The organism is Streptomyces sp. NPDC057307 (assembly GCF_042667665.1).
Lineage (GTDB): Bacteria > Actinomycetota > Actinomycetes > Streptomycetales > Streptomycetaceae > Streptomyces.
In genome coordinates this window covers 56,845-113,344 of record NZ_JBHUZM010000008.1, presented here as the reverse complement: position 1 = coordinate 113,344, position 56,500 = coordinate 56,845, and the positions used below count along the sequence as shown (strand labels likewise).

Here is a 56,500-nt window from a genome sequence, read left to right as displayed (position 1 = left end):
AGCCAGCCGCAGGGGCCCTCCTCGCCGCCCTCGGAGAGCTTGTACCAGTAATGGTCGACCTCCTCCTGGTCCGCGCACTCGATCAGGAACGAGATGGCCTCGTCGAAGGTGAACTGCGGGCCGCCGTTGATCCCGGTGTAGCGGAATCCGTCGAGTTCGAAGTCGACGGTGAGCACCGTGCCGGCCTCTCCGGGACCGGCTTCGCCGTAGTGGGTGATGCCGGTGATCCTGGAGTTCGGGAAGATCCCGATGTAGAACTCGGCGGCCTGCTCGGCCTGCCCGTCGAACCAGAGATTGGGGGTGATCCTCGGCATGGCTGTCTCCCGGTGTCGTCGCGGTTCGCTGCCTCTTGCCCTTCCGACTCTCGCACCGGCCGAAACTCATCGCAGCGGGAGCCGCTCAGCCCTTCGTCGCTCCCTGGAGCAGCCCGGTCACGAAGCTGCGCTGGAACAGCAGATAGACGATCATGATCGGCAGCATCACGATGACCGTTCCGGCGGCCAGCGTCGGCACGTCGGTGTTGTTCTGGCCCACGAAGAAGCCGAGGCCCGCCGGGGCCGTACGCATGGTCGCGTCCTGGATGAGTACCAGGACCAGCAGGAACTGGTTCCAGGACCACATGAAGACCAGAACCCCGAGGGTCATGAGCGACGGGCGGGCGAGCGGGAGCAGTACGCGGAGCAGAATCGTGGCGGACGAGGCTCCGTCGATCCGCGCGGCCTCCACCAGCGACGGCGGTGTGGAGCGGAAGTGGGTCCGCATCCAGAACACGCTGAACGGCATGAACAGCGCGATCTCCACGAGGATGACGCCGAGGTAGGTGTTGGTGAGTCCCACCGCGCGCAGATCGAAGTAGAGCGGCACCACGATCAGCTCGACCGGGATGGTGAGGCCGGCGATGAAGAACGCCGCCACGGCATTGCCGCCGGGCAGCTTCATCGTGCCCAGCGCGTAGCCGGCCAGGGTCGCGAGAACCAGCGACGCGGGTACGACTCCGACCGCGATGACCAGGCTCGACCGGATCAGGTCCGAGAAACCGGCCACACTCCAGGCCTGCCGGTAGTTGGCGAGGCTCCACTCCTCGGGCCAGGCCGGCCCGGTGACTGGCTCCCCCGCGGGCCGGAGGGAGGCGAGGAAGACGCTCAGGAAGGGGACGACGACGGCGATCGCCATGACGGTCAGGAGCGCGTAGCCGGACCAACGCTCCGTACGTGACGTCCTGTTCGCGGTCGGCCTGTCCGCGGCCGTCCCGCTTCCGGCCGTCCCATTTCCGGCCGGTCCGTCCGCGGCCTGCCTGTCCGCGGTGGTCAGGTTCTCCGTCGTCATGTCTCGTACCTCGCAAGCCGGTTGACGACGTAGACGAGCCCGAGGATCAGACAGCTCAGCACCACACCCAGCGCCGACGCGAGACCCACGTCGCCGTCCGAGAAGGCCAGCCTGTACACCAACAGGCCGGGCACGGTGGTCTGTTCGCCGGGGCCGCCGTTCGTCGTGACGTACACGATGTCGAAGCTGGCGAGCGCGGCCACCATCGTCACGGTCAGGGCGATGGCCAACTCGCCGCGCAGCTGAGGCAGCGTGACGGAGACGAACTCCCTCACCGGACCCGCGCCGTCGAGCCGCGCCGCCTCGTAGAGGGTGGGGTCCACCTTGTGGACCCCGCTCAGGAAGAGCATCATGCACAGCCCGCTCAGCACCCAGGTGCCGACGAGCCCCACAGCGATCAGGGCGGTGTTGAAGTCACCGAGCCACGCGCGGGTGATCCCGTCGAGCCCGACGGCGCGCAGTGTCTCGTTCACCAGCCCGTCGTCCCCGTACAGCCAGCGCCAGGTCACACCGACGGCGACGAGCGGCACGATCTGCGGAAGCATGAACAGGACGCGGTAGATCCCCATGCCCGGCCGCCGGTACCGGGCCAGGAGGGCGGTCGTCAGCAGACCGATCGCGATGGGGACGAAGGAGAAGAAGACCACCAGCGTGAGGGCGTTGACCAGGGACCGCAGCAGTACGGGGTTCCGGAAGACCTCGCGGTAGTTGTCGAGCCCCACCCAGCTGCCGAGGGTGATGCCGTCCCAGTCGAACAGCGACAGATAGGCGGTGTGGAGCGCGGGAAGCACCGCGAAGACCGTGTAGACGGCGAGGGCGGGCAGTACGTAGAGATAGCCGCGCATCGCCCCGCGCCGGTGGCTACTGCTCATGGTGCGCCTCCCAGACGTCCTGGATCTCGGCCAGGAACTTGGCCGGCCCGGTGCGGTCGGCGATGAGTCTCTGTACGCCGGAGCGGAGCCGGTCGAGCATGGACGGCGCGGTGAAGTCGGGGAACTGGTTCGTGCCGTCGTCGGCGACCACGCGCCGGTGGGCGGCGGCCACTTCACCCAGTACGCCCTTCTGGTCCGGCACGGCGTCCGGGTCCGGAGGGAGGAATCCGTTGGCCGCGACGATCGAGGCGGCTTCGGGCGAGGCCATGAAGTCGAGGAACGCGCCGGCCGCCTCGGGGTGCCGGGTACGCGAGGAGACGGAGTAGGCGACGCTGAAGCCGGAGGCCACGGACCGCGCGGATTCGACGGGACCGGGCATGGGGAAGAAGCCGACGTTCTCCCCCATGGCGCCGACCAGTTGGCCCGCCGCCCAGTTCCCGTTGATCAGGAAGACGCTCTCGTCACGGGTGAAGCGCGCGGTGGAATCGACCTGCGCCGTGCCGTTGGCGGACGGGTCGAAGTATCCCTTCGCCGCCCACTCGGCCACCAACTCGGCTGCTTTCAGGGCGCCTTCGGTCTCGATCGTGGCTCCGTCACGGCCGTCCACCCAGGCCCGGTACTCCTCGGGCGGCATCATGACGTTGACGAGCGCGGCCCAGAGATGCAGACCGCCGGAGTCGAGCGCGCCGAGGCTCATGGGTGTCAGACCGGCCCTCTTCGCCGCCGCCAGTTGCTCCTCGAATTCCTTGAGCGTTCGCGGCGGACTGCTGATGCCCGCCGTCGCCGCCAGCTTCCTGTTGAAGTAGAGCCCCGTCATGGAGAGTCCGACGGGCACGCCGTACAGCGGCTGGTGGCCCGTTGTGCGACCTGCCGAGGAATCTGACGGGGCGTCACCTCCACCGGCGGTGAGCTGAGCCAGATTGGCCGCGGGGAACTCCTTCCGCCAGCCGTACGCGTCCCGGTAAGGCGCCAGATCGAGAATGTCGCCGCGGTGCGCGAGGGCGTCCATCCCCACCGCGTACTGCGCGATGTCGGGCGCGGTGTCGGAGGTCATCGTGAGCTTGAGACTCTTCACGTAGTCCGCGAACTGCGTGTACTCCGGCCGTACGTCGATACGCGGGTGCTTCTCCTCGAAGGCGGCGGCCAGCGCGTCGACCATCACCGGCGCGTCCGCGAAGTTCAGCCGCAGCGTGATGTCCTCGTCGGGTACGGCCGTGGACGAGGGTACGGCTCCGGGCCGGACGGTGTTCGCGTCGTAACCGCTGCCCGGGGTGAGGGCGCCGCAGGCGGTGAGCAGGACGGAGAGGGAGAGTGCGAGGGGGATGGCGAGGGTGGCGGGGACGGTGCCTCGGTGCCCCGCGCCTCGTTCGGTGGCCGCCATGGATGCCTCTCCGGTGGGGGACGGGGGCGAGGGACGCCGGGTGCGGGCGCGCCGACAAGCGTCCCGCACCCGGACGGCCCCGGACGAGCGGGGATTCGGTCAGCCGGTCAGTCACGACGTCCGGTCAGCACGGCCGGACGGCCTCAGTCCGTGGCGAGGGAGATCTCCGTCGACTTGATCAGCGCGGTGACCCCGGTGCCGGGGGTGAGCCCCAGCTCCTCCACGGCTTCCCTGGTGATCACGGCGGTCAGTTCGGCGTCGTCCACCGCCACCTTGACGTTCGCCAGGTTGACGCCGAGAACGATCTCGATCAGGGTGCCGGACAGCCGGTTGCGGATGCTCAGCCCCTCGATCGGCCCGGTGGCCAGCGAGACCTCGGTCGCCTTGGCCAGCACACGCACCGCGGAGCCCACCCCGATACCGAGATCCTGGACGGCCTCCAGGGTGATGGCGGCGGTGATGTCCTGCCCGCCCGACAGATGGACCTTGACCGTGGCCATGACCTCCCCCGGGGTGACATCGGTGACGGTGCCGGGGATCTGGTTGCGGATGCTCAGCTGCATATGGGTCGGCCTCTCGCTGATGGGGGGCGTGGAGCGGACAGGAGTGAGGCCATTCAAAAGGATGAGTAAAGGCTAACTACCCATTGACGCCAGTATCTGGGAATTTGCTCTGATTTCTCACGAGTAAGGCGGGGCTAACTTAGGCTCGCCTCATTCCGGGGCCGCGACGAACACTGTCCTCAGCCGCTGGAGCCCTCATGCGCCCCGTCCGTCTCTCCGTGGTCACCGCCGTCGCCGCGGTCGCCGCCCTCACCACCCTCACGGCGTGCGCCGAGAAGAGCGACGCCGGAGGAGACGGGGCGATCGAGGTCACGGCCACCGACACCTCCTGTGAGGTGTCGAAGAAGGAGTTCCCCGCCGGTCACCTTCAACTGGCGGTGGAGAACAAGGGCTCGAAGGTCACCGAGGTCTACGTCCTGTTCCCCGACGACCGGATCGTCACCGAGCGCGAGAACATCGGTGCGGGCACCAAGGCGAACATCACCGCGGAGATCAAGGCCGGCGACTACGAGATCGCCTGCAAGCCGGGCATGAAGGGCAAGGGCATCCGGCAGCAGGTCAAGGCCACCGGCGGCGGCAGGACCGCGAAGCGCGACCCCAAGCTGGACGCGGCCGTCGCCGCGTACCGCCAGTACACGCTGGAGCAGGCGGAGGAGACCCTGCCGAAGGCGAAGGTGTTCGCGGAGGCCGTGAAGTCCGGTGACATCGAGGCCGCGAAGCGGGCGTACGCGGACTCCCGCATCGGCTGGGAGCGCACCGAGCCGGTGGCCGAGTCCTTCGGTGACATCGACCCGAAGGTCGACCTGCGCGCGGACGGCCTCGAAGAGGGCCAGGACCCCGAGACGGACTGGACCGGCTGGCACCGCCTGGAGAAGGCGCTGTGGCAGGACAAGAAGATCACCCCGCGCGACAAGGAACTCGCCGATCAGCTGATCGCGGACCTGACCGTCTGGCAGAAGAAGGTCGGCACGGCGGAGATCACTCCGACGTCCATGGCGAACGGCGCCAAGGAGCTGCTCGACGAGGTCGCCAGCGGCAAGGTGACCGGCGAGGAGGAGCGGTACAGCCACACCGACCTCGTCGACTTCAAGGCCAACGTCGAGGGCGCCGAGAAGTCGTACGCGCTGCTGAAGCCGGTGGCGTCGAAGAACGACGCGGCGCTGACCGGCGAACTGGACACGCAGTTCGCCGCGTTGAACACGCTGCTCGACAAGTACCGCGAGGAAAAGACGAGTTACGTGTTCACGTCGTACGACAAGGTCGGCAAGGCGGAGCGCAAGGAGCTGTCCGACGCGGTGAACGCGCTGGCCGAGCCGCTGTCGAAGCTCGCCGCCGCGGTCGTGAAGTAGCGGCGCGGCCATGTCCGACGAGACCGACTTCAACTCCAACGCCCCGAGCCACCCGGCCGGTGCGGCCGAGGAAAGCCGTGCGCCGTCCCGCCGTTCGGTGATCGGCTGGGGCGGTGCGGGGCTCGCGCTCGGCGCCGCCGTGGCCGGCGGTACGGCCGTCGCGCTGCGCGGCACGGACGGGACGGAGCCCGCCGGGTCGGCGGGCGCGGCCGTCCCGTTCCACGGCGCGCACCAGGCCGGTATCGCCACCGCCGTCCCCGACCGGCTGCACTTCGCGGCCTTCGACGTCACCACCAAGGACCGGGCGGAGCTGATCCAGCTCCTCAAGGACTGGACCGCCGCGGCCGCGTTGATGACCGAGGGACGCGCGGTCGGCGAGGGGGCGTTCGGCGGACTGCCGGAGGCGCCGCCGGACGACACGGGTGAGGCCGTCGGCCTCAAGCCGTCCCGGCTGACGCTGACCATCGGCTTCGGCCCGTCCCTCTTCACGGCGGCCGGCCAGGGCCGTGAGGACCGCTTCGGTCTGGCGGGCCGCAGGCCCGAGGCTTTGGTGGACCTGCCGAAGTTCCCCGGCGACAATCTCGACCCGGCGCGCAGCGGCGGCGACCTGTGCGTCCAGGCCTGCGCCGACGATCCGCAGGTCGCGGTGCACGCCATCCGTAACCTCGCCCGGATCGGCTTCGGCCGGATCGCCGTCCGCTGGTCGCAGCTCGGCTTCGGCAAGACCTCGTCCACCACGCCCGACGCGCAGACCCCGCGCAATCTCTTCGGCTTCAAGGACGGCACCCGCAATGTCGCGGGCACCGACACGGCGGCGCTCGACCGGCACGTGTGGGTGTCCCCCAAGGCGGGTCCCGCCTGGATGGCCGGCGGCTCCTATCTGGTGGCCCGCCGGATCGCGATGCGGATCGAGCCCTGGGACCGTACCTCCCTCCAGGAGCAGGAGGACGTCTTCGGACGGGACAAGGGTGAGGGCGCGGCGGTCGGCAAGGCCAAGGAGCACGACGAACCGTTCCTCAAGTCGATGCTGCCCACGTCGCACGTACGCCTCGCACACCCCGACTCCAACGGCGGGGCCCGGATGCTGCGCCGCGGCTACTCCTACACCGACGGTACGGACGGACTCGGCCGCCTCGACGCGGGCCTGTTCTTCCTCGCGTACCAGCACGACGTGCGGGAGGCGTTCGTCCCCGTACAGCGGAGTCTGTCGCGCGCGGACGCGCTCAACGAGTACATCCAGCACGTGGGTTCGGCGGTCTTCGCCGTACCGCCGGGCGTCCGGGACAAGGACGACTGGTGGGGACGGGAGCTGTTCTCGTGACCCGCACTCTCCCGACCCGCGCTCTCATGAGGCGCACTTTCGTGACCCGCACTCCCGTGACACGCCCAGCGACATCGGCGGAAGGACGGCCGGCATGTTCGGCAACTATCTGATCGGTCTGCGCGAGGGGCTGGAGGCCAGCCTGGTCGTCTGCATCCTCGTCGCGTATCTGGTCAAGACCGACCGGCGCGACGCCCTGCGGCCCGTATGGCTCGGCATCGGCATCGCCTGCGCCATCTCGCTGGCCTTCGGCGCCGCGCTCGAATTCGGCTCCCAGGAGCTGACGTTCGAGGCGCAGGAGCTGCTCGGCGGGTCGCTGTCGATCATCGCGGTGGGCCTGGTGACCTGGATGATCTTCTGGATGCGGCGTACGGCGCGGCATCTCAGGAGCGAGCTGCACGGCAAGCTCGACACGGCGCTGCAGATGGGTACGGGCGCGCTGGTCGCGACCGCGCTGCTGGCCGTGGGCCGGGAGGGGCTGGAGACGGCGCTGTTCGTCTGGGCGTCGGTGCGGGCCGGCGGCGAGGGCCGGTCGGGTCCGCTGGTCGGTGTGCTGCTGGGGATCGCCACCGCGCTCGTGCTGGGCTGGCTGTTCTACCGGGGCGCGCTGAAGATCAACCTGGCGAAGTTCTTCACCTGGACCGGCTCGATGCTGGTGATCGTGGCCGCGGGCGTTCTCGCGTACGGGGTGCACGACCTTCAGGAGGCGCGCTTCCTGGGCGGGCTGCAGAACAAGGCGTTCGACATCACCAGCACGGTCCCGCCGGACAGTTGGTACGGCACCCTGCTCAAGGGCGTGTTCAACTTCCAGCCCGACCCGACCGTCGTCCAGGTGACGGTGTGGGCGCTGTATCTGGTTCCGACAATGTTCTTCTTCCTCGCGCCGCAGCGCGGGAAGTCGGGGCGCCCCGCTCCGGCGGCGCCCCCGAAGCCGTCCCCGAAGCCCTCTTCGGAGCCGGCCCCGAAACCTTCCTCCGAGTCGGCCTCGAAGACGCCGTAGTCCGGCTCCGGGGGACGACGGACCGATCAGCCCCCGATGACCGAGAAGCCGATGACGACGCCCGCCGAGACGCTGACCTTGCCGGGGGTCAGGTCTCCGTCGCCGCCGTCCCCACCACCGCTGCTGCTGTGGCTGCGGTAGCTGTTGCGCATGTTCTCCGAGTCCACGTCCTTGATGTGGATGACCGGACCGAGTCGGACCCCGGCGGCCTCCGCGTACAGCGCCGCCTTCTCCCGCGCGGCGGCCACCGCTGCCGTGCGCGCCCGGGCGCGCAGCTCCTTCTTCGTCCGCACGTCGAACTCGACACCGTCGACCTGGTTCGCCCCGGCCTCGACGACATCGATGAGCACGGTCTCCAGGATGTCGAGTTCACGCAGTTCGATCACGAACGAGGCGGTGCACTCGTAACCCAGGAACTTGCGCTCGTTGCCGTAGCTCCACGTGGACTTGAGACCCAGCCGGGACGTGGACACGGCGGTGTCGGGGACCCCGTGGCCGCGCAGCACCTCCCGGATCTGGTTGACCCCGCCCCGGGTGACCTCGAACGCCTCGCCCGGCTTCTGCCGGGTCTGCTCGATCGCCACCCGGAGCCGGGCGAGGTCCGGCGGGGCGTCCACGCTGGCCGCGCCGAACACCGATATGCCCCAGGGGGCGTCTATGGACTGAGTACCGTTCATGCCACTCATCCAACCAGGCCGCGATCAGCCCGACCGACGCACACCGGACCCGGGAGGAGCCCCGCTCAGGACTCCAGCCAGCCGTGCGAGCGCGCCAGCTCGATCACGGACGACCGCGCCCGCTTGATCTGATCGCCCGTCAGGGACCCGTCGGCCTGGAGCAGCGCCTCGGTCAGCTCGTTCCGCAGCTCGACCGTGGACAGCACGTCCGAGTAGTCGCCGTGCGGATCCACCGGCCCCATGCCCGACGAACTCCCCTTCGGCACGGGCGCGTTCACCAGCCTGATCTGTGACGCCTTGGGGCCCTTGTCCCCCATCTCCAGGTAATACTCGACCTCGCTGCCCGCCTTGTACTGGTACTTCTCGTCCAGCAGATCGTTGGCGTGCATGAACACGTCCTCGTCCCCCTCGCTCGGGACGATGAACCCGTACCCGCGAACCTCGTCGAACCTCAGCACTCGACCTACCTGCAACACAGCCCCTACCTCCACGGCCTACCACTACCTCGGCTACCTCTGCGGGGATCCACAGCGAACCCCCGGGCAACCTCTCATATACACCGGCCTGCGAGAATCCGTTCCCAGCAGATAAACATAAGGCGGGGGCACGATGGGCACCGTGGTGCGGGTACCGCAGACCCGGGACATGATCGGGGAAGAGCTTTCCGGCGACGAGGCGTGGGCGGCTCTGCGCACGTACGGCGGGCGCAAGCTGCTGACCGACGCGTTCCTGCGGTTCCGTTACGCGGACGGGTTCAGCATCGCGAGGGCGCTCGCCTTCCAGTTCGTCCTGGCGCTGGTGCCGTTCAGCATCGCGCTGGTCGGCGTCGCGACGTCCCTGCATACGGAGAGTGTCGGCCGCGTCGTCGAGTTGACGCTCACCCGAATAGCGCCCGGCCCCAGCGCGGACCTGATCCGGACCTCGCTCGGGCGCGCGGAGGACGGGGGCGGTTCCGGTCCCGGGGGTGAGCTGGCCGTCTGGCTCGGTCTGGGGTTCGCGACGCTGAATCTCGCGTCGGCGATGGCGCAGATCGAGCGCGGCGCGAATCGGATCTACGGGGTGGAGCGGGACCGCCCGTTCCTCGCGAAGTACGCGCGCGCACTCGTACTCGTGGTCGCTGCCGGACTGCCGCTGATCGGCGGGTTCCTCGTCCTGGTGGGCGGCAGGGCCGTCGGCGGCGCGCTCGCGGACACGTTCCACTGGGGCGGAGCGGCGCAAGGCGCCTGGGGGTGGCTGCGGATTCCGGTGGGCATCCTGCTGACGTGGCTGGCCTCGGCCGTACTGTTCCGCTGGGCACCGCGCCGCGACCAACCGGGTTACACATGGCTGGCGTTCGGCTCGGCCGTGCATCTGCTGCTGTGGGTGGGCGCGACGTGGCTGCTCACTCTCTACGTCGGGTTCAGCGGGTCGTTCGGCTCGGTGTACGGACCGCTGACGGCGTTCGTCGCGCTGTTGCTCTGGTCCAACCTGGCGGGCATCTCGCTCTTCCTCGGTCTGTCGCTGGCCGCGCAGTTGGAGTCGGCGCGCGCCGGACAGCACGACCCGGTCCATCCCGATCCTGGCCACGGGGGCGATCCGGACCACGTCTGAGCGTGCCCGTCAGGGTTGAGGCAGACGCTCAGTGCGACTCGCGCGACACCTCGTGGCCGCTCGACCCGACGAGGAAGTCGAGGTCGACCCCGGTGTCGGCCTGCATGACATGGTCGACATAGAGACGTTCCCAGCCGCGTGCCGGAGCGGCGAAGGCGCCGGTCATCTCCTGGGCGGGGCGCCGCAGTTCCAGCTCCGCCGCCGGTACGTCCACATCCAGGCGGCGCCGCGCGACATCCAGCTCGATCCAGTCCCCCGTGCGTACGAGTCCCAGGGGGCCACCCGCCGCGGCCTCGGGAGCGACATGCAGCACGACCGTGCCGTACGCCGTCCCGCTCATCCGCCCGTCGCAGATCCGCACCATGTCGCGCACGCCCTGCTCCAGCAGCTTGGTGGGCAGCGGCAGGTTCGCCACCTCGGGCATTCCGGGATAGCCCTTGGGGCCGCAGCCCCGGAGCACCAGCACGGACGTAGCGTCCACGTCGAGATCCGGGTCGTCGATGCGGGCGTGCATGTCCTCGATGCTGTCGAAGACGACCGCCCGGCCCCGGTGGCCGAGCAGTTCGGGCGACGCCGCCGCGGGCTTGATGACGGCCCCGGACGGGGCCAGGTTCCCGCGCAGCACCGCGATCCCCGCGTCCGCCTGGAGCGGCTCTGCGCGCCGGTGGATGACGGAGTCGTCCCAGATCCGCGCCCCGTCGAGGTGGTCGACCAGCGGCTTGCCGGTGACGGTGAGCGCCGCCGGGTCGAGCAGGTCGCGCACCTCGTGCAGGACGGCGAGCAGGCCACCGGCCCGGTGGAAGTCCTCCATGAGGTGCCGTCCGGCGGGCTGGAGGTCGACCAGCAGCGGAACGCCCGCGCCGGTGCGGTCGAAGTCGTCGAGCGTGAGGTCGATACCGAGCCGCCCGGCGATGGCGAGCAGATGCACGACGGCGTTGGTCGAACCGCCGACGGCGGCCAGGGCGACGATCGCGTTGAGGAAGGAACCCTTGGTCAGCGTGGTGCTGGGGCGGCGGCCTTCGGCGACCATCTCCACGACGAGCCGTCCCGTGCCGTGGGCGCTCTCCAGCAGTCGGCTGTCCGGGGCGGGGATGCCCGCGACGCCGGGGACGGTGGTGCCGAGGGCCTCCGCGACACAGGCCATGGTGGACGCGGTCCCCATGGTGTTGCAGTGTCCCCGGCTGCGGATCATCGAGGACTCGGACCTCAGGAACTCCTCCTCGGAGAGCGTGCCCGCCCGTACCTCCTCGCTGAGCTTCCACACGTCCGTGCCGCAGCCCAGCGGCTTGCCCCGGAACGTGCCGGTCAGCATCGGACCGCCGGGCACCACCACGGCCGGCAGATCGACGGAGGCCGCCGCCATCAGCAGGGACGGGATGGTCTTGTCGCAGCCGCCGAGGAGTACGACGCCGTCGACGGGGTTGGCGCGCAGCATCTCCTCGGTCGCCATCGCAGCCATGTTCCGCCACAGCATGGCGGTGGGTCTGACCAGCGTCTCGCCGAGGGAGACGACCGGGAGATTCATCGGGACGCCGCCGGCCTCCCAGATGCCCTGCTTGACGCTGTCGGCGACCTCGTCGAGGTGCGCGTTGCAGGGGGTCAGGTCGGAGGCGGTGTTGGCGATCGCGATGTGCGGGCGGCCGTCGAAGGCGTGGGCGGGCAGTCCCCGGCGCATCCACGCCCGGTGGATGTAGGCGTTCCGGTCCGTTCCCGCGTACCACTGAGAGCTGCGCTGCTCCGGCATGGCTGGCACCCTAACTTCCCCGGGCCCGACCGTGGAAGAGCGCACCCGCCCTCCGCCCGCCGTCCGGCCCGCGCTTCCAGGAGGTTGACCGTGCGCGCTTTTGTCATCACCGGACCGGGCCGATGCGAGGTTCAGGACGTCGAACCGCCGGTCGCCCGGCCCGGTGAGGTCGTCGTCGATGTCGACCGGGTGGGTGTCTGCGGCACCGACATCGAGTTCTACACGGGCGAGATGAGCTATCTGCACGACGGCCACGCCACGTATCCGATCCGGATCGGCCACGAGTGGTGCGGCACCGTCTCCGCCGTGGGTGAGGGCGTCGAGCCCGGCTGGCTGGGCCGGCGCACCACCGGGGACACCATGCTCGGCTGCGGGCACTGCCGGCGGTGCGTCGGCGGGCGGCACCATGTGTGCGAGGACCGTTACGAGTTGGGCATCCGGCACGGCCGGCCGGGCGCGCTCGCCGAGCAGGTCGCCGTCCCGGTCTCGTCGCTGCACGCGTTGCCGGACAGCGTGGACGCGACGGCCGGCGCGCTGGTGGAGCCGGGCGGCAACGCGCTGCGCGCCGTCGAGGCCGCCGCGCTGTCCCCCGGCGACCGGCTGCTGGTGCTCGGTCCGGGCGCCATCGGTCTGCTCGCGGTGCGATTCGCCCTGGCGCGAGGCGTGGAGGTGCACGTCCAGGGGCTGCCGGGGGCGTCGCTGGACTTCGCCCGCTCCGTGGGCGCGCAGGGCGCGTGGACGGCCGAGGGGCTTCCCGAGCTGCCGTTCGACGCCGTGATCGACGCGTCGAACGCGGCGCATCTTCCGGCGCGGGCACTGGAGTTGGTCGAGCCGGGCAAGCGGGTCGTCTACATCGGTCTGGCGAGCGTGCCGAGCCGGATCGACACCCGAGCGCTGGCGCTGAAGGATGTCACCGCCGTGGGCGTCCTGAGCGCGTCGCCCGCCCTCGCCCGCACCGTCGGGCACTACGCGTCGGGCGCGGTCGATCCGCGTCCGCTGGTCGCGAGCACGGTGGCGCTGGAGTCGCTGGCGGACGTGCTCGCGGGCGTACGGCCCGAGGGGGCGGGTCCGGGGCCGAAGATCCAGGTGGACCCCCGGCTGTGAGCGGGAGGGCCGGGGGGCTGCCGGGGCCGGGGGGGCTGCCGGGGCCGGGGCCGGGGCTCAGGCGAGTGCGATACGGACGTGGTGCCGGCCGCGCAGACCGGCCGGCACGGTGTCGGTCCTGCGTCCGTCCACCGTGGCCGACGCGACGCGGTTGCCGGATCCGGTGAGCGTGACGTCGAGCGTCATGTCCCGGTAGGTCAGGTCGCGCAGGGTCACGGGGCCCCAGCCCGGGGGCAGGCTCGGGGTGAAGCGCAGCCCGCCCCGCCCGAACCGCATGCCGAACAGCCCCTGGTGGATCAGCCGCAGATAGCCGGTTGCCGACCAGGTCTGGTCCTCCTCCGAATCCCACTGCCGTTCGTTCTGCCAACCGCCGTCCACCGCACCGGTGTCGGCGTTGTAGATCTCCCAGAAACGGCCGTCCGGCCGCTGGAGGCCGGCGAGGTCGGTGACCGCCCGCGCGAAGAGGTCGACGCGCCCGCCGACGGCCGCCGCGTGCCCCCACATGCCGACCGTCATGGGCCAGACGATCACCCCGTGGCGGCCCGGCCGTTCGTCGTCGAAGCCCGAGAAGTGCGGGTACACGTTGACCACGCCGTGCGGCTGGCGGTGGGTCGTGCGGAGCAGCGCACGCGTCTGGCTCGGCGAGGCGACCCCGCAGAGCACGGCGAACGCGAGCCCGTTGCCCTCCTGGTACGTCTCCAGTTGGCCGACGCGCTCGCCCGCGCCGTGGATGAAGTAGCCGTAGCTGTCGGCCTCGGGCCGCCACAGACGGGAGTCGATGGCGGTACGCAACCGGACCGCCGTACCGCGTAGTTCACCGGCCGTGGACCGGTCGCCCACCACCTCCGCCATGTCGGCGCAGGCCAGATACGCGGCGTGGTAGAGGCAGTTGGTGGACAGACACATCATCTTGTCCGTGTCCGGGTGGTCGAGGACGAACGACGAGCCGTTGGCGGGGTCGTAGGGCGGGCTCGGGTAGCCGGCGATACCGTCCTGCATGAACGCCGGGCCCTCGAAGAGGCCGTACTCCTGGTTGAAGTGCCGGTCCCGGTTCAGGCGCAGCGTGTTGAGCGCGGCCTGGTGGGCGTCGGTGACGAACTCGTGTTCCCCGGTGGTCAGATGGTGGTCGCGGGCGGCGATCGCCCAGATGATCTGGTCCCACCACTGGTTGTCCTGCTGCACGATCAGTGTGCCGTCGTCCTGGCGGCGGCAGACCGACCACAGCGTGTTGCGGGCCACGTCGGGCGACAACAGACTCGCCGCGTTCCAGGAGTTGACCGAGGCGTCGCGGGTCCAGGGCTGTTCGTAGCCGCCGCCGGCCCGGATGAAGACGCCGGGCGGGTCGGTCATGAGACCGGTCTGGTTGTACTCGGCCGGGTCGTAGGTGACGGTGTTGATGTCGAGGAGGTTGTCGAGCGCCGCGCGGTAGGCGCCGCCCAGCAGGGCCTCCTGGGATCTCCCGAACTCGATGCGCGGGCGCCCGGCGCCTGTTCGGCCCGGCGCGGTGAAGCCGGGTGCCGCGGCGGCCGCCAGGCCGGCCGCCGACAGTGCGGCGACGGCTCCCGCCCGCAGGATGTGGCGTCGTGCCGGTCCGTGCCGTCGCTCGTCCGCGCTCATGTGGCCTCCCGCATCGGCACCGTCGTCACGCGCTCGCACGGAGTGGATGTTCGCGGCGACTTGACGGGCTGTCAATAAGGAGGTCGACGGGGAGGCGGATCAGTGTCGTCCAAGCCGGGCGGCGGCGGACCTGACGTCGGCCGCCGCCGTCCCGCTCGTGCTTGTTCTCGTACTTGTTCTCGTGCTTACCGTTGGAGCTCTTGGCGCTCGTCCTCAGACGTTGACGCCGAAGTCGGCGGCGATACCGGCCAGTCCGGAGGCGTAACCCTGGCCCACCGCGCGGAACTTCCACTCCGCGCCGTGCCGGTACAGCTCGCCGAAGACCATCGCGGTCTCGGTCGACGCGTCCTCGGTGAGGTCGTAGCGCGCCAGTTCGGCGCCACCGGCCTGGTTCACCACGCGGATGAACGCGTTACGGACCTGGCCGAAGCTCTGGCCGCGCGAGCCGGCCTCGTGGATCGAGACGGGGAAGACGATCTTGTCGACGTCGGCGGGGACACCCGCGAGGTTGACCTTCAGCGACTCGTCGTCGCCCTCGCCCTCACCGGTGAGGTTGTCACCGGTGTGCTCGACCGAACCGTCCGGGCTCTTGAGGTTGTTGTAGAAGATGAAGTGCTGGTCGGAGAGCACCCGGCCGGCGCTGTTCACCAGCAGCGCGCTCGCGTCGAGGTCGAAGTCCGCACCGGTCGTGCTGCGCGCGTCCCAGCCGAGGCCGACGAGCACGGCGGTCAGGCCGGGCGCCTCCTTGCTCAGCGAAACGTTGCCACCCTTGCCCAGGGAAACGCCCACGATCTCCTCCTGCTGTTCGTGATGAAAAGTGGATCAAAATCTATAACACCGGGCCACCGACGGTCCCGGTATCGACCAGGCTCGTACGGTTCGGTGACCGTCGTTGGGACTGGAGTGGCTGAAGCGGGGCAGGCGGTGGTGTGAACGCGAGACCGGCCCTCCTCCAGGGGCCGCCACGGGGAACGGAACGCACTCATGAACCAGCGGGTGGAAGAGACCGAGGACCGCTGCCCGGCTCCGGGCCGGGTACTCAGACGGGGCGCGGTGTTCGACGGGGAATCCGGGATGATCGGAGAGGCACGCCGCTTCACGGCCGACTTCCTCGGCGGCGTACGGACCGACCAGGGCCGGACCGTGCCGTCGCGCGTGATCGGTACGGCGCAGCTGGTCGTCAGCGAGCTGGTGACCAACGCGTGCAAGTACGCACCCGGCCCCTGCCTCCTTGATCTGGTGTTCGACGGGGACACGGTGGAGATCACCGTGTGGGACACCGATTCCACGCTGCCGGTGGCGCGCGCCGCCGAGCCCGGCCGGATCGGGCAGCACGGGCTGGAGATCGTCATCTCACTGTGCGAGGGGTACGACGTCCGCCGGGAGCCGGTGGGCAAGCGCGTCAAGGTCCGCCTCGCGTCGGGGGACGACAGCCAGACCTAGGCCCCGCCGGGCGGCGGGCCGAAGCCGATCGGGTGGTCCGTGGCGGGGTGCGTTTGCCGGGTGTGACCGAGGGATACCCGACGGTGATGCCGCACACCTCAGAAGTGATGCTCCACGTCAACGGCACCCCGCACCGGCTGACGCTCGACAACCGGACCACGGTGCTCGACGCCCTGCGCGAGCACCTGGATCTCACCGGCCCCAAGAAGGGCTGCGACCACGGCCAGTGCGGCGCCTGCACCGTCCTCGCCGACGGCCGCCGCACCAACAGCTGCCTGATGCTGGCCGTCGCGCACAGCGGGGCCCGGATCACCACGATCGAGGGCCTGGGCGGCGGTACGGACGGTCTTCATCCGCTGCAACAGGCGTTCCTCGATCGCGACGGCTTCCAGTGCGGCTACTGCACACCCGGCCAGATCTGCTCGGCGGTCGGCGTCATCGCCGAGGCGGCAGGCGGACATCCGTCCCGTGTCACCGGCGCGGACGGCCCGCCCCCGGGCGCACCGGTACCGCTCACCGCCGACGAGATCCGTGAGCGGATGAGCGGCAACATCTGCCGCTGCGCCGCGTACCCGCACATCGTCGCGGCCGTCCAGGACGTCGCGGGCCGGGCCGGCCGGACGACCGGGACGAGCAGGACGGAGGTGGCGGCCTCGTGAAGTCCTTCAGCTACGAACGCGCCACCGATCCGGCCCAGGCCGTCGCCCTCCTCTCCCGGCATCCGGGCGCCCGTTTCCTCGGCGGCGGCACCAACCTCGTCGACCTGATGAAGCTCGGGGTCGAGACCCCCGGTCATCTGGTCGACATCGCCCGGCTGCCGCTCGACCGCGTCGAGGAGACCGCCGACGGCGGCCTGCTCATCGGCGCCACCGTGCGCAACAGCGATCTCGCCGCCGACCCGGCCGTGCGCACCCGCTTCCCGGTGCTGTCGCAGGCACTGCTCGCGGGTGCCTCGGGACAGCTGCGCAACTCGGCCACCACGGGCGGCAATCTGCTCCAGCGCACCCGCTGTCCGTACTTCCAGGACGTCACCAAGCCGTGCAACAAGCGGCGGCCCGGCTCCGGTTGTCCCGCGCGGGAGGGTGCGCACCGCGATCTCGCGGTGCTGGGGCACTCCGAGGCGTGCGTGGCGACGCATCCCTCCGACATGGCCGTCGCACTCGCCGCGCTCGACGCCGATGTCCTGCTGCTGGGTCCGGACGGCGAACGCACCGTGCCGCTCACCGAGTTCCACCGGCTGCCCGGCGACCGCCCCGACCGGGACACCGTGATCCGGCCCGGTGAACTCGTCACCGCGGTCCGGCTGCCCGCGTCGGCCGCCGGGCTGCCGTCCGCGTACCGCAAGGCCAGGGACCGCGCCTCGTACGCCTTCGCGCTGGCCTCGGCGGCCGTGGCGCTCGACGTGCGCGACGGGGTGGTACGGGACGTACGGCTCGCCTTCGGCGGGCTGGCCCACAAGCCCTGGCGGGCCACCGTCGCCGAGGCCGCGCTGCGCGGCGGGCCGGCCACCGCCGACGCCTTCCGGCACGCCGTGGAGACGGAACTGGCCGCCGCGCGGCCGCTGCGGGACAACGGCTTCAAGGTCCCGATGGCCCGCAATCTCGCCGTCCGCCTGCTCACCGAGCTGGCCGACCCCGGCGCGAGCGCCGTCGACCCGGCCGACCCCCGTCGCTCCGGCCCCCGCCCCACCGGCCTCCGCCCCACCAACGCCCCGCCCACCGACGACCGCCCCACCGACGACCGCCGAGGAGACCGATGACGACCAGCCGGGAGCGGGCCCTGGGATCCGCCGCCGTCCGCATCGAAGGTCCGGCCAAGGTCACCGGGACGGCCCGGTACGCCGCCGAACACACCCCGCCCGGCTGCCTGTACGCCTGGGTGGTCCCGGCGACCGTGGCCCGCGGCCGGATCGCGTCGTTCGACACGGCCGCCGCCCTCTCCGAGCCCGGGGCCGTCGCCGTACTGACCCATGAGAACGCGCCGCGGATCAACGAGCCCGACGACCCGACACTGGGTGCGCTGCGCGACGACCGTGTGCCCCACCGCGGCTGGATCGTCGCGGTCGCCGTGGCCAGGACGCCGGAAGCGGCGCGCGCCACCGCCGACGCCGTGCGGGTCACGTACGTGGCCGAGGACCACGACGTCGTCCTCACCGCCGACCATCCCGGCCTCTACACCCCCGAGAAGGCGAACGCCGGACACCCCGCCACCCGCGAGCGCGGCGACTTCGACGCCGCCCATGCCGCCGCCCCGGTCACCGTCGACGTCACGTACTCGATGGACCCGATGCACAACCACCCCATGGAGCCGCACGCCGCCGTCGCCCACTGGCACGACGGGCGGCTGACGGTGCACGACTCCAGTCAGGGGTCGAGCGTCGTACGCGAGACCCTGGCCGCGCTGTTCGACATGGACCCGGCACACGTCACCGTCATCAGCGAACACGTCGGTGGCGGCTTCGGTTCCAAGGGGACCCCGCGCCCGCAGCCGGTGCTCGCCGCGCTGGCGGCGCGGCATGTCGGACGCCCCGTCAAGCTGGTGCTGCACCGCTCCCAGCTCCCGGCGCTCGTCGGGCACCGGCCGCCGACCATCCAGCGGGTGCGGCTCGGCGCGGGTCCGGACGGGGTGATCACCTCGCTGGCGCACGAGATGATCAGCTACACGTCCACCATCAAGGAGTTCGTGGAGCAGGCCGCCACTCCCGCCCGCACCATGTACACCTCGCCCAACAGCCGTACCACCCACCGCGTCACCGCGCTCGACGTGCCGACACCGTCGTGGATGCGGGCGCCCGGCGAGGCGTCGGGCATGTACGCGCTGGAGTCGGCGATGGACGAGCTGGCCCTGGCCGTCGGGATGGACCCGGTGGAGCTGCGGATCCGCAACGAGCCCTCGCACGAGCCGGATTCGGGCCGGGCGTACAGCAGCCGTCATCTCGTGGAGTGTCTGCGCGAGGGGGCCCGCCGGTTCGGCTGGCGGGACCGCGATCCGCGCCCCGGGGCGCGCCGACGGGGCCGGTTCCTGCTCGGCAGCGGTGTCGCCGCCGCCTCGTACCCGGTGCTCATGTCACCGTCCACGGCCGAGGCGCGCGCCGACGCGGACGGCGGATTCCTGGTACGGGTCAACGCCACGGACATCGGTACGGGAGCCCGCACCGTGCTCACCCAGATCGCGGCCGACGCCCTCCACGCGCCCATGGACCGGGTCCGTGTCGAGATCGGCGACAGCGACCTGCCGCGCGCCCCGCTGGCCGGCGGCTCGTCGGGCACCGGCTCGTGGGGGTGGTCGGTCGACAAGGCGTGTCGTGCGCTGCGTTCCCGTATCGAGGCGGCGGGCGGCCCGGTGCCTCCCGAGGGACTGTCCGTGAGCGCCGACACCACCGAGGATGTGAAGGCCGGGGCGGAGTTCGCCCGCCACTCCTACGGCGCGCACTTCGTCGAGGTCCAGGTGGACTCGGACACGGGCGAGATCAGGGTGCGCCGGATGCTGGGGGTCTTCGCGGCCGGTCGCATCCTCAACTCCCGTACGGCGCGCTCCCAGTTCATCGGCGCGATGACCATGGGACTCGGCATGGCGCTGATGGAGGGGGCGACGCTCGATCCGGTGGCCGGCGACTTCACGGAGCGCGACCTCGCCTCGTACCACGTGCCCGCGCACGCGGACGTGCCCTCCGTGGAGGCGCACTGGATCGAGGAGGACGACCGGCACCTCAACCCGATGGGCAGCAAGGGCATCGGCGAGCTGGGCATGGTCGGCACGGCCGCGGCGATCGGCAACGCGGTCCACCACGCGACGGGGGTCCGCCTGCGCCATGCCCCGATGCGACCGGACACGCTGCTGCCGTACCTGGGCTGACCCCTCGGACGACCACGGCACGCGGCCGGCGCGGCGGTCGGTGTATCGGGCAGCGTTCGTTGTTCTCGGTAGGCGCGGACTGCGTTCACCCGGCGTTCGGTTTGCTCTCCGAGACTCTGCGGTTGGCACCCCCCGCGCCGGAAGTTGAACGAAAGGCTCCAACCGTGAAGGACAAGAACACCGAAGACCCCGAGCGCTCCGCCCTCTCCCGGCGTCGGCTCGTCAAGTTCGCAGGCGTCGGCGCGACCCTCGCCGCGGCCGCCCCGATCGTCGGCACCGGCGTCGCTTTCGGCAACGACGAGGACGACCGCAAGAAGTCCGGCGGCTCCGGCGACTCCCGCAGACGCGCCTGGCGCGCCGGTGACCACCACGTGCACTCGGAGTACAGCGGGTCCTTCGACACGACGAAGAACCCGCCCGTGTTCCAGAAGGGCGGCGACGCCGTCTACCCGATCGTGACCAACGCGATCATGGCGAAGAACTTCGGTCTCAGCTGGGCGATGTGCACCGACCACGGCGGTCCGACGCACTCGAAGGTCAACCTGGAGCAGGCCTACCCCGACCTGCTGCGTTCGCGCGTGCTCGTCCCCGAGGTGCTGCAGTTCTGGGGCATGGAGTTCGACGCCCCGGCGCTCGACCACCACACCCTGATGATCCCGCACCACACCGACGAGGCGCAGCAGCTGTACGAGCTGGAGAAGCGCTTCGCCAAGCTCGACCCCTTCCCCGCCGACCCGGGCCGCGACACCGAGGCCAAGATGGTGGAGTTCCTGAAGGCGGCCAAGGGCATGCCCCGTAAGCCGCTGGTGATCGCCCACCACGCCTCGCGTTCCGCGACCGGCCTCGGTGTCTACGGTCTGGACACGCCGCGCGAGTTCCGCAACGGCAACGACGCCGCGTCCGACATCTACGTCGGCTTCGAGGGCGCTCCCGGCCACCAGGCGGGCCCGCTCAACGGTGGCGACCGCGGCGGGTACGGCAACTACCCGACGCACGGCGGCTTCGACCAGATGACCGCGCGCGTCGGTGGCCTGTGGGACGCGCTGCTCGGCGAGGGCCGGCGCTGGTGGATCACCGCGACGTCCGACTCGCACGTGCACTGGACGCGCGGCGGCTCCGACTTCTGGCCGGGCGAGTACAGCAAGACCCATGTCCTGGCGCGCCAGGACTACGGCGACATCATGGACGGTCTGCGCAACGGCCGGATCTGGGTCGGCACCGGCGACCTCATCCGGACCCTCGACGTCACGGCGAGCAACCGCGGCAACGAGGCCGCCGTGGGCGAGACGATCACGGTCACCAACCGGGGCCGTACGGACGTCGAGATCGAGATCAGGTTCCGCCCGCTCAACGGCAAGAACGCCAACGGCGACCGTCCCGAGGTGCGTCGTGTCGACCTGATCGTCGGCAAGATCACCGGCAAGAGTGACAACCGCGACTCCGACACCAACCCGACGACCAAGGTCGTGGCGCGGTTCGGCAAGCGCGACTGGCGCAAGCAGGGCGACGAGTACGTCATCAAGCACACCCTGCGCGACGTGGACGCCGACCTCTACGCCCGTGTCCGCGGCACCAGCACGGACGAGGCCGAGCCGCTCGCGGACGGTCTGGAGAGCCCGTGGGACGACCTCTGGTTCTACTCGAACCCGGTTTTCGTCAAGGTCCGTTAGCCGGTCTTCGTCAAGGTCCGTTAGTACGGGACCTGGCGGGCCGGTCGACCGTCAGTCGCCGGACGGGCGGATCCCGGCCCGTCCGGCGCTCGTCAACCCGTGCAGCCGCAGGGCCAGTTGGATCTCCAGCGTGCGCGCCGGGGAGTTCCAGTCCGGCCCGAGGAGCCGGCCCACCCGTTCCAGCCGCTGCACGACCGTGTTCACATGGACGTGCAGCGCGGTCTTGGTCCGGGTGAGGCTGGCCCCCTCGGCGAAGTACGCGTCGAGCGTCCCCACGAGATCGGTGCCGCGCTCGGCGTCGTAGTCGAGTGCGGGGCCGAGCGTGGCGCGTACGTAACCGCCGAGGTCCGCCCGGTCGCCCAGGAGTACGCCCACGAAGCCGAGTTCGTCGGTGGCGCCGCCGTGCCCGGTGTGGCCCAGGACGCGCAGGGCGGAGAGACAGCGGCCCGCCTCGCCGTGGACGGTGGGCAGTTCGGCGGGTCCCTCGGCCGGGCCCGCGGCGCCGACGGTGACCGGGGAGCCGACGGCCTGGCCGAGTTCGGTGGCGAGCTTGCGCGCGGTCGGCCCGGGGGTGTCGGTGGGCGCGACCAGCACGACGTGTCCCTCGTGCAGACCTGCCAGCCCCTTCCCGGCCTGGGCGTACCGGGCGGCCACGGCCAGCAGTCGGTGCCGGTCCGCGGTCTCGCTGTCCGCGACGAACACACAGTGGCGGCGGGCCAGGTCGACCCCCAGCCGGCGGGCCCGCGCGGCCAGGGCGCCCGGGGCGCCGGAGCCGATGAGCAGGTCGCCCAGCAGTTCGCCCCGTACCCGGTCCTCCGCCTCGGCAACCGAACGGCGCAGCAGCAGGAGCAGCGCCGTGACCACCCCGGCGCGTTCGAACAGGAACCGGTCGACGTCCGCGAGGTCCGTGTGTCCGGTGAGGGCGATGCTGCCGAGGAGTTCCGGGCCGGCCAGCACCGCGCAGACCCAGGTGCCGTTCAGCGGGACCGCCCGGCCGCTGGCCCGGGAGGCGGCGACCGCCGGGGCCAGGTCCGGTCCGGCGGATCTCCGGGGGCCCGGGACGTCCGGCACGGCACCCGGCGGCGTCACCGACTCGGCGCGGGCGCGGGCCAGTTCGGCACCTTCCGCGTCGTGGATGAGGATCCCGCCGCCGAGGATGGCGGCGATCGCCGCGGCGACGTCGTCGGCCCCGCCGCCCCGCAGTACGAGGTCGGTCAGCTGGTCGTGCGCCTCCTCGGCGCGGCGGATCTCCCTGCTGTGTGTCCGGATCGTCTCCGAGGCCGAGTTGAGGTCGACCAGCGCGGCCCGCGTCTCCTCCAGCAGCCGCGCGCCGTCGATGGCGATGGCGGCGTGGTCGGCCAGCGAGGAGAGCAGGGCTACCTCTTCGGCGGCGAAGTCGCGGGGTGCGCGGTCCGCCGCGTACAGCACCCCGATGATCCGCGCGCCGACGCGCAGCGGCACGCCGAGAATCGCGCGCAGCCCCTCGTCGAGTACGGCGCTGTCGATGGTGGCGGTGTGGTGGAAGCGGGTGTCGCGCTGGTAGTCGCCGGTGGCGTACGGGCGGGCGGTCTGCGCGACGAGTCCGCCGAGGCCCTCGCCCATCCCGAGCCGCACCTGCTGGAACGCGGCGGCCACGGACCCGTCGGTGACCCGCATGTAGGTGTCGCCGGCGAGTTCGTCGTTGAGGGAGAGGTACGTGACGTCCGTGCCGAGCAGCAGTTTGGCCCGGTGGACGATGGCGCGCAGCACGGCGTCGAGGTCCCGGAGCGCGGCCAGGTCGCTCGCGGTGTCGAAGAGCGCGGTGAGTTGCGCCTCGCGCCGCCGGTGCTGGCTGAGGGTGCGCCTGATGCGCAGGGCGACGTCGGTGGCGTCGGTGATCGCGGCCAGTTCACCGCCCCGTACGCCCGCCTCGCGGGCGTCGGCGGCGGGGCGGGCGAACTCCTCCGTGGGCGCGCCCCGCGCCAGCAGATCGAGGAGCCGGCGCAGGGCAGCCACCGAGTGCCGGGTGCCTGGAGCTGTCACGTCGGCGAGCATACGGTGATCACCTCCAGGTGGGCATGGGTGCGGCGGCGGGAGTTCGGTCCCCTCCCGGGGCGGTCAGCCGCCGAGCCGGGCCGAGTCCTTGGCGGTCTCGGCGCGGGTCACGGGGGCCGGGTCCGACGGCACGGCGGACGCGGGCACGGAGCCGACGAGTCCGTCCTTCGTCAGGTCGCGGCCCCGGGTCTCCTTGGCCACCCACACGGTCACGACGGTGACGAGCGCCGCCGCGCTGAGATAGATGGACACCGGCACGGACGAGTCGTAGTCCTTGAGCAGTTCGACGGCGATGAGCGGTGCGAGCGCGCCACCGATGATCGAGGCGAGCTGGGACCCCATCGAGGCGCCCGAGTAGCGGACCTTCGTGTCGAACATCTCGGAGATGAAGGCCGCCTGCGGCCCGTACATCGCCCCGTGGAACAGCAGACCCACCGTCACCGCGAGGGCGATGACGGGGAACGACTCGGTGTCCAGCAGCGCGAAGAACGCGAACGCCCAACCCACCATGCCGATCGCGCCGATCTGGGTGACCGGGCGGCGGCCGAGCCGGTCGGAGAGCGCGCCCCACATCGGGATGGTGACGAAGTGCACCGCCGAGCCGATGAGGACCGCGTTGAGGGCGTCGCTCTTGGGCAGTTCCAGATGCACGGTGACGTAGACGAGGACGAAGGCGGTGAGGATGTAGTACGAGACGTTCTCGCCGAACCGGGTCCCGATCGCGACCAGCACCTCACGCCAGCTCTTGCGGAACACCTCCACGACGGGCGCTTCCTCCTTGACCACCGGGACGCCGCTCGTGGCGGCGGTCGCGGCCGCCCGCGCCGCCTCGTCGGCCGCCTTCTGCCGGGCCTCCAGGAAGACCGGTGACTCCTCGACGGAGATACGTATCCACAGGCCGATCATGACGAGCACACCGGAGAGCAGGAACGGGATGCGCCAGCCCCAGGCGAGGAACGCCTCGTCGGACTGGATCGCGGCGAGCAGCGCGAGCACACCGGTGGCCAGCAGATTGCCGCCGGGCGCGCCCGCCTGCGGCCAGGAGGCCCAGAAACCACGGCTCTTGTCGCCGCCGTGTTCGGAGACGAGCAGGATCGCGCCGCCCCACTCGCCGCCGAGTGCGAAGCCCTGGACGAGCCGCAGCACGGTCAGCAGGATCGGCGCGCCGACGCCGATGGTCGCGTGCGTGGGCAGCAGCCCCATCGCGAAGGTGGCGCCGCCCATCAGCAGGAGGCTGAACACCAGGAGTTTCTTGCGGCCGATCTTGTCCCCGTAGTGACCGAAGACGATGCCGCCGAGGGGGCGGGCGGCGAAGCCGACGGCGTAGGTGAGGAAGGCGAGCAGCGTGCCGACGAGGGGGTCGCTGCTGGGGAAGAACAGGGTGTTGAAGACCAGTGCGGCGGCGGAGCCGTAGAGGAAGAAGTCGTACCACTCGATGGTGGTGCCGACGAGGCTGGCCGCGACGACGCGGCGGATGTCGACCCGGCGGGGTGGTGGGGAGCTGGGGAGGCTCATGGTGGAGTCACCGTGTTTCGTTGGGTGGGCGGGGACGGGGGTGCGGGTGGCGCGGGGTGGTGCGGAGCGGGGGCGATGGGGAGTGGTGGAGCGGGTCGGGCCTCGGGGGCGTCAGCGGGCGCCCCATCCGCCGTCGACGGGTAGCGACGAACCGGTGATGTAACCGGTGTCGGGCCCGCAGAGCCAGACGCACACCGCGGCCACCTCCGCCGGCTCGATCAGCCGCTTGATCGCGGAGCGGTCCAGCAGTACGTCGCTGACGACGTCGTCCGGGGGGATGTGGTGGGCCTCGGCCTGGGCCGCGATCTGCCTTTCCACGAGCGGGGTCCGTACGTAACCGGGGTTGACGCAGTTGCTGGTGACACCGTGCGGCGCGCCTTCGAGCGCGGCCACCTTGCTGAGCCCTTCGAGGCCGTGCTTGGCCGCGACGTAGGCGGATTTGAAGGGGCTGGCGCGCAGTCCGTGCATGCTGGAGATGTTGACCACGCGGCCCCAGCCGCCCGCGTACATGTGCGGCAGACAGTGCCGCAGCAGCAGGAACGGGGCCGTCAGCATCACCTTCTGGATCAGCTCGAACCTCTCGGGCGGGAAGTCCTCGATGGCGGCGACGTGTTGCAGCCCGGCGTTGTTGACCAGGATGTCCACGGCGGTGGGAAGCCGGCCGATCGCGTCGGCGTCGGCGAGGTCCACGGCGTGGCTCACGCCCCCGGTGTCGGCGGCGACGGCCTTGGCCGCGTCGGCGTCGCGGTCGGCGATGTGGACCAGTGCGCCGGCTCGGGCGAGCGCCTCGGCGCAGGCCCGTCCGATGCCGCTGCCGCCACCGGTCACCAGGGCGGTGCGGCCCTTGAGTTCCCTGCTCTTCATGGCCGGAACGGTAGAGACACCTGACCCGACATCCCATGTGACGGTTCACCACACTGGATGCCGATCAGGTGTCGTCGTACACCACATGCCGGACGATGAACGGCCCGATGTGACGTTACGTGATGTAGGTGGCGTTACGTGACGTAGCTGGCGTTACGTGACGTAGCTGGCGTTACGTGACCACCTCACCCGCTCAACGGGCATCGGGTGAGCAGCGTGGCCGGATCCGCTCCCTCGGGCATCGGGAGCGTGCGGCTGGACGGCGGGCGCCGGTCGTCGTCCAGCCAGCGCTCCAGCGCGACGACGGCCGAGCGGTGACACGGCACCAGCGGGCGGAGCCGGTCGGGGAAGGTGTCGAAGAGCGAGTCGACGTGGGTGCCGCCCTCGACGCGGTAGTAGCGGTGGAGCGAGCCCCGGCCCTCGCGGCGGACCATCGCCGCGTATGTGTCCGAGGTCTTGGAGATCGGCAGCAGCACGTCGAGCGTGCCGTGGAAGGTGATCAGCGGTTTGCCGATCCGGCCGGTCAGCGCGATCTTCGCGACGGCGTCGCGGACCGCGCCCGGCCGTGCGTCGTAGTCGTAGTCGGCGTCGCAGTTGGGCGTTCCCGGCGCGCAGAAGGGTGTCCCGGCCTCGGTGGCGCCGTCGTACTCCGGGTCCAGTTCCTCGCGGTAGATGCGCTGGGTGAGATCCCAGTAGTACTGGTGGTGGTACGGCCAGAGGAATTCCGAGCCGGCCGGGAATCCGGCTTTCACGATCTGCCGGTGGGCGGCGCCGGCGCCCGTGCCACCGGCCGCGTAGTCGGGGTAGGCACGCAGGGTGGGCGGCAGGAAGGTGAGCGGGTTGGGGTCCTCCGTACGCCAGAGAGTGCCCTCCCAGTCGACTCCCCCGTCGTACAGCTCGGGGTGGTTCTCCAGTTGCCACCGCACCAGATAGCCGCCGTTGGACATGCCCATCGCGAGGGTGCGGGAGACGGGGCGCTGATAGCGCTGGGTGGTCACCTTCCGTGCGGCGAGGGTGAGTTGGGTGACCCGGGTGTTCCATTCGGCGAGCGCGTCGCCGGGCGCGGCGCCGTCGCGGTGGAAGGTGGGGCCGGTGTTGCCCTTGTCGGTGGCGGCGAAGGCGTAACCACGGGCGAGCACCCAGTCGCCGAAGGCGCGGTCGTTGGCGTACTGCTTGCGGACTCCCGGCGATCCGGCGACCACGAGGCCGCCGTTCCAGCGGTCGGGCAGCCGGATCACGAACTGCGCGTCGTGGTTCCAGCCGTGGGTGGTGTTGGTGGTGGAGGAGTCGGGGAAGTAGCCGTCGAGCTGGATGCCCGGTACGCCGGTGGGGGTGGCGAGGTCCTTCGGAGTCAGTCCCGCCCAGTCGGCCTCGTCGGTGTGGCCCGAGGCGACCGTCCCGGCGGTCGTCAACTCGTCCAGGCAGACGGCCCGTTGGCGTTCGGCGCCGGGGACGGTGATCGCGTCCATCCCGGCGCAGTGGCCGGGCCGGTCTGCGCCCTCGGCGGGGGGCGGGGCCGCCGGCCCCGCCCCCACCACCATGAGGGCCGCCGCGGCGAGGCACGCGGCGCGGATCCGTCGGACGTACTGCGGGACAAGTGGCATGGGCCATCACTCCGTTGTAAGGATCCGTCGTAAGGACACGACGAGCGACACGACAAGCGACACGTGCGGGGCGCGGCGGGACGCTACCCATCCGTCAGGGGCAGCGAGCGTCGGCGAGGACGTAGTAACCCGTCGGGGACTCCTTGAGCGTGCGGATGACGAACGTGTTGTTGAGGCCCATGTTCTGGTTCGAACCCTTCGCATACACGTAACCACCGCTGGTGGTCGCCCGCGCGGCCCGTACGTGCTCGTAGTTGCTCGCCGTCCAGCAGGTCGCCGCCGCTCCGGTGGTGTCCGCCGTGACCTGCGCCGAGCGGGCGCCCTCGGCACCGTCCGCGCCCCGCGCCGCGACGCTGTACGTGTGCGTGGTCCCGGCGGCCAGACCGCTGTCGGTGTACCGGGGATCGGCCGGCGCGCCCACCCGCGTACCGCCGCGGTAGACCGCGTAGCCGGTCGCGCCGGGCACCGGCTCCCACGCCAGCGCGATGGAGGAGCCGGTCACGCCCGTGGACCGCAGTCCGGTCGGGGCGGACAGGTCTCCGGGGCCCGGCGCGGACGTGTCGAGTCCGAAGAAGCGGGTGACCCAGTAGCTGGAGCAGATCGAGTCGATGAAGTTCGCGGTGCCGGTCGCCCCGCACTGCTCGGCGCCGCCGCCGGGGTCCACGGGCGTGCCGTGCCCGATGGCCGGGACGCGGTTGACCTCCACGGCGACGGTGCCGTCCCCGGCCAGATACTCGTCCCGGCGCGTGTTGTTGGGTCCGACGGTGGAGCTGCGGTCGGGCGTCTGGTCCAGGCCGTGCACCTGGGTCCACTGGTCCCGCAGTTCGTCGGCGTTCCTCGGGACGACGGTGGGGTCGTTGTCGCCCTGCCACACGGACACCTTCGGCCAGGGGCCGGTGTAGCCGGGGTAGGTGTTCCGTACGCGCTGCGCCCAGTCCTGGGGCGTACGGTCCACGCCGGGGCTCATACAGGTGAACGCCCCGAGGACGTCCGTGGCGCAGTCGTACGGCAGTCCGGCCATCACGGCGCCCGCCTTGAAGACGTCGGGATAGGCGGCGAGCATGACGGCCGTCATACCGCCGCCGGCCGAGAGCCCGGTGACATTGACCCGGCCGGCGTCGGCGCCGTAGGCCGAGACGGCGTGGGCGACCATCTGCCGGACGGACGCGGCCTCGCCCTGGCCACGGCCGATGTCGGCGGCCTGGAACCAGTTGAAGCACTTGTTCGCGTTGTTGAGGGACGTCGTCTCGGCGAGGACCAGCAGGAAGCCGTGCCGGTCGGCGAAGGTGGCCAGGCCCGAGTTGTCGGCGTAGATCTGGGCGGACTGCGTGCAGCCGTGCAGCGCGACGACCACCGGCGCGTTCGCCGGGAGGGACGAGGGACGGTGGACGTACATGTTGAGGTTGCCGGGGTTGGCCCCGAAGCTGGTCACCCGCTCAAGGGCGACGGCGGCCTCCGCCCGGGGCGCGGGCGGGAGCAGGGCGATTCCGGCGGCCAGGGCGAGGGCGGCGGCGACACGGCCGAGGACGCGACGCGGACGCCCGCGCCGTCGGGTGGGGGTGGATGCCTGCCGGCCCGAGTGGGACGGCGATACGTGAAACACGGTGACCTCCCGCGACGTTGGTCCGGCCGTCGCCCTCAGGAGGGACGACGGCCGGAGTGGGGTGCGGTCACAGTAGGAAGCGCGCGGACCGCCACGGAATGTGGCGGCGCTCCACAACGCGGCGGCCGCAGGGGGGCCGCCACCTGTTGCGGGGAGCGCGGCGCGGTGCTAGGGGGCGGGGTGCGGCGTTGGGGCGTTGGACGCTCAGGACCAGTCCGGCCCAACCACCCGCCGGTCAGGCGGTGTTCACACCGGCTGTGTGCCGGATGCGGTACGGCTCTGCCACGAGATCGTCAACCGGTCGCTACCACATGCGAGTTGACGCCCAGCATCGTGGGATCCGGATGGTGGCGGACGGGGAATCATGGGGGACTTGTGGTCGTGATGGGCCGAGTGACACGCCTTGGCTGCGCCACGGTGATGGGCGTCGTACTGCTCGCGGGCTGCACCCTCCGGCGGCGATGACGAACCGTCAGAGATCAAGCCCTCCCTGAAGGGTGGCCCCCCACCGACCGGCTCCCCGACCCCGACCGAAGTCGTCGACATCGCCCCCGACCGGCTCCCGAACGCGCGGGCGCAGGCTTCACGGGACCGCGCCTGGGCACCTGGCACATCATGAGCCCGGTCTTCCTCCGACAGGCCGGAACGGCGGGCCAGGACTGGCTGTTCGGCGCCCCCTTCACCGACCCCCGCAGCGTGTCCCGCACCTTCAGGACGGCCTACCGCGAGAAGTACGGCGCGGAAGCCGGGCGCTGGTCCCCGGAGGCGTACGACGCCGTGGGTCTGGTCGCGCGCGCCCTGGAGCCGAACAGCCCGTTGTACTTCCTCTTCCAGGCGCGGGGCGGGACGTTCCGTTTCTTGGGCCGGTACGACCAGGTCGAGTAACTGTGCGGTCTTTTATGGCGTTTCGTCAGCCGCCCCAGCAGGTACGTATACCCACATGGTCGGATCCCCAGGTACGGCGGACGAGTCCGCGAACTCCCCCTCCCCCCATGGCCGCCCGGTCTTCACGGCCGACTTCTCGTCCGAGGACCAGTGGGTGGCCGGCCGCTCCTGGGCCTATCCCGACAGCGGCCCCACCAACCCGGACGACGACAAACTCGACTACCTCACCCCGGACCCCGCCTACAGCAGGACCGGCGTCTTCCGCGCCACCCGGATGCCCCAAGGCACCTGGTACACGGGCCTGTTGACCACCGAGGGCAGCCCCGACGACTTCATGGTCCGCACGGGCGACATCCTCCAAGCCCGGGTCAGGCTCCCCAAGGAGCAAGGGGCCTGGCCGGCGATCTGGACCTGGCTCGACGGCGGCAACGAGATCGACGTGTTCGAGTACCACCCGGACAACCCGGACCTGCTGGAGCTGTCGAACCATGTGAACGGCGGCGAACGCTACTACCGCGACAAGGCGATCCGCCCCGGCGCCTGGGTGGACTTCGAGGTCCGCCTCGGCGCCCGCTCGGTGGTCTGGTACGTCAACGGCACCCGCGCCTACACCAACCGCTCCGGCGTGGGCAGAAACTGGCAGGCCCACCTGATCGTGAACCTCTCGGTCTGCGCGGGCCGCTACCACCCACCCCCGGAACCGAGCACGACGGAGATGTCGTACGAGGTCACCAAGCTCCTCATCCACCGCCCCTGATTCCGGGTCAGCCGCCGAAGAGTCCCCCGAGAAGGCCGCCGAGCGGATCGGTGTCCTCCGACGGGGGGTCGGTCGGGGTGTCGGAGGGTGTCGGCGTGCCGGAGCCCGAACCACCGGTGCCGGTGCCGCCTGTGGGGGACTGTGACGTCGTGGCCTCCGGCGCGCTCGGACTTCCCGATGTCGCGGACGGTGATACGGCGCCGGTCTCCGTCGGGGAAGGGTCGGGCGAGCCGCTGCCGCCGGACCGTGCGCCCGCCGAGGGTTCCGCGGCCTCCCCGGTGCGGGTGGCGTCTCCTGCCCCCGGTGCTCCGCTCTCGCCCGGTCCGGCCTCCGGCGCGCCCGAGACCGAATCCGCCGGACGGGGCGAGGAGTTCCCCGGACTCTCGTCGTTGTTCTCCGTGACCCCCGGTATGGACAGCCAGGGCGGCGCGGAGCCGCCGATCATCGTGCCGCCGAGCACGACGGCGCAGCAGACGCAGGATCCCGCCAGGACCCAGCCGATCCGGCGCAGACGCTTCCGCCGAGGAGCGGCCGTGTCGTCGTACGGTGCCGACTCGTCGTACAACACGGACGGCCCCGGCACGGGCACGTGCTCCGGCTCCGGCTCCGGCTCCGGCTCCGGCTCCGGCTCCGGGGGGATGGTGGGGATGACCTCGGTCTCGGTCTCGGCCTCCGCCTCCGGCTCGGCCTCAGGCGTCTCAGGAGCGTCGGACTGCCTGTCGTTCGCCGCTTGTTCCTCAGGTTCCGCCACGGGCGCGGAGTCGCCGACCTCCTCGGCCCCCGCCTCCGTCGGCCCGGGACCCCCACCGCGCGCGGCAGCCTCGGCCGCCATCCCGGCGACCACCCGCTCCAGCCGGCCGAGCCGGTCGCTCAGGTCCGACGCGTCGTCGCGGGGGGTCTCCTCCCGCTCGGCATCGGTGTCAGCCCGGTGCTCTTCCACAACCGCCCCGCTCAGTGCGTCCCAGTCGTACGACGGATATCCCGCTTCGCCGATGAGACTAGTACTACTGCGCGAAGGCCCATGTCCCCCCGTGGACGAGAACCAGCCTGTCCGACATCCCAAGGCTCACCAACTACGCACCCGGCCTCCCCCGAAGGCCACTCGCCGCACGCGGATCGGGGCTGCGCAGCGCGTCGATCGCTATGCGGGCCGTGGTGCCGATGACGGCGTCCGCCGCGGGCAGGGCGGCGGCCGGGCTGGCGGCGCGGGTGAAGACCGCGACGGCGTAGCGGCCGTGGTCGGGGTATTCGATCACGCCAACCTCGTTACGGAGGGTGGGTGCGCTGCCGGTCTTGCCGGCGACGTGCACCTCGTCGAACGGGAAGCCCGAGGCCAGCCGGTGGGGCCACACCTGGAGACCGAGCAGACGGCGGACCGCCGCGCCGTGCTCGGGGGTGCACGCCTCGTCGCGCCAGATCGCGCCGAGGAGGCGGGTCATGTCGCGCGGGGTGCTGCGGTTGGTCCGGGCGGGGTCCAACGCGCGCATGCGCGCGAGGACTTGGGGATCGGCCAGGGCCTGCGGCCCGCCCTGTCCCGCGTCCTCCCGGATGGTGGTGATGAACTCGCGGAAGGTCTGCACCGCGTGGGTACGGGTGAGGCCCAGCCGCTCGGTGGTGTCGTTGACGGCGTCGAGGCCGACGCGTGCCAGCAGCAGCTCGGCGGCGGTGTTGTCGCTGACGGCCATCATCAGATAGGCCGCGTCGCGCAGGGAGAGACGAGCCGGATCGAGCATGGCGGAGAGCCCGGTGGGCCCCGGCGTACGGCCGTCGGCCGGGGACTCGACCTGTTCGGTCAGGGCCAGGTGCCCCGCCTCGGCGCGCTGATGGAGCGCGACGAGCAGGCAGAGTTTGTGGACGCTCGCGGTGACGACCGGTTGATCCGCGCCCGCGTCGATCTGTGCGCCGGAGTCGATGTCCACGGCGTGCAGCCAGCCGGTGACGCCGGCTTCGGCGAACGCGGCGTGAATGCGGTCGCGCGCGTGGTTGCGTGGGTGGTGGCGGGTGGTGGGCTCGGTCATATCCAGTACTCCGCCGTCGGGCGCAGATGCAGCGGGCCGGAGGACACGTCGGGGCCGGCGGAGGCGGTACGGCCCAGGGCGTCGGTGACGGTGTCGGCGAAGGCCCGTACGGCGGCGTCGCCCCGGCCCCGTGGCCAGGCCGCCGAGTGCCGCCAGGCCAGCGGCGCGCCGCTCAGTGGGCGCCAGACGAGGTCGGGGTCCCCGGGCCGGTGGGCGTCGCGCGGGCCGAAGGCGATGGCGCGGCTGGACAGGAGCAGACCGCGTATGAAGCTCGGTCCCTGGCCGTGCCGGACCGCGGCGGGGGTGTAGCCGTGCCGGGCACAGGTGGTCAGGAGTTCGTCGTGGACGGCCGGGGCGTGGGCGCGGGGGAAGAGGATCAGGTCGTAGCCGGTGAGTGCGGCGAGCGGGACCGTTTCGAGCCGTGACTCGGCGGCGTCCTGCGGCAGCAGGACGCCGAGTTCGTGGCGCAGGACGGGGCCCAGCTCCAGCCCGGACACGTCGCAGGGGTGGTGGATGAGGCCGACGTCGAGGTCGTGCGAGGCGAGTCGGGCGAGTTGCTCGGCGGTCGGCAGCTCGTGCAGTTCCAGCTCCACACCGCCCTCGCGCTCCTGGAAACCGGCGAGGATCGCGGCCACGGACTCACCGGTGATGTCGGGCGGCAGGGCAGCGCGCAACAGCCCGCTGTGACCGTCCTGGATACGGCGGGCCGTGGCCATCAGCGCCTCCGAGTGCGCGAGCAACTGACGGGCCTCGTCGAGCAGGAGTGTGCCTCCCTTGGTGATCGTCACCTGCCTGCTGGAGCGCTCGAAGAGGCGGACACCCAACTCCCGCTCCAGGCGCTGGATGCGCTGCGACAAGGGTGGTTGGGCCACGCCGAGACGCTGGGCGGCGCGGCCGAAATGTAACTCTTCCGCAACAGCCACAAAGCACTGGAGATGGCGTATCAGGTCCACGACCAGCAATCATACTGATTATTGATCGATGCATGAGCCATATCGGTCTTGGACGTGAACGGGCGGGCGTTGTTCTCCTCGGGGCGAAGCGTCCGAGCAGAGCTGTACGAGAGGAAACCCGCCGCCACATGTCCCGCCACACCTCCCGCCGCGCCGCACTCGCCACCCTGACCGGCCTCGCGACCCTCCCCCTCATCGGGTGTGACACGAGCACCCAGGCCGCCACGAAGGCCAGCCGGCCCCCGTCCGGTGCCCCGCCCACGCCCGACGCCCGGACCAGGCGCGCCTTCGCCGATCTGGAGCGGAAGTTCGACGCCCGGCTCGGCGTCTACGCGATCGACACCGGCAACGGCCGGTCCATCACCCACCGGCCGGACGAACGATTCGCGTACGCCTCGACCTGCAAGGCGCTGCTCGCCGCCGTCATGCTCGAAAAGCACTCCCTCGGCCGGCTCGACCGGCTCGTACGGTACGACCGGGACGATCTGGCCGGCGCCGGCTACTCGCCGATCACCGAGAAGCACTTCGACACGGGCCTCACCCTGCGCGAGCTGTGCGACGCCGCCGTCCGCTACAGCGACAACGGAGCGGCCAACCTCCTCTTCCGTGAGATCGGCGGCCCCAAGAACCTCGAAGCCGCCCTCGTCTCCATCGGTGACCGCGTCACCCGGTGCGACCGCTACGAGGAGGCGCTCAGCGAAGCCGCCCCCGGCGACCTCCGCGACACCAGCACACCCCGCGCGCTCGCCACCGATCTGCGTACGTACGTCCTCGGCGACACCCTCGCCCCCACCAAGCGCGCCGTGCTGACGGACTGGCTCAAACGCAACACCACCGGTGACAACGTCATCCGGGCGGGCGCCCCGGCCGGCTGGCAGGTCGGCGACAAGACCGGCACGGGCGGCTACGGCACCCGTAACGACATCGCCATCGTCTGGCCGCCCAAGGCCGCCCCGATCGCCATCGCCGTGCTCTCCCGGCGTGATGCCAAGGACGCCGAGCCCGACGACGCCCTGCTCGCCGGAGCGGCCAAGGTCGCCCTCGGCGCGCTCGCCTGACCACGCGTCAGCCTGCGGGGCAGCCCGCGGGTCCGCGTGCGCGTCGGACCGCGCGTCAGCCCGGCGCGGGCGCACACTCCAGCGCCGCGAGTTGCCCGGCCTCGGTCGATTCGATGCGGGCCGCCTGCGCCTCCGTGACCACGTCGCACACCCAGTCCCAGTGCAGCGCCACGAGGTCCCCGGGCGCGAGCCCCGGGATCAGCGAGCGGCCCCCCGTCGACCAGCGCACGGACTCCTCGCGGGGCGGTCCGGGGATCAGGGCCGTACCCGTCCAGGTGAGCGGGCGGGACTCGACCGTGGCCGACTCGCCCGCGACCGAGCGGACCACGCCCGTGCGGATGCGGCACTGGCCGAGGACCGACAGCGCCGTCGGATTGCCCGAGGAGCGCAGCAACTCCGCCCACGGGTAGACGTCGAAGACCTGGAAGCTGTGGTGGGCGAGGGCGCGGTCGGACGCCTCGCGCCAGGTGCCGCCCAACTGGCCGCGGAAGCGGTCGCGCATACGGGCCAGCAGGGCCGCCGGGTCGGCCCGGTCCAGGAGGTCGTTGCCGATCCAGTACGCCTCGACGACGCGCTCGTCGAGCGGGTCGTCGAGGCCGGCCGTCTCGGCGAGGAATTCGAGGTAGCACCAGGCGCCCTCGAACTGGCGGGCGCCCCGCTCGATGCCCTCGGTGTCGGCGGGGCGCAGCAGCGCCGCGGAGTCCGTGGGGCCGCAGTAGCCGAGTTCGTTGGGCGGGTAGGCGTACCGCGCGAAGAGGACCGCGCCGCGCTCGCTCATTCAGCAGATCCTCGGGAGTTGTTCGCCGACGGGGAGAGCGACGACCCGGGAGCCGCCGAGCCCGGTTCTGGCCACCACCATGCCGGGGTGGTCGGGTACGCAGGTGCCGATCCGGCGGGCTCCGCGTCCCAGCGGATGCGCCTGGAGGGCGGCGAGGACCTCGTCGGAGCGGTCCGCGGGGACGATCGCGATCAGCTTTCCCTCGTTCGCCACCTGGAGCGGGTCGAGCCCGAGCAGGCTGCACGCGTCGCGCACGGTGTGCGGTACGGGCAGGTCCCGCTCGATCAGTTCGACGCCGACCCCCGACGCGGCGGCGATCTCGTTCAGCGAGGCGGCGACGCCACCGCGTGTGGGGTCGCGCAGCACATGGATGTCGGCGCCGGTGGCGAGCATCGCGCCGACCAGCCCGTGCAGGGGCGCGGTGTCGCTCTCGACCGTCGTACCGAAGTCCAGGCCGTCCCGGCAGCTCATCACGGCCACACCGTGCACCCCGATGTCGCCGCTGATCAGCACGGCGTCGCCGGGCGCGGCGCGGCGCGGGCCGATGTCGACGCCCTCGGGGATCACCCCGATCCCCGAGGTGTTGACGTAGACGCCGTCACCGCTGCCGCTGTCGACGACCTTGGTGTCGCCGGTGACCAGCCGGACCCCGGCCGCCCGTGCCGCCGCGCCCATGTCCTGGGCGATCCGGCCGAGATCGCTGAGCGCCGTGCCCTCCTGGAGGATGAACGCGGACGACATGAACAGCGGCGTCGCGCCGGACATCGCCAGGTCGTTGACGGTGCCGTTGACGGCGAGGTCCCCGATGGAACCGCCGGGGAAGAACATCGGCCTGACCACGAACGAGTCGGTGGAGAAGGCCAGTCGGGTGCCGTCGCCGACGGTGAGTACGGCGGAGTCGCCCAGTTCGGGTGCGGCGGCGGAGCCGTACGCGGGAAGGAAGAGGTGCTCGACCAGCTCGGCCGACATCGCCCCGCCACCGCCGTGGCCCATGACGACCGTCGGGGTCGTGCGGAGGGGGACGGGGCAGGTCCAGCTCTCGAAGTCGAGGCCGTTGCCGTCGGGTACGGGCGCCGGGGCGGGTACGTGGTCGGTCGTCCCGGCCCCGCCCCGGATCTCGGTCTCGGTATCGGTCTGGCTCTGAGTCTCGGTCTCAGTCACTTCGCATCGACCAGTTCCAGTCGGCGGTAGGTGAAGTACGCGGCGCACGCGCCTTCGGAGGACACCATCGTGGCGCCCAGCGGATTCCTCGGGGTGCACTCCTTGCCGAAGGCGGCGCACTCGTGCGGCTTGATCAGTCCCTGGAGTACGTCGCCCGAGCGGCACAGCGCCGACTCGGCGGTGCGGATGTCGGCCACGTCGAATCTGCGCTCGGCGTCGAACTCCGCGTACTTCTCCGACAGTCGCCACCCGCTGCCGGGAATCATGCCGATGCCGCGCCAGGTCCGGTCGGTGACCTCGAAGACGTCGCGCAGCATCTCCATGGCGGGGAGGTTGCCCTCGTCGCGTACGGCGCGGGGGTAGGCGTTCTCCATCTCGTGGCGGCCCTGTTCGAGCTGCAGAACTGTGCGGCGGACGCCTTCGAGGATGTCGAGCGGTTCGAATCCCGTGACGACGATGGGGACTTGGTACTTCTCCGCCAGCGGCGGGTACTCGGAGGTCCCCATCACGCTGCACACGTGCCCGGCGGCGAGGAACGCCTGTACCCGGCAGGTGGGGGACTCCATGATGGCGGCGATCGCGGGCGGTACGAGCACATGCGAGACGAGCAGGGAGAAGTTCCGTACGCCGAGACGTCGGGCCTGATGGACCGTCATGGCGTTGGCGGGGGCGGTCGTCTCGAAACCGATGCCGAAGAAGACGACTTCCCTGTCGGGGTTGTCTCGGGCGATCTTCAACGCGTCGAGCGGGGAGTACACGACGCGTACGTCGCCACCCGCGCTCTTCACCGAGAACAGGTCCTGGCTGCTGCCGGGCACCCGCAGCATGTCGCCGAAGGAGCAGAAGATGACACCGGGGCGGGCGGCGATCGCCAGCGCCCGGTCGATGATCTCCAGCGGGGTCACACAGACCGGGCAGCCCGGCCCGTGGATCATCTCCACTCCGTCGGGCAGCAGTTGGTCGATACCGTGCCGGATGATCGAGTGGGTCTGGCCGCCGCAGACCTCCATCATCGCCCAGGGGCGGGTGGTGACCGCGTGGATCTGGTCGACCAGCCGCTTGGCGAGATCGGGGTCGCTGAACTCGTCGAGGTACTTCACTGTCCGGTGCCTTCCACTGATTCCCGCTGTCTGGCGGCGAGTTCGAAGCCGTCGCCGAACTCCTCCTCCAGGAGCCCGAGTTGCTCGAAGTTCGCCAACGTGCGCAGGGCCGACGTCTCGTCGAGCCGCTGGATGGCGAAGCCGACGTGGACGACGACGTATTCGCCGATCTCCGCGTCGGGGATGTACTGGAGGCAGACCTCCTTACGTACGCCGCCGAAGTCGACCTGGGCCATCACGGTGCCGTCGACCTCGGCCGTACTGAGCACCCGCCCGGGGACTGCCAGACACATGGCGCCTCTTCCTTCTCTCTGGATGGTGTGACCTGATGCGCGTTCGGCGGGGTCAGCCGGACGCCGCGACCAGCAGTTGGCCGAAGGCGATGCCGCCGTCGTTGGGCGGCAGCAGACGGGGACGCAGGACGGTGAAGTCCGCCGCTCTCAGGGCTCGTTGGGTCGATTCGAGCAGGACGGCGTTCTGGAAGACCCCGCCGCCGAGAGCCACCACGCCGAGTCCGGTCCGCTGCCGGCACAGTTCCGCGAGGTCGACGGTCAGGGCCGCGACGGCCGCGTGGAAGCGCCCGGCGATCAGCTCCGGCGGAACGCCCGCGCGTACGTCGGAGACCACCGCCCGGATCACCGGGCCGGGGTCGGCGACGATCGGCTCTCCGGCATCGGGCCCGGTCGGCAGCCCGAAGGCGTAGGCGCTTCCGGCGGGCTCCTCCGGCGCCGATCTGGCGAGGCCCTCCAGCGCGATCGCGGCTTCCGCCTCGTACGCCACTTGGTGCCGTACGCCCGCGAGTGAGGCCACCGCGTCGAACAGCCGGCCCATGCTCGATGTCGGCACACAGCCGAAGTCCGTCGCCAACTGGTGTGCCAGCACGTCCCGTTCGTCTGCCGGGCAGGCGGCGACGGCGGGCAGTTTCTCGTCCCAGGGGATCCCGGCGGCGCGCAGATGCGCGAGTGCCATTCGGTACGGCCGCAGCACGCTCGCGTCACCGCCCGCGAGCGGTACGTACGCCAAGTGGGCCGCCCTGCGGTACGACTTGTAGTCGGCGATCAGCGTCTCGCCGCCCCACACCGCGCCGTCGGGGCCGTGGCCGGTGCCGTCGTACGCGAAGCCGATGACGCTCTCGTCGGGGCCGAGACCGTGCTCGCCCATCACGGACGCGATGTGCGCGTGGTGGTGCTGCACGGTGCGTACGGCCCGGCCCTTGGCGTGCGCGCGGGCCCAGTCGCCGGAGCGGTAGCCGGGGTGCGCGTCCGCCACGAGCTGTTCCGGTTCGACACCGGTCAGCAGCCCGAGATGGGCCGCCGTGCGGGTCAGCGCGTCGACCGTGGAGAGGTCGTCCATGTCGCCGATGTGCTGGCTGACCCAGGCGTAGCCGCCCTCGCCGAGCGCGCACGTGTTCTTCAGGTCGGCGCCGGCGGCGAGCAGCGGCGGGATGTCGAAGGGCAGCGCGAGGGGCAGCGGCGCGTAACCGCGCGACCTGCGCAGGGGCAGTTCGGCGCCCGCGACGAACCGGCTGACCGAGTCGTCGCACGGCACCTGGATGGGGCGGTCGTGCCGGAGCCAGGCGTCGGCCAGCGGGGCGAGTTCGGTCAGCGCCTTCGCGTCGTCGGTCACGATGGGCTCGCCGGACCGGTTGCCGGAGGTCATGACGAGTACGTCGGGGCCGGGGGTGTCGTCGCCGATGCCGAGGAGGAGGACGTGCAGCGGGGTGTACGGGAGCAGCACACCGAGGTCCGGGTTACCGGGCGCCACGGCGGCGGCGACGCCGGCGCCCGCCGTCGGGGTACGGCGCGGCAGCAGGACGATCGGCTTTCTGCCACCGCTCAGGAGAGCCCGCTCGTCCTCCCCCGTCGTCACCAGTCGCTCGGCGACGTCGAGGCCCGCGACCATGACGGCGAAGGGCTTGCCGCCGCGCTGCTTACGGCGCCGTAGTTCGGTGACGGCCGCTTCGTCGCGGGCGTCGCAGGCGAGGTGGTAGCCGCCCAGTCCCTTGACCGCGACGATCTTCCCCTCGGCGAGCAACTGCCTTGCGGCGCGCAGCGCTTGGTCGCCGTCGCCGATCACTTCGCCGTTCCCGCCGATGAGTTCGAGACGTGGGCCGCAGGCGTGGCAGGCGATCGGCTGGGCGTGGAAGCGGCGGTCGCGCGGGTCGCCGTACTCCGCGCGGCAGTCGTCGCACATCTCGAACGCCGCCATGGTCGTCGCCGCGCGGTCGTAGGGCAGACCGGTGACGATCGTGAAGCGCGGGCCGCAGTGCGTGCAGGTGATGAAGGGGTGGCGGTAGCGGCGGTCGGCCGGATCGCCCAGTTCGGCCAGACAGTCCTGGCAGGTCGCGGTGTCGGGCGAGACCAGGGTGCGTACCCGGTCGGCCGTGCTGGAGTCCGCGATGACGAACTCCGCTCCCCCGGTGGTTGGTTGATCCGTCACGGACACGGACTCCACGACGGCCAGCGGGGGCGGGTCGGCCTGCAGCCGGCGGCCGAACTCCGCGACCGCGTCGGCGTGGCCCTCCACCTCGGCCACGACGCCGGAGCCGGTGTTGGCCACGGAGCCGGTGAGCGCGAGTGCGGCGGCGGTGACGTAGACGAACGGGCGGAAGCCCACGCCCTGGACGACCCCGCGTACCTCGAACCGCCGCCGTACACGCGGCTGTTGGTTTTCGACGGCTCGGGGCTCGACGGCCTCCGGCAGATAGCCGTCAGTCGCACGGACTCCCGGCTCGTCGGCCTCCGGCTCGCGGGCGCCGCTGCCCATCATCTCCAGGCCCGACAGCGCTTCCGCCGCCTTCTCCGCGTCGATGATCTCCATCGCGAAGCCCATGTGCAGCAGGACCCAGTCGCCGGCGGCCGGGGGCGCGTCGAGCATGCCGACGTTGATACGGCGCCGGGCGCCCTCCACATCCACGAGGGCGAGCTGGTCCGCGTACCCCTCGACGATCTCCACCACTCGCCCGGGGATGCCGAGACACATGATCAGGACCTCCGGGTCCGGGCTGCCGCGGATGCGGATGTGGATGCGGCTTCGGGCGTGGACGCGGGTCCGGCCGCCGACAGCCGCCGGACCAACGCGCGCACCTCCGCCACCGCTCCGGGTACGGCGGCGGCGACGGCCTCACTGAGGCCGATGCCCTCCTCGACGTCGGCGGGGGTGCATCCCACAACGTGGGTGAGCGGAAGCGTACCGCCCAGTTGGCCCAGATTTGACAGGACAGATACCGGATTCATGCCGTGTGCGTCGAATTCACCCGCTCCGAGGTCGTCCGGACCGACCTCCAGAACGGTCAGCTCGCCGGGTGCGCCGCCACCCGGGTACGCGTCGACCAGCACCAGCGCGTCGTACCCGTCGAGCAGGTCGTACGCGAGGTGCATGCCACGGATGCCGTAGTCGACGACCCGGACGCCGCCGGGGAGCGGCGCACCGGGGTCGGCGGCGAGCCGGCGTACGACCTCAGGGCCGAAACCGTCGTCGCCGAGGAAGAGATTGCCGATGCCGGCAACGAGCACGCCTCTGGTCACGTCGCGTCAGTTTCCGCCGGACTGGAGGTTCGGCGCGTCCGGGTCGGTGGGCTTCTGCGGTTTCACCGAGGTGTCCGACTTCTTGTCGGAGCGGCCGGCGGGCCGGTCGGCGGGACCGCCGGAGGGCTGGTCCGACCCGGTGTCGCGCGACCCCTTCGGGCCCCGCTCCTCCTGCGGTTCTTCGTCGTGGTGTCCACGTGCGGTGTCAGTCATCGGATGCTCCTCTCATTCGTGCACGCGCTCACATCGCGCGCATGCGGACGTATCTGCGGATGTCGGGGATCGAGCGCACGCCGACGGCGACGGCGACGACCGCCATGGCGGCGGCCGCACCCGCGGTGACCATTCCGAGGATTCTCACGAGGGGTTCTCCTTCCGGTGTTCCGGTGAATCGGGGGTGCCGGAGGTGCCGGGGATGTCAGGCAGGGGTTCCAGCTCGTCGGGGGCGAAGTAGAAGTAGCGGCCGTACCAGTCGTGCATGTCGGCCGCCGGGTCGTCGACCAGGACGAGGGCGACGTGTACGCCGCCGTCGACGTCCGAGAGCACGGCGGTCACCCGTGCCACCTGGCCCGCGAAGAAGAGGTCCTGCGCGTCGGCGCGGCGGGACGGGTGTACGCGGACGAGGCTGCCCTTGGCGACGGCGACCCCGTCGATCATGACGGCGTCGGAGCCGGGCGACACGGCGGCGTCGGCCGCCGGGTCCCACCAGGGCGCGCCGCCGGTGTCGAAGGGGGCCGGCTCGGCGTCCCGCAGATCGGCAGGCGAGTCAGGCGCATCCACACGCCTGTCGCGCGGGTCGACGTGCGGGGCGGCGTACGGATCAACGAGCGGTTCGACGCGCGGATCGCCGTACGGATCGGCGTGCGGGTCGCTCAGCAGTCCGTGGAGCTGCTGGAGGTCGGCCGGTGACATGGCGTCGCAGCGGTCGATGATCTCGCGGGCGCGTGGATCGGTCGCCCGCGCCTCCGCCTTCTCCACGTCCGTCATGGTCATCACCCGGAGCGTCAGGATCTCGTCGATCTCGGTGGAGTCGAAGAGGGCCCCGGCACTCTGCTCGGCCACCTCCGGGTGGTCGTACAGGATGATCGGCGCGCCGAGCACGGTGTCCGTGCTGCCCTTCGCCCCCGCCAGTACGGGCCAGCAACGGCGCTGCCTGCAGCGGCCGGCGGCGGCGGACGCCTCGGCGGGCGGCTCCAGCAGGGAGACGAACCGCACGCCCCGCGCCCGCAGCAGCAGGTGTGAGCCGATCAGCGAGGCGCGGATCGCCGCGTCCTTGTCGGCGGCCGTCGCCGCGTGTTCGTTGTCGACCGAGACGGTCAGCCGGACGAAGCCGTCGTCGAGGGCGGTCTCGGTACGGACCCGGGCGGCCAGTTCGGCACGGCGGCGGACGATACGGCCCACCGTGACGCCCCGCGCGTCGGTGACCGGCTCGATGTCCTCGCCGCCCGCGACGGTGAGCGGCCGGTCCGTCGGCCGGTCCAACGGGACGCCGCCGAGGGCGATTTCCCGCTCCACGGCCTCGTCCCAGCTGAGCACCGACACACCGTCCACGGTCAGTTCGCCTACGGGGGTGTGGCTGCCGTCCTCCTCCAGCTTCTGCACTTCGCGCACTTGGAGCTGGAGGAAGCGGAGAACCACGGTGACCTGGGCGCTCGCGCCCTCGGGTGTCTCGCCGGGCGGGGTCAGCAGACACTGCATCGCCATGCCCGGCGCCTCGGCGAAGCTCCCGGGCGACGCGTCCGGCGGGCCGAGGACGCCGAACTGCCAGCGCGATCGGTTCTTGTGGGAGCTGGCTCGGTACGGGTAGAGCAGGTAGCCCTCGTACAGGACCGCGTCGGCGATCGTACGGACATGGTCGAGCCCCACCGGGGGAACGACCGGACTGACGGGCGTCGCCGGGGTCATGTGACCACCTCACCGATCTCGTCGGCGGCGGCCCGCGCCCGCGCGTCCGCCAGCACCGTGGTCACCGTCTCGTCCCAGCTGATCAGTCCGCGCCGCTCCCGGAAGTCGGCGAAGCTGGCCAGCACGTCGTGATCCAGCCTGATCCAGCCGGAGTTGGGGAAGTGCGCCGCGATCATCTGCCGCCACACGGCGACCGGCAGCTGATAGCGCGCCTCGCAGTCCCAGGGCACCTGCCGTACGCCGAAGCCCGAACCGCCGCCGCTGCCAGCGCCGTTGCCGCCACCCTTGGTGAAGACGGTGCCCGAGAAGAGCAGGCTGATCGGCACCGTCCCGTCGCCGAGCGCGTGCAGATAGCGGGAGCCGACGACGTCGAAGTCGTAGGTGCAGGGCAGCGCGAGGTCGACCTCGGTGGAGCCGGTGAAGCCCTGCACGGTGGTGTGGCACTGCATCCACTGGAACGGCCGCAGCGTGTCCGACCAGCGCTCGCGCTCCCCGAACAGGCCGCGCAGGGACTCCTGTTCGGCCGGTCCGTAGTGGCGGCGCTGCGGTTCGATACGGACCTGGCAACGCAGCACGATCGCGTGGATCCGCTCGTCCGTGCCGTCCTCGATCCGCAGTCGCGCGGTCAGTTGGGGCGTGGCGCTGTACGGCTCGGCGACGATGTCCTGTACGGAGAACTCCAGCCCCGGGGCTGTCGGACCGCTCATGAGCCATCGCCCCCGGCGCCGACCGGTGCTGACGCTTCGTCAACAACCTTGGTGGGCACGGGAGGCGCGGGCTTGCTTCGGGCCTGGACGTGCGCGAAGAAGGCGTCCATCGCGTCGTGCGCCTCCCGGCCGCCGTCGAAGCCGCGCCACAGTGTGCGCAGTCGCCCGACCAGTTCGTAGCACGCGTCGATCGGGACCAGGTGGCAGGACGCGGCGATCTCGCGCCCTCCGCCGCCGCCACCCGCGTCGGTGCGGCGTACGAGCAGCGCCTCGACGTCCGGCCGCAGCACGGCCAGTTCGGGGTTGGCCTCGACGATGGTCGACCACGCGTCGAGGGGCAGCTCCGACTCGGTGGCCCCGGCCGGGCCGGGGTAGAAGGCGATGGTGCGGTCCTGCAGGGAGTTGCGGAAGAGGAAGGCCAGACCCACCGGAATCTGCAGCTCGTCCCAGGTGCGCGCGTCCAACGGGAGCCCGTCGAAGCGCAGATACCGGTCGGGGACCGCGCGGTAGCGCAGTTGCGCGCCGTCGTCCGTGAACAGGAGATAGCAGGCGCGGCAGCCGCACATCAGGCTGCGGCTCTCCAGGTTCACCACATGCTGGTGCTCCTCGCCGATCGGCGCGGCGCACATCTCGCAGCGCTCACCGACGACCGGCTCGGGCCGGTTGCGGCTGACCCGCAGCAGCGCGGCGACCGGGGACGCGGCGCGGCCCTGGGGCACGGTGCGGCGGCCCGTGGGCGCGCTCATGTCGCGGCCACGGGCGTGGCCGGTACGGCGACCGAGACCGACGCCCCGTCCGCGAGCAGCGGCAACGGGTCCAGATGCGCCCCGTCGGCCTCCGCGTCGAGGCAGGCACCGGCCCGCCGTACGTCGTAGTGCGCGTGGCAGGCGGAGCAGCGCAGCACCCCGTCGCCCGAGCCGCCGCCGAGCCGGCGGGCCAGGGTGGCGCCCTCCATCGGGCGCTCGCACCGGGCGCACCGGTCGCGGAAGGCGAACAGGTCGGGGCCGATCCGGCAGGCCACCACCGGCAGGCCACCGGCGGTGAAGCGCTCCACGCCGCCGGACTCCAGAGCGAGCAGGGCGGGGACCGACTCCCATGTCGCGCCCGCGTCCACGCCGGCGTTGCCGGGGTCCGCGTCGTGTAGCCGGGAGAAGAGGGCGTCCACGGGCACCAGCGGTCCCGCGGCCTCGGCCGCGGCCCCCTGGGCGGGCTCGACCTCGATCGTGGTGATCTCCGGCGCCGCCGCCTCGACCGCGCCCTGTACGGCGAGTTCGAGGGTGGCGGAGGAGGACGGGCAGCCGTCACAACTGCCCAACAGCCGCAGCCGTACGGCTCCTTCGTCCGTGATGCCCAGGAGCTCGACGTCACCGCCGTGCGAGCCGAGGTACGGCCGTACGCTGTCCAGCGCGTTCTCGACGCGTGTCGCCACGCTGTACGGGTGCAGTCCGTGCACCAGCAGCACGCTGGCCACCAGGTCGTCGTCGGCGAGGGCGGCGAGGATCTTGTCGTCCAGCCGCCCGTGCTCGTGGACGAGGTCGAGGAGGCGTTCGAGGCCGGCGCCGTAGAAGTCGGTGACGAGCCGTACCAGTTCCTCGCTGCGCTCGCGGGCCACGACACCGCCGGCCGCGCTGGCGGCGATCAGGGTGTCGATACGCTCTCCGGTCGCCCGCCACGCCTCGGACGCCTCGGACGCCTCGGACGACTCGGTCGCCTCGGGCGCCTTGGACGACGCCTCGGTCACTTCGGTCACGTCACTCACTGCCCGCGGACTGCGTGGGCGAGTGCAGCAGCTCCAGCTTCTTGCCCTCACCGAGATACATGTGCACGCCGCAGGGCAGACAGGGGTCGAAGCTGCGGACCGTACGCATGATGTCGATGCCCTTGAAGTTCTCCCGGTCGTTCTCCTCGAAGATCGGCTGGCCCTGCACCGCGTCCTCGTAGGGCCCCGGCGTCCCGTAGGTGTCACGCGGGCTCGCGTTCCACGGGGTCGGCGGGTACGGGTGGTAGTTGGCGATCTTGCCGTCCTTGATCACCATGTGGTGCGAGAGCACACCGCGTACGGCCTCGGTGAAGCCGCAGCCGACGGCCTCCTCCGGGACCTCGAACTTCTCCCACGTCTTGGTGCGGCCGGCCCGGATCTCCACGAGCGCCTTCTCGGCGAAGTGCAGGGCGCAGGCCGCCGCGTACGCCTGGAAGTAGGTCCGCGCCCGGTTGCGCTCGATGGTGTTGCTCCAGCGCGGGACGTGCCACTCCAGCTCGACCGGGCCCTTGAGCGCGGTCTTGGGGAGGTTGATCTTCACGCTGTTGCCGGTGGCCTGGATGTAGCCGATGTCGACGAGACCGGCTAGCGCGGTGACCCACAGCCGGGCGAGCGGGCCGCCGCCGGTGTCGAGCGCGAGGTAGTCCTTGCCGTCGAACCAGCGCGGCGACATGACCCAGCTGTACTTGTCGCCGAGGTCGCGCTTCTGCGGCTGCGGGTTGGTGTGCTGGTTCCACGGGTGCCGCTTGTCGACCGGGTTGCCGAGCGGGTCGTGGGTCACGAACATCTCCTGCTCGTCCCAGTCGTTGTAGTACGACGAGCCGAGCAGGATGCGGATGCCGAGGTTGATCTTCACCAGGTCCGTGGTGACGAGCTTGCCGTCCACGACGACACCGGGGGTCACGTACATCTTCCGACCCCAGTCGGTCATGTCCTTGTACTCGAAGTTGCAGTGCTCCGGGTCCTGGAAGGAGCCCCAGCAGCCGAGCAGGATCCGGCGGTTGCCGACCTGCTCGTAGCCGGGCAGCGCCTCGTAGAAGAAGTCGAAGAGGTCGTCGTGCATGGGCACGACCTTCTTCATGAACTCCACGTAGCGCTGGAGCCGGGTGATGTAGTCCGTCATGAGCTGGATGGTCGCCACCGTGCCCACCCCGCCGGGGTAGAGCGTGGAGGGGTGCACATGGCGGCCCTCCATGAGGCAGAACATCTCGCGGGTCATCCGGCTGACCTGAAGGGCCTCGCGGTAGAACTCGCCCGTGAAGGGGTTCAGCGACCGCATGATGTCGCCGATGGTCTTGTACCCGTGGTCCTCCGCGTGGGGCGACGCGGTGCGGTTTGCCTGTTCGAGTACGCCGGGATTGGTCTCGGCGACCATTTTCTCGCAGTAGTCGACCCCGACCAGATTCTCCTGGAAGATGTTGTGGTCGAACATGTACTCGGCGGCCTCGCCGAGATTCACGATCCACTCACCGAGGTGCGGCGGCTTCACGCCGTACGCCATGTTCTGCGCGTAACAGGAACAGGTGGCGTGGTTGTCACCGCAGATTCCGCAGATCCGGCTGGTGATGAAGTGGGCGTCGCGCGGGTCCTTGCCCTTCATGAAGACCGAATAGCCGCGGAAGATCGAGCTGGTGCTGTGGCACTCGGCGACGACCTTCTGCTTGAAGTCGATCTTCGTGTAGATACCCAGACTCCCGACGATTCGGGTGATGGGATCCCACGCCATCTCCACCAGTTCGTCTTTTCCCTGGCTCGTCGCCGTCATGGGTCCGCCTCTTCTTTCCGTTTCGCGATGTCGTGGAGCGGTGAATTGCCAGGTGCTGCCGGGTGGTTACCAGCCGAGAGCCCCATCGGCCGCCGGATCGGTGGCCGATGGGGCATTCTCCGGATTACCAGTTGCGGGTGGCGCCGGTGGTGAGTTCCTTGCCGCGCTTACGCCACTTCGGCTCGCGGTCGAGGGTGTGGGTGGTGATGTGGCGCAGGCGCCGCATCGTCGCCCCGTACAGGCCGACGGCATTCGTGGAGAGCTTCCCGCCCGGGGGCTCGTCCATGAACGGCATGAATTTGTCGGGGAATCCGGGCATGGTGCAGCCGATACAGATACCGCCGACGTTGGGGCAGCCGCCGATGCCGTTCATCCAGCCGCGCTTGGGCACGTTGCACTTCACGGTCGGACCCCAGCAGCCCAGCTTCACGATGCACTTGGGCGAGCCGTACTCCGTGGCGAAGTCGCCCTGCTCGTAGTAGCCGGCCCGGTCGCAGCCCTCGTGCACGGTCTGGCCGAATAGCCAGGTCGGACGCAGTTCGTCGTCGAGGGGGATCATCGGGGCCTGGTCGGTGGCCATGTAGAGCAGATAGGTGAGCGTCTCGGAGAGGTTGTCCGGCTGGATGGGGCAGCCGGGGACGCACACGATGGGGATCCCGGCCTTGGACTTCCAGTCCCAGCCCAGGTAGTCCGGCACGCCCATGGCGCCGGTGGGGTTGCCCGCCATGGCGTGGATGCCGCCGTACGTGGCGCAGGTGCCGACCGCGACGACCGCCGTGGCCTTGGGCGTCAGCCGGTCGAGCCACTCGCTGGTGGTCATGGGCTGGCCGGTCGCCGGGTCGTTGCCGAAGCCCGACCAGTAACCCTCGTCGTGCAGCTTCTCGTTGGGAATCGAGCCTTCGACGACCAGGACGAAAGGCTCCAGCTCCCCGCGGTCCGCCTTGAAGAACCACTCCAGGAAGTCGTCGGCGCCGCCGTTGGGGCCGCATTCGAAATCGATCAGCGGCCAGTGGACGGCGATCTGCGGAAGGCCGGGCAGCGCGCCGAGTGCGATTTCCTCGATGCTGGGCTGGGTCGCGGCGGTCAGTGCGACCGAGTCCCCGTCACAGCTCAGTCCGGCATTGATCCACAGCACGTGAATCAGCGTGTCCTCGGCTTTTTTCGCCGCTTCTGTCGGCATAGCACCGCTGCCTTCCGGGATTGGTCCACCCGATACCCACGAATCTCATGGGTGTGGCGTCGCTCACATTGCTACCATCTAGGATCGGCCCGAGCGTTCTGTCAACACGAGTTTCGTCCGGGCGGCCCTACCTGTTTCGCCCGGCCGGGGCTGGGCCAATTGGGTGACTTGGGAAAGGCCGGCCAGTCGATGCATGAATTGTCGATCACGCAGAGCATTGTCGACGCGGTATGCGAGCGCGCCGCCGGAAGGCCGGTGCATACCGTCAGTGTCCGGGTGGGAATGCTGACCGCGGTGGTGCCCGACTCCATGCGCTTCTGCTTCGATCTGACCACCGCGGGCACGGTCGCGGCGGGCGCGACGCTCGAAATCGAGCAACCTCCGGGAACGGCGCGCTGCCGGGCGTGTTCGGAGGACTTCACCCTGGCGGATCTTGTATTGCTGTGTCCGTGCGGGAGCGCCGATGTGGAGATCACGTCGGGCCAGGAACTACAGATCATCTCCATGAGAGTGGGCTGACCTATGTGCGGTACGTGCGGTTGCTCGGACGGAAGCGCGGGGGGCGGCGGGACGCGAGTCGCCGTGCCCCACACCCACCCGCACGACGGCGATCCCGGCCACGGCCACGGCCACGATCACGGCCACGACGAACACCACGGTCACGCCCGGCCGACCGCGATCCGCGGGGCGGCGGACGGCGGCGAGACCATCACCCTCGAACAGCGGGTCCTCGCCAAGAACGAGGACCTGGCGACCCGTAACCGCGCCTGGCTCGCCGAACAGGGCATCGTGGCGGTGAACCTGATGAGTTCGCCCGGCGCCGGCAAGACCACTCTCCTCGAACGCACCATCAGGGACTTCGTCGGCCACCGCCCGGTCGCGGTCATCGAGGGCGACCAGGAGACGATGCTCGACGCCGAGCGGATCAAGCGCGCCGGCAGCACCGTCGTCCAGGTCAACACGGGCGCGGGATGCCATCTCGACGCGGAGATGATGCGGGACGCGCTCACGACCCTGACGCCGGAGTCCGGATCGCTCGTCCTGGTCGAGAACGTCGGCAATCTGGTCTGCCCCGCCCTCTTCGACCTCGGCGAGCGCAGCCGGGTCGTGATCATCTCGGTCACCGAGGGCACGGACAAGCCGCTCAAGTACCCCTATATGTTCGCAGCCGCGGACCTGGTGATCATCAACAAGATCGACCTCCTGCCGTACGTCGACTTCGACATGGCCCGCTGCGAGGAGTACGCCCGCTCCGTCAACCCGGGCCTGCGGCTGCTCGCCGTGTCGGCGACCACCGGTGAGGGGATGCGGGACTGGTACGACTGGATCGCCGAGCAGTACTGAGCGGGCTCACGCGCGGGGTCGCGAGCCGCTATCTGGCCCTGACGGCGACCTCCGTCAAGGACAGCGGGTTCGTCGGGGACGCGAGCTGGACGCGTACGTAGCGGCCTTTCGCCCCGGCGAGTTCGACGCTCGTCGGGCGCCCCGCCCGGTCCTCGCGGTGGACGGCGGTCACACCCGGTGCGGTGCGCGCCTCCTCCAGTGAGTCCGAGGTGAACGGGGTGTCGGAGACCAGCACCCAGTAGTCCGCGAGGCGTTCCGCGCAGCAGTCGGTGCGGTTCCAGATCTCGACGGTGTCGATGGTGTGGGACCGCTCCAGATCGACCTGCCACCACGCCTCGCGGGAGGGTTCCGCGGTGTGGGTCGTGGTGTTGTCGCGCAGATAGTCCCCCGCGGTGTTCCCGTCCACCGCGCGGCCGGCGACCCCGTCCCACGCCGTGCTCGACTGGGTCGCCGTCCTGCCGCGCGCCACATTGGGCAGTACGACCTCGACGTGGCTGGTGAGTTCGAGTACCTTCCGTCCGCCGCCGGTCACGACCGCTTCGAGTGCGGCCGGGCCGGTCCCGGTCTCCGTCGGCACGGACACGGGGGCCGAGACGGTGTGGGTGCGGCCCGCCCCCAGGCCGCTGAACTTCGCTCCCCCGCCCGTGGTCCACCCGGCGGGCGCCCGCAGCGCGAGGGTGCCGTGCGCCGCGGTCCGGCCGAGGTTCGTCACCTGGACCGGGACGTCCGTCACCGTGCCGACGGTGAGCCGGGCCGGCGGCCGGGCCCAGGAGACGACGCTTCCGGTGGGGGCGACGAGCAGCGCGTCGAGGCGTAGCCCGAGGTCCTCGCCCGCGTGGTCCGGCCGCGCGAGGGTGAGGGTTACGGGGGTGACCTGGCCGGGTCGTACGGTGAAGGGGCCGGCGGCCTCGCGGGTCAGGTCCTCGCCCTTCACCAGCCGGGCCCGTGAACCGACCTGGAGGCGGTAGAGCGCGTCCGGGCGGGCCTCTCCCCGTACCGCCAGCGACACTTGCCCGGCGTGGTCGGCGGTGACGTACGCGGTGTGACGCACGGTGGTCCGCCGGGTGGTGGGGTAGCTGCCGTCGTCGGCGTAGCTGTAGCCCTGCTCGATGTCCGCCGCGCCGAGGGCGACGGCCCCGTCGCGGCCGAGGGAGACGGTGCTCGGCGGGATGATCCGCAGCTCGCCGCCGAGTTCGACCTTGACCACGGGGAGCACCTGGTCGCGTGGTGTCTCCGGCAGCGTGACGACGAGGTCGTCTCCGTCCTTCCGCCAGTCGAGCCGTTCCGCCGCTCCGTCCTCGCGGGCCTCCCGTACGGAGGTGGCCAGGCCGGGCAGGCGCAGTTCACCCGTCTCCGGCCAGTCGGTGACGTGCAGGAACAGGTCGCGTCCCTTGACCGTCACCTCGCCCCAGGGCTGTCCGCCGAAGCGGGTGGCGGACGCGTCGAGCACGGCGTCGGGGTGGCGGGCGAGCCAGTCGCCCATGCCGCGCAGGACGTCCGCCTCGAACTCGACGACCGAACCGTCGCCGCGTGGGCCGATGTTGAGCAGATAGTTGCCGCCACGGGCCCGTACGCCGGTGAGTCCAACAACGAGGTCCCGAATCTTGCCGGGCAGGTCGTCGCGGACCTGCCAGCTCCGGTAGCCCCAGGTGTCGTGGTAGATCGACGCGGGGGTCTGCCAGGCGCCGTCGAGTGCCACGGAGGGAATCTCGTTGTCGCCGAGGGTGCGGAAGTCGCCCTTGTTGTTCCACACCCTGCTGTTGACCGCCGCTTTCGGCTGGAGTTCGCGGACGATGCCGGCGAACTCCTCGCTCTGTGTGTCGGTGGGTGACGACATGTCGAACCACACCTCGGCGATGTCGCCGTAGTCGGTCATCAGCTCGCGGATCTGCGCCTTGATCACGGGTTCCATCGAGGCGGGTATCGGATTGTTGTTGCCACCGTCGAAGTCATGGCCCTGGTGCCAGTCCACCAGGGAGAAGTAGAAGCCGAACTTCAGTCCCTGGCTCCGGCATTCGTCGGCGAGCGCCTTCAGGGGGTCTTTGCCGTACGGGGTCGCGTCCGTCACGTCGTAGTCGGTGGTGGCGGTGTCGAACATGGAGAAGCCGTCGTGGTGCTTGCTGGTGATGACGACGTAGCGCATACCGGCGCGCTTGGCGAGCGAGCAGATCTCGGCGGGGTCGAAACGGTCGGGCCGGAAGCGGGCGGCGACGTCCAGATACTCCTCCTCGGAGATGTCGGCCCACATCTGGATCTGCTCGCTGTACCCGGAGGTGACCGGTTCGCCCTTCCAGACGCCGCCCAGCTCGGAGAAGAGACCCCAGTGGATGAACATCCCGAACTGGAGCCGCTGCCAGGCCGCGAGGTCTTCGTCGGCGCTGAGGTCGATCGCGCCCGGTATGCCGCGGACGGACGGCCCGTCGGGCCGGTCCGTCGGGGTGGCGACCGCCGCGGGCGGGCTCGTCGCCACCGCCCCGGCCGCGAGCAGCAACGCGAGCACGACGCCGATCACCTTGCGCATTCCGACACTCCTCCGCGAGCGATCCCGTGGATACATCCGACCCCGAAGGCCCAATTGGGTACTTTGCGCCCAGATTTGACCACCGACCGAACCAACACATCGGATGTTAGAGGTGAGCTGGCCGCCCGTCACCCCCTCCGACGCGACAGGTTCACCACTGTCGATCGAATTCGAAAAGAAAACGACTCACCCGCGCGAAAAGGGAAGGCGATATTCGAATCGAGTTTCGAACTCAGGGACGAGAGATGCCCTTTGGCGCATCCGAGGAAATCTGACTTTGCATGAGGGGCTATTCAGGACGGCCGCGGAGTGACACACGGTACGGTCATTTCAGCTCCCGGTAAGGAGCCCGCCCCGGGGAATGGATACCAGCCAGAACCCAGGGTGCGAAGCGATCAAAAGCGGAGAACTGATGCTTGACCAATTTCGCCGAGGTTGGATAGATCCGTCCTCCGGGCAATCGCACGATATCAGTGCGCTCAGCATTTCCGCAGCGATTCCCGGTCGGCCGGCGGACCAGCACAGCCTTCTCGGCCTCGCCGCCTTTGTTCAGCTGCACCGGCCCGACTATCTCCGCTACGCACAGGCGAGACTGGTCGACGAGACCGCGAGCCGGGCCGCCGTCGAGGCGACCATCACCGCCGTCGGCGGCCGGTGGAGCGACCTTCTGCGGAACGCCCGTCCCACGGCCGACGCGTGGCGGCAACTGCGCGCGCAGATCCAGGCCGCGAGCCCCGGTGCCGGAGGAGCCGGAGGAGCCGGAGGAGCCGGAGGGCAGGATCCGGCCGTCGCGCGACTGTACGACACCCTCCCCCAGGACCACGCGGACATCGCTCTGCTGAGGTGGCGGCTGTTCATGACCGCCGCGGCCATCGCCGATCTGATGGGCATCGAACCGCCGGCGGTGGCCGCGTCCCTTCTGACCGTCCAGCGGCAACTCTCCCCCACGACACTCCAACAACTGAGGCAACACACTTCTCGTCCGTGACGCACGTCCAACTCCGGGGCGCGAACGGCCACATGTCGCGCGCCCGGTTCGCGCCACCCTTCGCCATCATCACCCCGCGAAGTGGTGGTGCGCCTTGGGCCGCCCTCCTAGGATGGGTTCGTATTCCCTGGCGAGATCGGGGCTCGAACCGGGAGGAGTCTGTCCCTTGGCGGACAACAGGCGTGTCGATTTATCCGTTCCCAGTGCGGCGCGAATGTACGACTGGCTGCTGGGCGGCCATTACAACTACGAGGTCGACCAGCAGGCGTCCGAGCAGCTTCTGAAGGTCGCACCGACCACGAAGGAACTCGCCCGGAACAACCGCTGGTTCCTGGAACGTGTGGTGCGCGTGATGGCCGAGGAGCACGGAATTCGGCAGTTCGTCGATTTCGGCTCCGGTCTGCCGACGCAGAACAACGTCCATCAGATCGCCCAGGCCGTGGACCCCCGGTCACATGTCGTCTATGTCGACGACGACCCCGTTGTCCTCGCGCACGGTCAGGCTGTCTTCGACGAGAACGACCAGAGCGTGGTCATCGCGTCGGACATGCTGGAGACCGACCACATCCTGGAGCACGCCGACTTCAAGCGGCTCATCGACCTCGATCAGCCGGTCGGTGTCCTCTTCAACTCCGTCCTGCACTGCATCCCCGACAGCGCCGGACCGGGCGACCTGGTCACACGTGTCGTGGACCGCCTGCGGCCCGGCAGCTTCGTGGTGATCTGCCAACTGGTCAGCGACGACGCCGAACTGCGGCGCCAGGTGACGGAGATGATGCTGGAGCAGACCCACGGCCGCTGGGGCCAGGTCCGCGAACGGGCGGAGGTGGACCGGTACTTCGACGGTCTGCTGATTCAGCCGCCCGGTCTGGTCGATGTCACGGACTGGCGTCCGAACTCCGAACTGCAGCAACGGCAGCGCAGCATCGAATGGACGGAGTACGGCGGTCTGGCCGAGGTGCCGGCGAAGGTGGCGCCGAGCCGGCCGGGCACGGTTCCTAGTCCTCGTACCGCTTGACGGCGTCCCGCAGTATGGCCCGGCTGTCCCGCCATGAGGCGGCCGCCTCATGGCTGAGGCGCAGCATCAGCTCCACCCGGCGTTCCACCTCGTCCGGCTTGACGTAGTACGTCGCGTCGTCGTCCCCCTCGACATACACCATGGCGGGTGGACCGAGGGGGCCGAAGCGCAGGTGCGCCATGGAGCCGTGGTTGGACACGACGCTGCTGTTCAGCGGGACGAACTGAATGCTGACACCGGGCCGGTCGCTGTAGTCCAGGAGCTTGCGCAGTTGCTCGGCCATGGTCTGTCGGGTGCCGACCTGGCGGAGCAGTACGGACTGGTCGAGGAGGAACTTCCCCCTGGGCGGCTCGGGCTGCTCGAAGAACCGCCGCTGGCGCTCCGCCCGCAGCTCGACACGCTGCTCCACCTGGTCGCCCTCGGAGACGCGGAGGCCGTCGCTGATGATCTGCCGCGCGTACGCGGCGGTCTGGAGGAGCCCGGGTGCGATCCGGGCTTCGTAGGTGCAGAAGTACACGGCGTCGGACTCCAGCGCGATCAGCCGCTGCATCCACGAGGCCGCGTAGTCCGCGTAGCGGTCGAACCACTCCGGTTCCAGGGCGCGTTGGGCGAGGCGCCTCAGCTGGGCGCGCTCGGTCGCGTTCGCCCCGTACTTGGCGGCGAGGACTTCGACGTCCCGCAGATCCGGCGGGCTCAACGCCCGTTCGAGCCGACTCACCTTGGAAACCGAGGCGTTGATCAATTTCCCCGAGCGGGTGGCGGTGAGATTACGCGCCTCACGCATTCTGCGCAGTTCCGCGCCGAGCACGATACCGGCCGCTGTCGGATTGAGACCCGGTCGAAGGAAAACGGGGCCGTAAAGCGGGACCGGGCTATCAGGTTGCTGGGACACGCGTGCTCCGTTCATGAATAAGCGTGGCTCATCATGGCACGGCGAAGCACGCGTGTCCCACCGAACTGGCATTCAAACCAGACCAGTTGAACTACAGGGTGTCGAACTCGCCTTTCCTCGCACCGTCCAGGAAGGCTTCCATCTCAGGCGCCTCGAAGATCAGCGCCGGCCCGTCGGGATCGGTCGAGTTGCGCATCGCCACCTTACCGCCCGGCAGGGAGGCGAGTTCGACGCACTGACCGTTGGCCGAACTCTTCTCGCTCTTGATCCAGTCCGCCGTGATGGAACCCGCGGAGACACCGTTGCGATATCCGTCCATACGCTTCTCCCTGGCTGTGTGTACGAAAGAAACCGACTTCTTGTCGACCCCCTGTCGACTTCCCGTCCTCTCGGCGATGAAGCCGCAGACAGGGGGCCCGTGCAATCCCGTCATGCAATTGCACGGGCAGGAACACGGCGATGGTAGACCGGGACACTCGAACGGAGCTGTCCCCCTGAAGAGTGATCGCGAAGTAGCGCCGAGCGCGGCATCAGCCTGGAGAAGAATGTTCGATTAGCCTCGCCGAGTCCGCCGGCCGTAACCGACCGCCGATCATTCAGGAGCAGCCATGACCACGGAGCAGGAAGCCCGCGACGCCATCCATCACGCGTTCGGCGAGAGCGCGCACGCCGAGGTGACCGCCTTCCCGGCGGGCAATCTCTCGATCACCCTCACCAAGGGCGAACACGCGGCGACGATCGACGGGCACCCGGAGAGCGGCTGGGGATGGACCGTCGACCCCGCCGAGGACGAGGGGTTCAGCGGCCACGAGAACACCGCCGACACGCTCGACGAGGCGCTCGCCGACGTACGCGCCGCCCTCATCTGACCGCTCTGGCAAGGGACACACCCCCTCGGCCGGCACCAGGTACGTTGTGACGGTGAATGTCCAGGCACGGAAGCCGCGCGCCCGTCGCGCGAGCCCCGCGCCGATGAACTCACGGGTGCGGCGGACGGCTTGGGGAGTCCGGCAGCGTGCCGCGGGGGTGCTGTCGGCGCTGCTTCTCGGTGT

General features: G+C 70.7%; 54 protein-coding genes (2 of these 54 running past the window's edge). 19 read left to right on the top strand and 35 right to left on the bottom strand.

The genetic code is table 11. The annotated features are described in order from the left end of the window. The 5 genes from ACFUN8_RS05520 to ACFUN8_RS05500 all read right to left on the bottom strand — a co-directional run. On the bottom strand, positions 1–314 hold the 5' portion of the coding sequence (locus ACFUN8_RS05520) for a VOC family protein (RefSeq protein WP_383631827.1). It extends 163 nt beyond the left edge of the window; only the first 314 of its 477 coding nucleotides appear in the window; the start codon lies at positions 312–314; its stop codon lies beyond the left edge, outside the window. Between the two features lie 85 nt (positions 315–399). Beyond that, the gene (locus ACFUN8_RS05515) at positions 400–1,326 is read right to left on the bottom strand and encodes a carbohydrate ABC transporter permease (RefSeq protein ID WP_383631824.1); all 927 of its coding nucleotides are present in this window, start codon (positions 1,324–1,326) and stop codon (positions 400–402) included. Then, entirely contained in the window at positions 1,323–2,198 is an 876-nt protein-coding gene (locus ACFUN8_RS05510; protein ID WP_383631821.1) for a carbohydrate ABC transporter permease, read from the bottom strand. The genes ACFUN8_RS05515 and ACFUN8_RS05510 overlap by 4 nt, the downstream gene beginning before the upstream one ends. Then, positions 2,188–3,579 carry an extracellular solute-binding protein gene (locus tag ACFUN8_RS05505; RefSeq protein WP_383631818.1) on the bottom strand — a complete coding sequence of 464 codons (1,392 nt, stop codon included), beginning with the start codon at positions 3,577–3,579 and terminating at the stop codon, positions 2,188–2,190. Before ACFUN8_RS05505 ends, ACFUN8_RS05510 begins: the two co-directional genes overlap by 11 nt. 143 nt (positions 3,580–3,722) lie before the next feature. Then, on the bottom strand, positions 3,723–4,142 hold the full coding sequence (locus ACFUN8_RS05500; RefSeq protein ID WP_383631815.1) for a molybdopterin-binding protein: 420 nt from the start codon (positions 4,140–4,142) through the stop codon (positions 3,723–3,725). A 197-nt stretch (positions 4,143–4,339) separates the two neighbouring features. Here ACFUN8_RS05500 and efeO point away from each other — a divergent pair, with 197 nt between their 5' ends. The 3 genes from efeO to efeU all read left to right on the top strand — a co-directional run bounded on the left by efeO (position 4,340) and on the right by efeU (position 7,812). Further along, positions 4,340–5,491, top strand: a complete 1,152-nt coding sequence (efeO, locus tag ACFUN8_RS05495; protein ID WP_383631812.1) for an iron uptake system protein EfeO — start codon at positions 4,340–4,342, stop codon at positions 5,489–5,491. A 10-nt stretch (positions 5,492–5,501) separates the two neighbouring features. Next, the gene (efeB, locus tag ACFUN8_RS05490) at positions 5,502–6,812 is read left to right on the top strand and encodes an iron uptake transporter deferrochelatase/peroxidase subunit (protein WP_383631809.1); all 1,311 of its coding nucleotides are present in this window, start codon (positions 5,502–5,504) and stop codon (positions 6,810–6,812) included. A 94-nt stretch (positions 6,813–6,906) separates the two neighbouring features. Further along, a complete protein-coding gene (gene efeU / locus ACFUN8_RS05485; protein WP_383631806.1) occupies positions 6,907–7,812 on the top strand; it encodes an iron uptake transporter permease EfeU in 906 nt (301 codons plus the stop codon). 26 nt (positions 7,813–7,838) lie between these two features. Here efeU and ACFUN8_RS05480 read toward each other — a convergent pair whose 3' ends face one another. Next, positions 7,839–8,489, bottom strand: coding sequence for an SIMPL domain-containing protein (locus tag ACFUN8_RS05480; RefSeq protein WP_383631803.1), 651 nt, complete (start codon positions 8,487–8,489; stop codon positions 7,839–7,841). A gap of 65 nt (positions 8,490–8,554) precedes the next feature. Beyond that, entirely contained in the window at positions 8,555–8,965 is a 411-nt protein-coding gene (locus ACFUN8_RS05475; protein ID WP_383631800.1) for a cold shock domain-containing protein, read from the bottom strand. Positions 8,966–9,098: 133 nt separating this feature from the next. Between ACFUN8_RS05475 and ACFUN8_RS05470 the strand changes: the two genes are divergently transcribed. After that, positions 9,099–10,079, top strand: coding sequence for a YihY/virulence factor BrkB family protein (locus ACFUN8_RS05470; protein WP_383631796.1), 981 nt, complete (start codon positions 9,099–9,101; stop codon positions 10,077–10,079). Between the two features lie 28 nt (positions 10,080–10,107). Here ACFUN8_RS05470 and ACFUN8_RS05465 read toward each other — a convergent pair whose 3' ends face one another. Next, a complete protein-coding gene (locus ACFUN8_RS05465) occupies positions 10,108–11,823 on the bottom strand; it encodes an IlvD/Edd family dehydratase (protein ID WP_383631793.1) in 1,716 nt (571 codons plus the stop codon). Between the two features lie 90 nt (positions 11,824–11,913). Here ACFUN8_RS05465 and ACFUN8_RS05460 point away from each other — a divergent pair, with 90 nt between their 5' ends. Beyond that, the gene (locus ACFUN8_RS05460; RefSeq protein ID WP_383631790.1) at positions 11,914–12,927 is read left to right on the top strand and encodes a zinc-binding dehydrogenase; all 1,014 of its coding nucleotides are present in this window, start codon (positions 11,914–11,916) and stop codon (positions 12,925–12,927) included. 57 nt (positions 12,928–12,984) lie between these two features. On the opposite strand, the gene ACFUN8_RS05455 is transcribed toward ACFUN8_RS05460, so the two are convergent. Together ACFUN8_RS05455 and ACFUN8_RS05450 are read right to left on the bottom strand one after the other, a co-directional pair. Beyond that, positions 12,985–14,544 carry a glycosyl hydrolase family 65 protein gene (locus ACFUN8_RS05455; protein ID WP_383631787.1) on the bottom strand — a complete coding sequence of 520 codons (1,560 nt, stop codon included), beginning with the start codon at positions 14,542–14,544 and terminating at the stop codon, positions 12,985–12,987. 213 nt (positions 14,545–14,757) lie between these two features. After that, entirely contained in the window at positions 14,758–15,333 is a 576-nt protein-coding gene (locus ACFUN8_RS05450; RefSeq protein ID WP_381948723.1) for a TerD family protein, read from the bottom strand. A 195-nt stretch (positions 15,334–15,528) separates the two neighbouring features. Between ACFUN8_RS05450 and ACFUN8_RS05445 the strand changes: the two genes are divergently transcribed. The 5 genes from ACFUN8_RS05445 to ACFUN8_RS05425 all read left to right on the top strand — a co-directional run bounded on the left by ACFUN8_RS05445 (position 15,529) and on the right by ACFUN8_RS05425 (position 21,512). Then, positions 15,529–15,987, top strand: a complete 459-nt coding sequence (locus ACFUN8_RS05445; RefSeq protein ID WP_383631783.1) for an ATP-binding protein — start codon at positions 15,529–15,531, stop codon at positions 15,985–15,987. 86 nt (positions 15,988–16,073) lie between these two features. Continuing rightward, a complete protein-coding gene (locus tag ACFUN8_RS05440) occupies positions 16,074–16,646 on the top strand; it encodes a 2Fe-2S iron-sulfur cluster-binding protein (RefSeq protein ID WP_383631780.1) in 573 nt (190 codons plus the stop codon). Beyond that, complete coding sequence (locus ACFUN8_RS05435; RefSeq protein WP_383631777.1) at positions 16,643–17,746, top strand: FAD binding domain-containing protein; 1,104 nt, start codon at positions 16,643–16,645, stop codon at positions 17,744–17,746. Before ACFUN8_RS05440 ends, ACFUN8_RS05435 begins: the two co-directional genes overlap by 4 nt. Beyond that, the gene (locus ACFUN8_RS05430; RefSeq protein ID WP_383631774.1) at positions 17,743–19,842 is read left to right on the top strand and encodes a xanthine dehydrogenase family protein molybdopterin-binding subunit; all 2,100 of its coding nucleotides are present in this window, start codon (positions 17,743–17,745) and stop codon (positions 19,840–19,842) included. Before ACFUN8_RS05435 ends, ACFUN8_RS05430 begins: the two co-directional genes overlap by 4 nt. 164 nt (positions 19,843–20,006) lie before the next feature. Next, entirely contained in the window at positions 20,007–21,512 is a 1,506-nt protein-coding gene (locus ACFUN8_RS05425) for a phosphoesterase (RefSeq protein ID WP_383631770.1), read from the top strand. 51 nt (positions 21,513–21,563) lie between these two features. On the opposite strand, the gene ACFUN8_RS05420 is transcribed toward ACFUN8_RS05425, so the two are convergent. The 5 genes from ACFUN8_RS05420 to ACFUN8_RS05400 form a co-directional block, all read right to left on the bottom strand. Further along, positions 21,564–23,546, bottom strand: coding sequence for a helix-turn-helix domain-containing protein (locus ACFUN8_RS05420; RefSeq protein WP_383631767.1), 1,983 nt, complete (start codon positions 23,544–23,546; stop codon positions 21,564–21,566). A gap of 63 nt (positions 23,547–23,609) precedes the next feature. Then, positions 23,610–25,061 carry an MFS transporter gene (locus ACFUN8_RS05415; protein ID WP_383631764.1) on the bottom strand — a complete coding sequence of 484 codons (1,452 nt, stop codon included), beginning with the start codon at positions 25,059–25,061 and terminating at the stop codon, positions 23,610–23,612. A gap of 111 nt (positions 25,062–25,172) precedes the next feature. After that, a complete protein-coding gene (locus ACFUN8_RS05410) occupies positions 25,173–25,925 on the bottom strand; it encodes a 3-hydroxybutyrate dehydrogenase (protein ID WP_383631761.1) in 753 nt (250 codons plus the stop codon). 185 nt (positions 25,926–26,110) lie between these two features. Continuing rightward, positions 26,111–27,529, bottom strand: a complete 1,419-nt coding sequence (locus ACFUN8_RS05405) for a 3-hydroxybutyrate oligomer hydrolase family protein (RefSeq protein WP_383631758.1) — start codon at positions 27,527–27,529, stop codon at positions 26,111–26,113. Between the two features lie 94 nt (positions 27,530–27,623). Beyond that, complete coding sequence (locus ACFUN8_RS05400) at positions 27,624–29,132, bottom strand: PHB depolymerase family esterase (protein ID WP_383631755.1); 1,509 nt, start codon at positions 29,130–29,132, stop codon at positions 27,624–27,626. A gap of 615 nt (positions 29,133–29,747) precedes the next feature. Between ACFUN8_RS05400 and ACFUN8_RS05395 the strand changes: the two genes are divergently transcribed. After that, positions 29,748–30,017 carry a hypothetical protein gene (locus ACFUN8_RS05395; RefSeq protein ID WP_383631752.1) on the top strand — a complete coding sequence of 90 codons (270 nt, stop codon included), beginning with the start codon at positions 29,748–29,750 and terminating at the stop codon, positions 30,015–30,017. Positions 30,018–30,072: 55 nt separating this feature from the next. Then, a complete protein-coding gene (locus ACFUN8_RS05390; protein ID WP_383631749.1) occupies positions 30,073–30,774 on the top strand; it encodes a beta-glucanase in 702 nt (233 codons plus the stop codon). Positions 30,775–30,781: 7 nt separating this feature from the next. On the opposite strand, the gene ACFUN8_RS05385 is transcribed toward ACFUN8_RS05390, so the two are convergent. The 3 genes from ACFUN8_RS05385 to ACFUN8_RS05375 form a co-directional block, all read right to left on the bottom strand. After that, on the bottom strand, positions 30,782–31,714 hold the full coding sequence (locus tag ACFUN8_RS05385) for a hypothetical protein (protein WP_383631746.1): 933 nt from the start codon (positions 31,712–31,714) through the stop codon (positions 30,782–30,784). Positions 31,715–31,847: 133 nt separating this feature from the next. Then, positions 31,848–32,792: a serine hydrolase gene (locus ACFUN8_RS05380; protein WP_383631741.1), complete on the bottom strand. Its 945-nt coding sequence runs from the start codon at positions 32,790–32,792 to the stop codon at positions 31,848–31,850. Further along, positions 32,789–33,715 (bottom strand): LysR family transcriptional regulator, encoded by a 927-nt coding sequence (locus ACFUN8_RS05375; protein WP_383631881.1) that lies wholly within the window; start codon positions 33,713–33,715, stop codon positions 32,789–32,791. Before ACFUN8_RS05375 ends, ACFUN8_RS05380 begins: the two co-directional genes overlap by 4 nt. Before the next feature lie 158 nt (positions 33,716–33,873). Between ACFUN8_RS05375 and bla the strand changes: the two genes are divergently transcribed. Further along, the gene (gene bla, locus ACFUN8_RS05370; protein ID WP_383631737.1) at positions 33,874–34,803 is read left to right on the top strand and encodes a class A beta-lactamase; all 930 of its coding nucleotides are present in this window, start codon (positions 33,874–33,876) and stop codon (positions 34,801–34,803) included. 55 nt (positions 34,804–34,858) lie between these two features. On the opposite strand, the gene ACFUN8_RS05365 is transcribed toward bla, so the two are convergent. From ACFUN8_RS05365 to ACFUN8_RS05300, 14 genes are all read right to left on the bottom strand, one after another. Further along, positions 34,859–35,581 carry a DUF6390 family protein gene (locus ACFUN8_RS05365; protein ID WP_383631734.1) on the bottom strand — a complete coding sequence of 241 codons (723 nt, stop codon included), beginning with the start codon at positions 35,579–35,581 and terminating at the stop codon, positions 34,859–34,861. After that, the gene (hypE, locus tag ACFUN8_RS05360; RefSeq protein WP_383631878.1) at positions 35,582–36,574 is read right to left on the bottom strand and encodes a hydrogenase expression/formation protein HypE; all 993 of its coding nucleotides are present in this window, start codon (positions 36,572–36,574) and stop codon (positions 35,582–35,584) included. A 164-nt stretch (positions 36,575–36,738) separates the two neighbouring features. Next, a complete protein-coding gene (gene hypD / locus ACFUN8_RS05355) occupies positions 36,739–37,842 on the bottom strand; it encodes a hydrogenase formation protein HypD (RefSeq protein ID WP_383631731.1) in 1,104 nt (367 codons plus the stop codon). Then, on the bottom strand, positions 37,839–38,135 hold the full coding sequence (locus ACFUN8_RS05350) for a HypC/HybG/HupF family hydrogenase formation chaperone (protein ID WP_383631728.1): 297 nt from the start codon (positions 38,133–38,135) through the stop codon (positions 37,839–37,841). The genes hypD and ACFUN8_RS05350 overlap by 4 nt, the downstream gene beginning before the upstream one ends. 52 nt (positions 38,136–38,187) lie before the next feature. Next, a complete protein-coding gene (gene hypF / locus ACFUN8_RS05345) occupies positions 38,188–40,824 on the bottom strand; it encodes a carbamoyltransferase HypF (RefSeq protein ID WP_383631725.1) in 2,637 nt (878 codons plus the stop codon). Positions 40,825–40,826: 2 nt separating this feature from the next. After that, positions 40,827–41,369 (bottom strand): hydrogenase maturation protease, encoded by a 543-nt coding sequence (locus ACFUN8_RS05340; protein WP_383631722.1) that lies wholly within the window; start codon positions 41,367–41,369, stop codon positions 40,827–40,829. 6 nt (positions 41,370–41,375) lie between these two features. Beyond that, positions 41,376–41,582, bottom strand: coding sequence for a hypothetical protein (locus tag ACFUN8_RS05335; RefSeq protein ID WP_383631719.1), 207 nt, complete (start codon positions 41,580–41,582; stop codon positions 41,376–41,378). Between the two features lie 28 nt (positions 41,583–41,610). After that, on the bottom strand, positions 41,611–41,730 hold the full coding sequence (locus tag ACFUN8_RS05330; protein ID WP_381963171.1) for a DUF6893 family small protein: 120 nt from the start codon (positions 41,728–41,730) through the stop codon (positions 41,611–41,613). Beyond that, positions 41,727–43,274 (bottom strand): hypothetical protein, encoded by a 1,548-nt coding sequence (locus tag ACFUN8_RS05325; RefSeq protein ID WP_383631716.1) that lies wholly within the window; start codon positions 43,272–43,274, stop codon positions 41,727–41,729. Before ACFUN8_RS05325 ends, ACFUN8_RS05330 begins: the two co-directional genes overlap by 4 nt. Continuing rightward, entirely contained in the window at positions 43,271–43,981 is a 711-nt protein-coding gene (locus ACFUN8_RS05320) for a DUF6084 family protein (protein ID WP_383631713.1), read from the bottom strand. The genes ACFUN8_RS05325 and ACFUN8_RS05320 overlap by 4 nt, the downstream gene beginning before the upstream one ends. Further along, positions 43,978–44,727, bottom strand: coding sequence for a DUF5947 family protein (locus ACFUN8_RS05315; protein WP_383631710.1), 750 nt, complete (start codon positions 44,725–44,727; stop codon positions 43,978–43,980). Before ACFUN8_RS05315 ends, ACFUN8_RS05320 begins: the two co-directional genes overlap by 4 nt. Then, positions 44,724–45,731: a NifU family protein gene (locus ACFUN8_RS05310; protein ID WP_383631707.1), complete on the bottom strand. Its 1,008-nt coding sequence runs from the start codon at positions 45,729–45,731 to the stop codon at positions 44,724–44,726. Before ACFUN8_RS05310 ends, ACFUN8_RS05315 begins: the two co-directional genes overlap by 4 nt. 1 nt (position 45,732) lies before the next feature. Next, on the bottom strand, positions 45,733–47,505 hold the full coding sequence (locus ACFUN8_RS05305; RefSeq protein ID WP_382566483.1) for a nickel-dependent hydrogenase large subunit: 1,773 nt from the start codon (positions 47,503–47,505) through the stop codon (positions 45,733–45,735). 124 nt (positions 47,506–47,629) lie between these two features. Next, positions 47,630–48,685 (bottom strand): hydrogenase expression protein HypE, encoded by a 1,056-nt coding sequence (locus ACFUN8_RS05300; RefSeq protein WP_069626194.1) that lies wholly within the window; start codon positions 48,683–48,685, stop codon positions 47,630–47,632. A gap of 198 nt (positions 48,686–48,883) precedes the next feature. Between ACFUN8_RS05300 and ACFUN8_RS05295 the strand changes: the two genes are divergently transcribed. Together ACFUN8_RS05295 and hypB are read left to right on the top strand one after the other, a co-directional pair. After that, positions 48,884–49,204 carry a hydrogenase maturation nickel metallochaperone HypA gene (locus ACFUN8_RS05295; protein ID WP_383631702.1) on the top strand — a complete coding sequence of 107 codons (321 nt, stop codon included), beginning with the start codon at positions 48,884–48,886 and terminating at the stop codon, positions 49,202–49,204. A 63-nt stretch (positions 49,205–49,267) separates the two neighbouring features. After that, positions 49,268–50,029, top strand: coding sequence for a hydrogenase nickel incorporation protein HypB (gene hypB, locus ACFUN8_RS05290; RefSeq protein ID WP_383631699.1), 762 nt, complete (start codon positions 49,268–49,270; stop codon positions 50,027–50,029). 28 nt (positions 50,030–50,057) lie between these two features. Here hypB and ACFUN8_RS05285 read toward each other — a convergent pair whose 3' ends face one another. Then, positions 50,058–52,550, bottom strand: a complete 2,493-nt coding sequence (locus ACFUN8_RS05285) for an alpha-L-fucosidase (protein WP_383631696.1) — start codon at positions 52,548–52,550, stop codon at positions 50,058–50,060. A 361-nt stretch (positions 52,551–52,911) separates the two neighbouring features. Here ACFUN8_RS05285 and ACFUN8_RS05280 point away from each other — a divergent pair, with 361 nt between their 5' ends. Beyond that, positions 52,912–53,538: a hypothetical protein gene (locus ACFUN8_RS05280; RefSeq protein ID WP_383631693.1), complete on the top strand. Its 627-nt coding sequence runs from the start codon at positions 52,912–52,914 to the stop codon at positions 53,536–53,538. Between the two features lie 166 nt (positions 53,539–53,704). Beyond that, a complete protein-coding gene (locus ACFUN8_RS05275) occupies positions 53,705–54,556 on the top strand; it encodes an SAM-dependent methyltransferase (protein WP_383631690.1) in 852 nt (283 codons plus the stop codon). On the opposite strand, the gene ACFUN8_RS05270 is transcribed toward ACFUN8_RS05275, so the two are convergent. Beyond that, positions 54,537–55,463 carry a helix-turn-helix domain-containing protein gene (locus tag ACFUN8_RS05270; protein ID WP_383631687.1) on the bottom strand — a complete coding sequence of 309 codons (927 nt, stop codon included), beginning with the start codon at positions 55,461–55,463 and terminating at the stop codon, positions 54,537–54,539. The genes ACFUN8_RS05275 and ACFUN8_RS05270 overlap by 20 nt on opposite strands. Before the next feature lie 76 nt (positions 55,464–55,539). Then, the gene (locus ACFUN8_RS05265; protein ID WP_383631684.1) at positions 55,540–55,767 is read right to left on the bottom strand and encodes a DUF397 domain-containing protein; all 228 of its coding nucleotides are present in this window, start codon (positions 55,765–55,767) and stop codon (positions 55,540–55,542) included. Positions 55,768–56,056: 289 nt separating this feature from the next. On the opposite strand from ACFUN8_RS05265, the gene ACFUN8_RS05260 reads away from it, so the two are divergent. Both ACFUN8_RS05260 and ACFUN8_RS05255 read left to right on the top strand, forming a co-directional pair. Beyond that, positions 56,057–56,317 (top strand): hypothetical protein, encoded by a 261-nt coding sequence (locus ACFUN8_RS05260; RefSeq protein WP_382566498.1) that lies wholly within the window; start codon positions 56,057–56,059, stop codon positions 56,315–56,317. Between the two features lie 52 nt (positions 56,318–56,369). Beyond that, on the top strand, positions 56,370–56,500 hold the start of the coding sequence (locus ACFUN8_RS05255) for a hypothetical protein (RefSeq protein ID WP_383631681.1). 421 nt of this gene lie beyond the right edge of the window; the window shows 131 of its 552 coding nt (coding positions 1–131); it begins with the start codon at positions 56,370–56,372; its stop codon lies beyond the right edge, outside the window.

Coding starts and splice junctions, on each gene's coding strand:
- ACFUN8_RS05350 (WP_383631728.1), bottom strand. CDS start 38,135: ATGTGTCTGGCAGTCCCCGGGCGGGTGCTCAGTACGGCCGAGGTCGAC.
- efeB (WP_383631809.1), top strand. CDS start 5,502: ATGTCCGACGAGACCGACTTCAACTCCAACGCCCCGAGCCACCCGGCC.
- efeU (WP_383631806.1), top strand. CDS start 6,907: ATGTTCGGCAACTATCTGATCGGTCTGCGCGAGGGGCTGGAGGCCAGC.
- ACFUN8_RS05320 (WP_383631713.1), bottom strand. CDS start 43,981: ATGAGCGGTCCGACAGCCCCGGGGCTGGAGTTCTCCGTACAGGACATC.
- ACFUN8_RS05365 (WP_383631734.1), bottom strand. CDS start 35,581: ATGAGCGAGCGCGGCGCGGTCCTCTTCGCGCGGTACGCCTACCCGCCC.
- ACFUN8_RS05505 (WP_383631818.1), bottom strand. CDS start 3,579: ATGGCGGCCACCGAACGAGGCGCGGGGCACCGAGGCACCGTCCCCGCC.
- ACFUN8_RS05390 (WP_383631749.1), top strand. CDS start 30,073: ATGGTCGGATCCCCAGGTACGGCGGACGAGTCCGCGAACTCCCCCTCC.
- hypE (WP_383631878.1), bottom strand. CDS start 36,574: ATGGGCCACGGCGGTGGCGGGGCGATGTCGGCCGAGCTGGTCGAGCAC.
- ACFUN8_RS05305 (WP_382566483.1), bottom strand. CDS start 47,505: ATGACGGCGACGAGCCAGGGAAAAGACGAACTGGTGGAGATGGCGTGG.
- ACFUN8_RS05270 (WP_383631687.1), bottom strand. CDS start 55,463: ATGAACGGAGCACGCGTGTCCCAGCAACCTGATAGCCCGGTCCCGCTT.
- ACFUN8_RS05395 (WP_383631752.1), top strand. CDS start 29,748: ATGAGCCCGGTCTTCCTCCGACAGGCCGGAACGGCGGGCCAGGACTGG.
- ACFUN8_RS05260 (WP_382566498.1), top strand. CDS start 56,057: ATGACCACGGAGCAGGAAGCCCGCGACGCCATCCATCACGCGTTCGGC.
- ACFUN8_RS05470 (WP_383631796.1), top strand. CDS start 9,099: ATGGGCACCGTGGTGCGGGTACCGCAGACCCGGGACATGATCGGGGAA.
- ACFUN8_RS05465 (WP_383631793.1), bottom strand. CDS start 11,823: ATGCCGGAGCAGCGCAGCTCTCAGTGGTACGCGGGAACGGACCGGAAC.
- ACFUN8_RS05265 (WP_383631684.1), bottom strand. CDS start 55,767: ATGGACGGATATCGCAACGGTGTCTCCGCGGGTTCCATCACGGCGGAC.
- ACFUN8_RS05515 (WP_383631824.1), bottom strand. CDS start 1,326: ATGACGACGGAGAACCTGACCACCGCGGACAGGCAGGCCGCGGACGGA.
- ACFUN8_RS05405 (WP_383631758.1), bottom strand. CDS start 27,529: ATGCCACTTGTCCCGCAGTACGTCCGACGGATCCGCGCCGCGTGCCTC.
- efeO (WP_383631812.1), top strand. CDS start 4,340: ATGCGCCCCGTCCGTCTCTCCGTGGTCACCGCCGTCGCCGCGGTCGCC.
- ACFUN8_RS05335 (WP_383631719.1), bottom strand. CDS start 41,582: ATGACTGACACCGCACGTGGACACCACGACGAAGAACCGCAGGAGGAG.
- ACFUN8_RS05445 (WP_383631783.1), top strand. CDS start 15,529: ATGAACCAGCGGGTGGAAGAGACCGAGGACCGCTGCCCGGCTCCGGGC.
- ACFUN8_RS05285 (WP_383631696.1), bottom strand. CDS start 52,550: ATGCGCAAGGTGATCGGCGTCGTGCTCGCGTTGCTGCTCGCGGCCGGG.
- ACFUN8_RS05480 (WP_383631803.1), bottom strand. CDS start 8,489: ATGAACGGTACTCAGTCCATAGACGCCCCCTGGGGCATATCGGTGTTC.
- ACFUN8_RS05280 (WP_383631693.1), top strand. CDS start 52,912: ATGGATACCAGCCAGAACCCAGGGTGCGAAGCGATCAAAAGCGGAGAA.
- ACFUN8_RS05415 (WP_383631764.1), bottom strand. CDS start 25,061: ATGAGCCTCCCCAGCTCCCCACCACCCCGCCGGGTCGACATCCGCCGC.
- ACFUN8_RS05300 (WP_069626194.1), bottom strand. CDS start 48,685: ATGCCGACAGAAGCGGCGAAAAAAGCCGAGGACACGCTGATTCACGTG.
- ACFUN8_RS05430 (WP_383631774.1), top strand. CDS start 17,743: ATGACGACCAGCCGGGAGCGGGCCCTGGGATCCGCCGCCGTCCGCATC.
- ACFUN8_RS05420 (WP_383631767.1), bottom strand. CDS start 23,546: ATGCTCGCCGACGTGACAGCTCCAGGCACCCGGCACTCGGTGGCTGCC.
- ACFUN8_RS05410 (WP_383631761.1), bottom strand. CDS start 25,925: ATGAAGAGCAGGGAACTCAAGGGCCGCACCGCCCTGGTGACCGGTGGC.
- ACFUN8_RS05510 (WP_383631821.1), bottom strand. CDS start 2,198: ATGAGCAGTAGCCACCGGCGCGGGGCGATGCGCGGCTATCTCTACGTA.
- ACFUN8_RS05500 (WP_383631815.1), bottom strand. CDS start 4,142: ATGCAGCTGAGCATCCGCAACCAGATCCCCGGCACCGTCACCGATGTC.
- hypF (WP_383631725.1), bottom strand. CDS start 40,824: ATGTGTCTCGGCATCCCCGGGCGAGTGGTGGAGATCGTCGAGGGGTAC.
- bla (WP_383631737.1), top strand. CDS start 33,874: ATGTCCCGCCACACCTCCCGCCGCGCCGCACTCGCCACCCTGACCGGC.
- ACFUN8_RS05440 (WP_383631780.1), top strand. CDS start 16,074: ATGCCGCACACCTCAGAAGTGATGCTCCACGTCAACGGCACCCCGCAC.
- ACFUN8_RS05315 (WP_383631710.1), bottom strand. CDS start 44,727: ATGAGCGCGCCCACGGGCCGCCGCACCGTGCCCCAGGGCCGCGCCGCG.
- ACFUN8_RS05325 (WP_383631716.1), bottom strand. CDS start 43,274: ATGACCCCGGCGACGCCCGTCAGTCCGGTCGTTCCCCCGGTGGGGCTC.
- ACFUN8_RS05455 (WP_383631787.1), bottom strand. CDS start 14,544: ATGAGCGCGGACGAGCGACGGCACGGACCGGCACGACGCCACATCCTG.
- ACFUN8_RS05380 (WP_383631741.1), bottom strand. CDS start 32,792: ATGACCGAGCCCACCACCCGCCACCACCCACGCAACCACGCGCGCGAC.